The following is a 56070-nucleotide window of genomic DNA, read 5'->3' as shown; positions in this document are numbered from 1 at the left end:
ACCTCGAATCGCAACTTCGAGGGCCGGCAGGGGCACCGCGGCCGCACCCATCTCGTGTCGCCGGCGATGGCGGCCGCCGCCGCGGTGGCGGGCCGCTTCGTCGACATCCGCGCGTGGCCGTGGCCCCAACCGTGAGTTTCGGGACCAGATCGTTTCGCGATCGATAAGGGTTTGGCGAAGGAATCGCGAGCCCTCGAACCTTCTGCGGCAGGGGGTCGGGGTGAGAGACGCGAGAACCGCCGATAAGGTTGCGCTCCTTACCCTGTCATCTCTTACCGGGAACCGAGGACCTACGTGCGATCCGGAGGGCTTGGCGCGTGGGGGCCTGCTAGCGCGCTCTCCGCCGAAGCGGACGCCGGTTCGGCGAAAGAGAGCGCGATAAAACAACGACTGAGAGCCGCGCCCGATTGCAACGCGATCGGGCGCGGCTCTAGAGCTGGCTCAGCGAACACATATCGTCGGCCGAAACAGCAAGCAGGCCCGACCATGGGGTGGGCGGCCCTGCCTTACTCTAGGTTGATCCGACGCGGAACTTCGGGGTCCGTATGCGGATCTTTGAGTCGGCTATCAATCAGGCGTGCGCCAGCACCGCCAACAGCAGCAGGGCGATGATGTTGGTGATCTTGATCGCCGGGTTCACGGCGGGGCCGGCCGTGTCCTTGTAGGGGTCGCCGACGGTGTCGCCGGTGACCGCCGCCTTATGCGCCTCCGAGCCCTTGCCGCCGTGGTGACCGTCCTCGATGTACTTCTTGGCGTTGTCCCAGGCGCCGCCCCCGGAGGTCATCGAGATCGCGACGTAGAGGCCGGTGAGGATCACGCCCAGGAGCGAGGCGCCCACCGTCGCGAAGGCCTGGCTCTTGCCGGCGACGAGCTGGATCGCGAAGAACAGCACGACCGGCATGAGCACCGGCAGCAGCGAGGGCACGATCATCTCCCGGATCGCTGCCCGCGTCAGCATGTCGACGGCCCGGCCGTAATCCGGCCGGTCGGTACCGGCCATGATGCCGGGCTTCTCGCGGAACTGGCGGCGGACCTCCTCCACCACGGCGCCGGCGGCACGACCCACCGCGGTCATCGCCATGCCGGCGAACAGGAACGGAATCAGACCGCCGAGCAGCAGGCCGACGACGACGTAGGGGTTCGAGAGCGAGAAATCGACGACGACGCCCTGGTAGAAGCGGTACTGCGTCGGGCTGGCATTGGCGATGAAGTAGTTCAGGTCCGAGGTATAGGCGGCAAACAGCACCAGGGCGCCGAGGCCGGCCGAGCCGATGGCGTAGCCCTTGGTCACGGCCTTGGTGGTGTTGCCCACGGCATCGAGCGCATCGGTGGACTTGCGGACATCGGAGGGGAGCCCCGCCATCTCGGCGATGCCGCCGGCATTGTCGGTGACGGGCCCGAAGGCGTCGAGCGCGACGATGAAGCCGGCGAGCGCCAGCATGGCGGTGACAGCGATCGCGATGCCGAACAGGCCGGCGAGCGCGTAAGTCGAGATGATGCCGCCGACGATGACGAGGGCCGGCAATGCTGTGGATTCGAGCGAGACGGCGAGCCCCTGGATCACGTTGGTTCCGTGCCCGGTGACCGAGGCGTCGGCGATGGACTTCACCGGCCGGAAGTTCGTGCCGGTGTAGTACTCGGTGATGACGACGATCAGCGCCGTGATCGCGAGGCCGATCACCGCGCAGCCAAGCAGGCCGCCCGACGTGAAGCTGACGCCGGTCGAGGTGGTGAAGCTGGTCGAGAAGCTGCCGAACAGCGCGAAGTTCACCGCCGCGATCGCCGCGACCGAGAGTACGCCCGCGGTGATCAGGCCCTTGTACAGCGCGCCCATGATCGACTGGTTGGCGCCCAGGCGCACGGCGTAGGTGCCGGCGATCGAGGTGAGGATGCAGGACGAGCCGATCGCCAGCGGGTAGATCATCATCGCCTCGAGCACGTTGCGGCCGGCGACGTCGATCTGCCCGCCGAAGAAGATCGCGGCGAGCACCATGGTGGCGACGACGGTCACCGCGTAGGTCTCGAACAGGTCGGCGGCCATGCCGGCGCAGTCGCCGACGTTGTCGCCGACGTTGTCGGCGATGGTGGCGGGGTTCCTCGGGTCGTCCTCCGGGATCCCGGCCTCGACCTTGCCGACGAGGTCGCCGCCGACGTCGGCGCCCTTCGTGAAGATGCCGCCGCCGAGACGGGCGAAGATCGAGATCAGCGAGGCGCCGAAGCCCAGCGCCACCAGAGCGTCGATGACCTCGCGGCTGGCGGGCTCGAGGCCGGCGCCGCGGGTGAGGTAAAGGTAGTAGAGGGCGACGCCGAGCAGCGCCAAGCCGGCGACCAGCATGCCGGTGACGGCGCCCGACTTGAAGGCGACCTCCAGGCCGCCGCCGAGCGAGGTCGAGGCGGCCTGCGCCGTGCGGACGTTGGCGCGCACCGAGACGTTCATGCCGATGAAGCCGGCGGCCCCCGAGAGCACCGCGCCGATGAGGAAGCCGACCGCGACCTTGAGCCCGAGGAAGTAGGCGAGCGCCGCGAACAGGACGAGGCCGACGAGGCCGATGGTGGCGTACTGGCGCCGGAGATAGGCCTTGGCGCCCTCGGCGATCGCGCCGGCGATCTCCTGCATGCGCTGCGTGCCGGCGTCGCGCTTCATCACGTCGTTGATCGTGACGATGCCGTAGGCGACGGCGCAGAGCCCGCCCAGGATGATCAGCAGCAATGGGGTCATGCACCCGTCCCTTTTGTTTGCGCCTGGCGTTGGCTTGTTTGTTGCCGAGCTTGGCTAGGAGACCCTGAACGGAAGGCCTCGGACTTGCGGCCCGGATTCGGCATTCCTTCCCGGAAGTGCCGGCCTTGATTGCCAAACTTCGCCGTCGAGCGCAAACACCACCTCGGCGCGCATGCACGATATCTTGCTGCGCTGCGCAATGAAGCGGACAAACCAGAATTTCCGCCGCCTCGACGCGTCCTTTCGCATCGCGAAACGCTGCATGCGGATGCCGAGCACGAAGGCCGTTTACCGCCGTTGGAACGTGGCCGTGCCGGGCCATCGCCTCCGTTAAGGCATCGTTAACCATGCCGATCCCTACTACTGGTTGTATTCTGATCAAGGGGACGGGAACAATGAACAGCGATGAGGTTGCAAAGCTCGCGGCGACCATCGAGGTACTCTCGGGCGCGGTGCAGTTTCTGCTCGCGGAGCGCGTCAGCCGGCAACCCGGCCCGGTGCAGGGCGATCTGCTGCACGTTCTGCAGCGCTCCCTCTCGATGCCGACGCGGAGGGAGGAGGTGCTGCTCGGCAAGGCCGCGATCGTCCAGGCGGATCTCGCCCTGTGGATGCCGATCGTCGCCACGGATCTCATCGACGACGTGCGGCGCCAGCTCGGACGGCCGCCGGAGGGCGTCACCCACATCGCGCCGACGCCGGCCCGTGCGCTGCCCGCCGCCTCAAAAATGGCTGAACGCGGGCGTGGCGAAGCCCTTGTCGGGGCCGGTATCCGTCCGGAAGACGGGCGGTCCGTCGCCTGAGATCACGGTGCCGATGACCGCGACCGGAACGCCGGCCGCGTCCGCCGCGGCGCGGAAGGCGTCGCGATCGCCGGGCGCGACGGTGCACAGGATCTCGTAGTCGTCGCCGCCGGTGAGCGCGGTGTCGATCAGGTCGGGCTCGGTCCGGACCGCGCGGGCCGCAGCCTCCGACAGGGGCACGGCCGCCACATCGACGACGGCGCTGCGCCCCGTCCCCGGCAGCATCTTGGCGAGGTCTCCGGCGAGCCCGTCCGACACGTCCATCGCCGCGGTTGCGAAGCGCAGGAGCGCCGGGGCGAGGGCGAGGCGTGGTCTCGGATGCAGGTAGCGGTCGGTGATGTGTCCGCGGGACGCGGCATCGAGTTGCCGGACCCAGGCCGCATCGGGCTTGAGCCGCATCCGCAGGCCGAGGGCCGCGTCGCCGATGGTGCCGCTGACGCAGATCCGGTCACCGACCCGCGCGGTCGTTCGGCGCACGATGGCGCCCGCCGGCACCTCGCCGACCGCGGTCACGCCGATCAGGGCCGGGCCGCCCGAGCGGACCGTATCGCCGCCGAGCAACGGGCAGCCGAGGTCCCGGCTCGCCTGCCCGAGCCCTTCGGCGAAGGCGGCGAGCCATGCCTCGGTCCAGGCGTCGGGCAGCGCCAAGGTCAGCAGGAAGCCGCGCGCCGCCGCGCCCTTGGCGGCGATGTCCGAGAGGTTCACGGCGAGCGCCTTGCGGGCGATCGAGGCCGGCGGGTCGTCGGGGAAGTAGTGGATGCCGGCCACGATCGCGTCGGCGGTGAGCACGAGGTCGTGGCCGGGGCTCGGGACGAGGCTGGCGGCATCGTCGCGCAGGCCGTCGGCGCCGGGGCCGGCGAGCGGCGCGAAGAAGCGCGCGATCAGCGCCTCCTCGGAGGGGCGCGGCGCCCCGCTCACCCCGGCTTGGCGCCGGTCAGCTCCGCGGCGCGGCTCTGGCGGGCGACTTTGTCGAGCACGGCATTGACGAGGCCGGGCTCGTCGCCGGTGTAGAAGCTGTGGGCGACGTCGACGTACTCGGAAATCGCGGCGCGGGCCGGCACGTCGCGCCGGAACATCAGCTCGTAGGTGCCCGCGCGCAGGATCGCGCGCAGGACCGCCTCGATGCGCTTGAGCGGCCAGCCTTGGCTCAGCGCCTGATCGATCTGCGGATCGACGGCGCGCTGCTCCGCGACGACGCCGCGCAGCAGCTCACGGAAGAAGGCGGGTTCGGCGGGCGGATGGACGACGCCGTCGATCTCCTGGCCGATCCAGAAGGTCTCGAACTCGGCGAGCGCGTCGAGCACGCCCTTGCCGGAAATCTCCATCTCGTAGAGGGCCTGCACCACCGAGAGGCGGGCGCCGCTGCGGGCGTTGGGTTTGGCCATGTCAGGCGTCCGCCGCCGCGCGCTTCAGGGCGAGGACGGCCAGCGCCGCCTGCGCCGCGCCGCCGCCCTTGTTCATCTCGGCGACGCGGGCCCGCGTGAGCGCCTGCGCCTCCGTCTCCACCGTGAGGATGCCGTTGCCCAGCGGCAGGCGCAGGCGGGTCGAGAGGTCCATCAGCGCGCGCGCGCTCTCGCCCGCGACGATGTCGTAGTGCCCGGTCTCGCCGCGGATGACGCAGCCGAGCGCGACGACGGCGTCGTAGGGCGCGCGCGCCTGCGCGGCGGCATCGACCAGGATCGCGATCGCGGCCGGGATTTCCAGGGCGCCGGGCACCGTGACGACCCGCGCCGCGGCGCCGGCGGCCGCGATCGCGGCGAGCGCGCCGGCGAGCAGCTCGTCGGCGAGCGCATCGTAATAGCGCGCCTCGACCACGAGGATGCGGGCGCCGGGAAGGTTCGCGGACGCGGGCGCGTCCGTGCGGTGGCTGACCATGAGGCTCAAACTGATGACGTCGAAGGATCCCGACGCACCCGCAGCGGGCGCGACGGGAGCGTGCCGACGCGTCGTCGCCGGCCGTCTCGCGACAGGATGTTCGGGGTCGCGAGGGTTAGACCGAAGCGGCCGGCATCACAAGCGGGCGGTTCAGAGCGCCTTGCGACGCACCCGGCGCATCGTCGTCCGACCAGCAGCGGCGGTTGAACGGGCGTTTCTTGAGGACCTCTCAGGTCGGCCGGTCCGGGTAGAAGCGCGCGTGCATCCGGTCGACGTAGGCGACGAGGTTCGCACGCCCCTCGACGGCCGCGCGCAGCGGCGTGTCGAAGACCGGGCAGAGCAGGTGCGCGGAGAAGGCGTAGAGGGTCGCGTCCGAGCCGGAGATCGTCGCCCCGAGGAGGTAGGGCTTGTCGCCGAGAAGGTCTGCCGCCGCCTCGACCGCGCGGATGCCGAGTCGCTCGACCTCGGCCTTCGCGTGCCGGCCGAAGCCCTGCGCCCGCGCGGCCTTCCGCACCGATCGGCGGATCACGGCCTTGGCGAGGGGACGTACGGCTGCCGGCGCCGCATCGAAGAAGCGCGCCGGCCCGCGCGCGAAGTTGGCGTCGTCGAACCAGCGCGCGTCCACGATCGCCCAGTAGGCCTGATCCTCCAGCATCTTCTCGACCGCCCAGCCGAGCGCCCGCTCCGCCGGAGCGTGGCCGGCGTCGAAGTCGATGCCGTGCCGATCCTCGAGGTGCAAGCGGATGAAGGTGGAATCCCCGATGAGCGCGTCGCCGTCGCGCAGGTAGGGCACCTTGCCTTTCGGAGACTTGCGAAGACTGGCGCGCTCCGTACTGTAGGGAAGACCGGACATCCGCAGCAGAACATCGGCCTTCATGGCGAAGGGGCTCGGGTCGGGCAGGCCGAAGGCGGGACCGAAGGTGTAGAGCGTGATCGCCACGGATGTCTCCTCGCGCGGCCGTGAGCCTATCCCATGCTCCGCGACGCGTCTCGCGACGGCCGGCCGCCGCGCATGGCCCGCCCCTTGCTGGCGACCCCGCGAGGGACCCGCATGAACGTCGAGCTGATCGGCCTGACCAAGCGCTACGGAGCGACGCTCGCGGTCGATGCCATCGACCTGAAGATCCCGTCGGGCTCGTATTGCTGCCTGCTCGGGCCTTCCGGCTGCGGGAAGACGACGACCCTGCGGATGATCGGCGGCCACGAGGCCGCGAGCGGCGGCGAGGTCGTCATCGGCCCGCGCGCCGTCGGCGACGCGCCCCCCGCGCTGCGCGGCACCGCGATGATGTTCCAGAGCTACGCCCTGTTCCCCCACCTCACGTGCCGCGACAACGTCGCCTTCTCGCTGCGGATGCGCGGGACGGCCAAGGCGGAGCGCCGCGCGAAGGCGATGCGGATGCTCGATCTCGTGCAGATGAGCCACCTCGCCGACCGGCTGCCGGCGCAGCTCTCCGGCGGCCAGCAGCAGCGGGTGGCGCTCGCCCGCGCACTCGTCACCGGACCGAAGGTGCTGCTGCTGGACGAGCCGCTCTCGGCACTGGACCCGTTCCTGCGGGTGCAGATGCGCGTCGAGCTCAAGCGCATCCGGGCCGAGCTCGGGCTGACCTTCATCCACGTCACCCACAGCCAGGAGGAGGCGATGGCGCTCTCCGACCTCGTGGTGGTGATGAACGGCGGCCGCATCGAGCAGGCCGGCGCCCCGCGCGACGTGTTCGAGCGCCCGGCCAGCGCCTTCGTCGCCCGCTTCATCGGCGGCCACAACGTCATCGGCCTGCCGGAGGGCACGGTCGCCGTGCGCGCCGACCGGATGAGGCTCGGCGACGCGGCCGGCCCGGACGCCGTTCCGGCCCGCGTGGTGGCGGTCGAGTACCGGGGGTCGAGCGTGCAGGTGGTCCTGGAATCCGAGGCGCTGACCGGGGCCGGTTCCCTGAGCGCCGTTCTCGACGACGGCACCTTCGCCAGCCGCCCGCTGGCGCCGGGCGACGTCGTGGCGCTCGGTTGGGACCGGACCGCCGCGCACCGTCTCCGTGCTTGAGGCACGAAAACCTGATCGTTAACGAGGAAAACACGATGAGCCACGAAGTGAAGTTTACGCGGCGCACGCTGCTCCGCGGCGCGGGCCTGGGGGCGGGCGCGGGCTTGGCGCTCGGGCCGATCACCGGGTTCCCCGCGGTCCACGCGGCCGAGCCGGTGACCCTGCGCTACCTCGGCACCGCCGTGAATCAATCCGCCGAGATCGCCCGGAAGGTGAAGGAGGACCTCGGCATCATCATCGAGTACATCCCGGTCGTCACCGACGAGGTGAGCAAGCGGGCGGTGACGCAGCCGAACTCCTTCGACATCCTCGACACCGAGTTCTTCAGCCTGAAGAAGATCCTTCCCTCGGGCAACGTCCTCGGCATGGACGCGAAGCGCATCAAGAACGCCGACAAGATCAGCAGCGTCTTCACCAGGGGCGAGGTCGCCGGCAAGTCGATCGGCGACCAGGGCACCGCCCCGAAGAAGGTGTTCTACCTGGAAGGACAGACGGGCAAGAGCTTCGCCACGGCGCCGACCGAGTGGATCACCCTGATCCCCGTCACCTACAACGCCGACACGCTGGGCATCCGCCCCGACCTGATCAAGCGCCCCGTGACGAGCTGGAAGGATCTGCTCGACCCCGAGTTCAAGGGCAAGGCCTCGATCCTCAACATCCCCTCCATCGGCATCATGGACGCGGCGATGGCGGTGGAGGCGCTGGGCGACTACACCTACCCCGACAAGGGCAACATGACGAAGGCGGAGATCGACCGCACCATCAAGGTGCTGATCGAGGCCAAGCGCGCCGGCCAGTTCCGGGCCTTCTGGCAGGACTTCAACGAATCCGTGAACCTGATGGCGTCGGGCGAGACGGTGATCCAGTCGATGTGGTCGCCCGCCGTCACGAAGGTGCGCACGCAAGGGGTGCCCTGCACCTACCAGCCCTTGAAGGAGGGCTACCGCGCCTGGGCCACCGGCTTCGGCCTGCCCAAAACCCTGTCGGGCCGCAAGCTCGACGCGGCCTACGACTTCGTCAACTGGTTCCTCTCCGGCTGGGCCGGCGCCTACCTCAACCGCCAGGGCTACTATTCCGCCGTGCCCGAGACCGCCAAGACCCAGATGGAGCCCTACGAGTGGGCCTACTGGATGGAGGGCAAGGTGGCCGAGAAGGACATCCACGGGCCGGATGGCGGCCTGCTGGAGAAGGCCGGCGCCACCCGCGACGGCGGGTCGTTCGAGGCGCGCATGGGCGCGGTCGCCTGCTGGAACGCGCTGATGGACGAGAACACCTACATGGTCCGCAAGTGGAACGAGTTCATCGCGGCGTGAGCGCACCCGCCACGCCGATGCCCTCCCCCCTGGGCGGGGGAGGGTGCCCTGCGGATGCAGGGCGGGAGAGGGGTCGGCTCAGGCTCTTCCGGACACGGCACTCCCCTCTCCCGACCTTCGCTGACGCGCGGGCATCGCTCCCCCGTGGAGGGGGGAGCGATGCCCGCGATCATTCCTTCGGAGGCGCATCGTCGTGAGCGACATCGCATTGCCGAATACGGCGAATGCCGCGAAGCCGGCCGTCGATGCGGCTGCGAAAGCAGGTTCACGCCGCCCCCGCCGCCTGACCTATCTCCAGGCGGCACCGCTGGCGCTGGTCTTCCTCGTCTTCTTCGCAGTCCCCCTGCTGTTGACCCTGATGGTCAGCTTCTGGGAGTACAACGAGTACGCGATCATCCCGGCCTTCACCCTGCAGAACTATCGCGACGTGTTCGACGGATGCTGGAACGGTGCCGATCTCTGCACCACGGCGCGGACCTATCTCTCGACGCTGAAGTTCTGCGCCCTGACGCTGGTCTTCACCCTGCTGATCGGCTTCACCGTCGCCTACTTCCTCGCCTTCCACGTCCGCGCGCGCACGGTGCAGATGGGATTGTTCCTGCTGTGCACCATCCCGTTCTGGACCTCGAACGTGATCCGGATGATCTCGTGGATTCCGCTCCTCGGCCGCAACGGCCTCGTCAACGAGGCGCTTCAAGGTGCCGGGCTGACGTCCAAGCCGCTCGAGGGCCTGCTGTACTCCGACTTCGCGGTAACGCTGGCCTTCGTGCATCTCGACACGGTGTTCATGATCGTGCCGATCTTCAACAGCATGGCGCGGATCGACCGGTCGCTGATCGAGGCGGCCTACGATGCCGGCGCCTCGGGCTGGCAGACCCTGTGGAGCGTGGTCGTGCCGCTGTGCAAGCCCGGCATCGCCATCGGCACGATCTTCGTGGCCACCCTGGTGATGGGCGACTTCGTCACGGTCGGCGTGATGGGCGGCCAGCAGATCGCCTCGGTCGGCAAGGTGATCCAGGTGCAGATGTCCTACCTGCAGTTTCCTGCAGCGGCCGCGAACGCCGTGGTGATGCTCGCCGCCGTGATGCTGATGATCCTCGGCCTGACCCGGGTGATCGATCTGCGCAGGGAGCTGTAGCCGTGTCCGACCGGCCGCGCGGCATCGCCTTCTACGCCCTGGCCGCGTTCTTCGCCCTGTTCGTGCTGTTCCTGTACGGACCGACGCTGACGATCCTCGTCCTCAGCTTCCAGGGACCGCAGGGCGGGTTGACCTTCCCGATGAACGGCCTCTCGACGCACTGGTTCGCGCGGCTCTGGGCCGGCGGCGGCATCGTCGACATCTGGGCGGCGTTCGGGCGCTCGCTCAGGCTCGGCCTCGTCGTGATGGCGCTCACCGTCGTGATGGCGTTCTTCGCGGGGCTGGCCTTCCGCAAGGGGTTCTTCGGCTCGGGCGCGCTGTTCGCGATCGCCGTCGCGAGCCTGATCGTTCCCTCGATCGTGGTGTCGCTCGGCATCGGTCTCGAGTTCCGGTTGATCGATGACGCGATCAACAGCTTGGCCGCCGCCACCGGCTGGGACTGGCTCCAGGACCACGGCACCGCGATGGGCCTCTACACCTCGGCGCTCGGCGCGCACCTGACCTGGACGCTGCCCTTCGGCCTGCTCATCATGTTCGCGGTCTTCAACCGGTTCGATCCGGCCTATGAGGAGGCCGCTCGCGACCTCGGCGCCACCGGCGCGCAGGCGCTCGCCCACGTCGTCGTGCCGATCCTCGCGCCGGCCCTCGTCGGGGTGGCCCTGTTCGGCTTCACCCTGTCCTTCGATGAACTCGCCCGCACCAGTCAAGCGATCGGCGGACGCAACACCCTGCCGCTCGAACTCCAGGGCCTGACCACCACGGTCACGACGCCGGAGATCTACGCTCTCGGCAGCCTGACGACGGCCTTGTCGGCCGCAGTGATCGGCACCGCCCTGAGCGCGAGCCTGTGGCTGCAGCGCCGCCGGGCCCGTCGGGGCTCGACCGGGCCCTGAGCGGATCAGTCCTGCACGGTCTCGCCGTCGGCGGGTTCGACCACCGTGAGATGGCGCGCAGGCTTTCGTTCGGCGGATGTGACCAGCCGCAGATCGGTTGCCTGCCGGCCCCTCTTCAGGTCCTCGGCGATCGCCTCGGTGTTGCCGGCGATCCGTTTGGCCCGCTTGCCGTACTCGACCATCGAGACGACCGAGGACTCACCACTCTCGGGGATGCGCGCCATGTCCGCCTCGAAGCCACGACCGGCCGCACGGCGTCGTACGGCTCTCGCCCAAATCATAGCATGCCCGGGAGCGATCTCGACCGGCGATTTATGCCGATACCTGTGCGGCGTCCAAATCGATCCGAGCGACAACGGGCACGGTTACGTGTCCCATGATCGTGGTCATTGCAAAATTTTCGAATCCGTGTCAAAAGTACAGGATCGAACTCTGGCCAGATATCCGGCCGTTCCGCCCTTCGAAGGCGTGCGTTCTGTTTTCTCCCAAATTTCGACGACCAGCGATCGGGCGCGTGATGGACATGCGCTCGACTGATTCGTTCGCCTGATAAGATACGGAATTTTCTATGAGCACCGGCACCGTCAAGTGGTTCAACGATCAGAAGGGCTTCGGCTTCATCCAGCCGGATGATGGCGGCAAGGACGTCTTCGTGCACATCTCCGCCGTCGAGCGCGCCGGCATGCGCGGCCTGACCGAGGGGCAGAAGATCTCCTACGAGATGGAGACCGACCGTCGCAGCGGGAAGCAGTCGGCCGGAAGCCTTCAGGCCGCCTGACATCCGGCCTCGCGCCGGACGACCCTCGAAGCCGTCCCCTTGGGACGGCTTCAATCGTTTTCGCATCCGCAATTGTTTTCGCCTCCGGCATGGGGTCGGTCGCGCGTAAGGATCTTGTGTGAATCAATCCAAGGACAACCGGTTCTCCGACCGCCTCGAGACCGCTGCGAAGGCGCGAGAGGCGATGCTGGCCCGTTACCGGGCGCGTCCCGCTGCGGACGATCCGGCCGTACGAGCTCGCCAAGCCGAGCGGCAGGCCGTGATCCGGGCGCGCGAGGAGCGCAACAAGGAGCGCGATGCCGCCCGTCTCGCCGCCGAGGCGCGGCGCGTCGCCGAGGCGAAGGCACAGCGGGAATTCGAGGCCGCGGAGGCGTTGCGCCTCGCCGCCGAGAAGGCCGAGCGGCAGGCCGCCCTCGTCGCCGAGCAGAAGGAGGCGCGCGACGCACGCTTCGCGGCCCGCAAGGCACGCGCCCGCCGGTAGACCGATCCCCGGCGAGGGGTCCGGCCTGCGCCGCACACGATCCAGAGACCGTCACCCGCGGATGGCCATCGACGCCGTGGGTTCGATGCCGAGCATCATGGCGACCAGGAATGATCCGATGCCCCACAAGTTCAAGATCGGCCAGCGCGTGCGTCAGTCGCGCGGTGGCTTCGGTGCCACCAAGGATGTGTCCGGCCTGCTTTGCGAGATCATCCGCCTGATGCCCGAGGATCGGACCGGCGAACCCTGCTACCGCATCAAGTCCCCGGCCGGGGAACGGGCCGCAAACGAGAGCGAACTCGTTCTGGCGAGCTGACCGTCCCGGCGGGCTGCCTTCCGCGCGGATCAGTTTGGTCCGGTGCGGTTGCACGGGGCGCAGACGAGCCGCGCGTTGCAAAAGACACCCGGTTGCCCCATTCCGTGGCCGCACCGATCTCGGCCATCGCTGGCGGCGAGGCAGGGGCGGGCATGGCAGGCCTGCTTGCCGGGTTCCGCCGTCACACCGGCCATTCGTTTCCCGGGCGCGGCCTTCGACGCTGGCCCCAACCCCCCAGAAGGCGATGAGTAAGCGCACCAGGCAAAGGCCGCAGGAGCGAGGCTCCGTGCTGTTCGATGTGGTCTACGAAGATGGCTCCCAAGCCTCCAACCGGCGGGTTCCCATGGAGGTTCTCGGCGGCCTCGACGGCGACGAACCGGCCCGCGACGTGATCGCCGCGCAGGACGAGGAGATCGCTCAGAAATCCGGACGGCCGCAGAGGTCGATCCTCAGCCTCTCGCGCTCGCCGATCCCCGATCCGAAACCGAAGCCCCTGCGCGGCGCGTAAGGGACTTCGGCAGTGGAGATCGGCGGCATGACCCACAAGTTCCACATCGGACAGCTCGTGCGTCGACGCGACCCGGCGGCCGGTCGTAACGGCAACCGGATCTTCGAGATCGTGGGGCTGCTGCCGACGGGCGCGGGCGAGCGCGGCTACCGAATCCGCAGCAGCGAGGCCGGGACGCACGAGGTCCGCGAGGCGGACCTGACGGCGGCCTCGTGCTGTCCGGCGCCCACGTCCTGAGCGGGGGGACCCGGCAGGGCCGCGGGTGGCGATCGGTCGTTGGATGACGCGCGCGATGATGACATAAGACGGAGATCCCGGAAGCCGGGACACCCGCTCGGAGACGGGCATGCCGCGCCGTTCCCCTCAGGTCTCCGCGCTGCGCCAAGCGGCGCGGCCGGCACCGTTCGCACCGTGAACGCACCGGATTCCGGTCCGTCCCTGGCCATAGCCCAACGCCGCCTGCCCGGACCGCGCATCCTTTGGAAACGCCTCGCGCGTGCCGTCGGCGACCTGCTGCCGAAGGGTCTCTATGCGCGCTCGCTGATCATCATCATCGCGCCCGTCGTGCTGCTGCAATCGGTGATCGCCTACACCTTCATGGAGCGGCACTGGCAGCTCGTGACGAAGCGGCTCTCCTCGGCCGTGACCGCCGACGTCGCCGCGCTCATCGACATCTACGAGGTCTATCCTCAGGACAAGGACGCCGAGACCCTGTCTCGCATCGCCAGCGAGCGGCTGAACCTCGACCTCGACATCCTCAAGGGGGCCAAGATCCCGCCGCGGGGGCCGCGACCGTTCTTCTCCATCCTCGACGAGGCCCTCTCGGACGAATTGAAGCGCCAGATCGGACGACCGTTCTGGATCGACACGGTGGGCCGCTCCAACCTGATCGAGATCCGCGTCGCGATCCCCGACGGCGTGATGCGGATCACCGCCCGCCGCAGCCAAGCCTACGCCTCGAACTCGCACATCTTCCTCGTGTGGATGATCGGCTCGTCGATGGTGCTGCTCGGCGTCGCGATCCTGTTCCTGCGCAACCAGATCAAGCCGATCCTGCGGCTCGCCGCGGTGGCAGAGGGCTTCGGCAAGGGCCGCGAGATCGAGTTCCGGCCGCGCGGCGCCCGCGAGGTGCGCCAAGCCGGCCACGCCTTCATCGAGATGAAGCGGCGCATCGAGCGGGCGATGGAGCAGCGCACGACGATGCTCAACGGCGTCAGCCACGATCTGCGCACCATCATCACCCGGTTCCGCCTGTCGCTGGCGCTGGTCGAGCAGACGGCCGAGATCATGGACCTGTCGCGGGATGTCGACGAGATGAGCCGGATGCTGGAGGGCTACCTCGCCTTCGCCCGGGGTGATTCGGCCGAGACCGCCGCCTCCACCGATATGCGCGCGCTGCTGGAGGACCTGCGCACCGACGTGGAGCGCCTGGGCGCCCAGGTCTCGGGCTTCGAGGTGGCCGGCTCGCCCATCGTCACCGTGCGGCCGGACGCCTTCCGGCGCTGCCTGTTCAACCTCGCGGCCAACGCCGCCCGCTACGGCGAGACGGTCGCGATTTCGGGCCGCGCCGAGGCGCGCTCGTTCCTGGTCTCGATCGACGACGACGGACCCGGCATCCCGGCCGAGAGCCGCGAGGAGGTGTTCAAGCCCTTCGTCCGCCTCGACGACGCGCGCCGGGACGCCGGCGGCTCGGGCCTCGGGCTGTCGATCGCCCGCGACATCGCCCGGGCCCACGGCGGTGACGTCTCGCTTCACGACAGCCCGCTCGGCGGCCTGCGCGCGACGGTGCGCGTGCCGGCTTGATCAAGGGCGGCTGCGTTCCTGGATCATCGCCATCTCGAAGCGGGCGCTGGCGACGAGATGGTCCAGCGTCTTCGCATCGAAGGCGGCCTTGACGAGGCGGGCACGCAGGGCGGTCTCGTCGGACCATGCATACCCGGCATCGATGGGAAGGTGCTTCAGGAGCAGCGCGCTCACGACCTTGTCCCGCGCGAATCCGCGGTGCCGGACAAGCCGCGCGATCTGAGTGACCAAGTCCGCGATGGGGTCACCCTCCGAATCGGTCGAGGCCCGCCTTAGCAACACACGCGTCATGAACGATGCTTTTCCTCTGTCACAGGTGCAACTTCGCGCGCATCCCGAAACGCCCGTCCGATCGATGCCCCCAGTCGATCCGCGACGGCGCGTCGGGCCTCGTGTGAGGAAGTCTTAGGCCGGAAAGGGTTGCGCCTTCGTGAGCGGCGTTCGCCCAGCCAACCCGCGATCAAAGCCCAGCGAGGCCGGCTGCCATCGTCGGCGCATCGCGACAAAAAACGTCTTCGCGAGGTGTCCCCATCGCGGCGGGGCGATGCTATGCACGGATGCGTTCCTTGCAGACGCGTGGGCCGCCGCGGCCTCCGCCCGACCTGAGTGCCGTCATGAACCCGCTCGTTCCGCTCCTCATCGTGATTTCCCTGCCGCTGGCCGCCATCGGCCTCGTGCTCTACACCGACACCGGTATCGAGCCGACGCTGTTCTATGCCTCGGTCAAGACCTTCGTGGTCCTCGGCATCATCGCCGTCGCCCTCTCCTTCGGCGCGAGCCGGCTCGCCGAGCGCAGCAAGCCCTGAACGTGTCCGTTCGCGGCGCGGCTCGTGCACGGGCTTTGACGGCGCTGGGGCGCAACGCCGACGCCTGACGACACCGGGAGGGCGGTCCATGCTGCAGGTCGTTCCGGCCTTCGGGCGCATCGGCGAGGAGAACGCCTTCGCGGTGCTGGCCCGCGCCAACGCGCTCGCCGCGCAGGGCCGGGACGTGATCAACCTCGGCATCGGCCAGCCCGACATGCCGACGCCGGCCCACGTCGTCGAGGCCGGCATCAAGGCCCTTCGCGACGGGCATCACGGCTACACGCCCGCTACCGGCATCCTGCCCTTGCGCGAGGCGGTGGCCCGCGACATCCACAGGCGTCACGGGGTGGAGGTGCACCCTGGGAGTGTGATGATCGTGCCCGGCGGCAAGGTCACCATGTTCATGGCGATCCTGATGTTCGGCGAGCCCGGCGCCGAGATCCTCTACCCCGATCCCGGCTTCCCGATCTACCGCTCGATGATCGAGTTCACCGGCGCGACGCCGGTGGCGGTGCCGATCCGCGAGGAGAACGGCTTCGCCTTCTCGGCCGAGGAGACGCTGGGGCTGATCACGCCGCGCACGCGGCTGCTGATCGTCAACTCGCCCGCCAACCCGACCGGCGGCGTCACGCCGAAGGCCGAGATCGACGCCCTGGTCGCGGGCCTTGCCCGCCATCCGGACGTGGCGATCCTGTCGGACGAGATCTACGGGGCGATGACCTACGACGGGGAAGCGCACACCTCGCTGCTGGCCTACGAAGCGATCCGCGACCGGCTGATCTACCTCGACGGCGCCTCGAAGACCTACGCCATGACCGGATGGCGGCTGGGCTGGTCGGTCTGGCCCGAGCCGCTCTACGAGACGGCGCGCAAGCTCGCCGTCAACGCCCATTCCTGCGTCAACGCCGCGACGCAGTGGGCCGGGATCGCGGCGCTCGACGGGTCGCAGGACTGCGTCGCCGAGATGGTCGCCGAATTCGACCGCCGCCGCGAGATCGTCGTCGCGGGCCTGAACGGCCTGCCGAACGTCTCGTGCATCACGCCGAAGGGCGCCTTCTACGCCTTCCCGAACGTGGCCGGGACCGGCTGGAAGGCGAAGCGCCTCGCATCGACCCTGCTGGAGGAGGCCGGCGTCGCGGTGATCGGCGGCCCGGATTTCGGCATCCACGGCGAGGGCTACATCCGCCTGTCCTACGCCAACTCGGCGGAGAACATCCTGCGGGCACTCGAGCGGATGCGCGCGTTCCTGGCCGAGCGCAAACCCGGCTGAGGGTCACCAGCCCGGGAACGTTTTCGGAGTCATCGGCGGCCCGCATGGCGGAGCGCGGGTCCCCTTCCCGTTCGGGAGAGGGAGCAGGGTGAGGGATGAGAACGCGCCGGAGAGGTCACGCCCCTCACCCCAATCCCCTCCCCCTGGGAAGAGGGGGCCTCGCAGTGACTCTTTGGGCTTTACTGGCCACCGTCGCGACAGCCGGGGGGATGCCGGCCCGCTCAGGCCGCCATCGCCTGCGCGTTCGGCTCGGCCGCGCGCACGTCGGCGTCGACGTGCGCCTCGAAGCGCTTGAAGTTCTCCTTGAACATGGCGACCAGCCGCGTCGCCGTCTCGGTGAACTGCGCCTTGTTCGACCACGTCTTCACCGGCTGGAGGATGTGCGGCTCGACGCCGGGCACCGAGACCGGGACGGCGAAGCCGAAGTACGGGTCGCGGCGGAACTCGGTCCGCGACAGCGAGCCGTCGAGCGCGGCCACGAGCAGCCGGCGGGTGACCCGGATCGGCATGCGCCGGCCGGTGCCGACGCCGCCCCCGGTCCAGCCGGTGTTGACGAGCCAGCAATCGACGCTGTGCCGGGCGATGAGGTCGCGCAGCAGGTTGCCGTAGACGCTCGGATGGCGCGGCATGAACGGCGCGCCGAAGCAGGTCGAGAACGTCGCCTCCGGCCCCGTCAGGCCACGCTCGGTGCCCGCGACCTTGGCGGTGTAGCCGGACAGGAAGTGATACATCGCCTCCGCGCCGGTGAGCTTGGCGATCGGCGGCATCACCCCGAACGCGTCGCAGGTCAGCATGACGATGGTCCTCGGGTGGCCGGCACGCCCCGTCGCGCTCGCATTGGGGATGAAGTCGAGGGGGTAGGCGCAGCGCCCGTTCTCGGTGAGCGAGGCGTCGTCGAAGTCCGGCACGCGGGTCACCGGATCGACGACCACGTTCTCCATCACCGTGCCGAAGCGCTCGGTGGTGGCGTAGATCTCGGGCTCGGCGTTGCGCGAGAGCCGGATGGTCTTGGCGTAGCAGCCGCCCTCGAAGTTGAAGATCCCCTCCGGGCTCCAGCCGTGCTCATCGTCGCCGAGCAGCTTTCGCGATGCGTCGTTCGACAGCGTGGTCTTGCCGGTGCCCGACAGCCCGAAGAAGATCGCCGAGCCGCCCTCGGTGTCGAGCGCGGCGTTGGCCGAGCAGTGCATCGGCATCACGCCCCGCCCCGGCAGGATGTAGTTCAGGTAGGTGAAGACCGACTTCTTCATCTCGCCGGCATAGGCGGAGCCGCCGATCAGCACGATCTTCCGCGAAAAATCGATCGCGATCACGGTCTTGGAGCGGCAGCCGTGGCGGGCGGGGTCGGCTTCAAAGCTCGGCAGGTCGATGATCGTCATGTCGGGGACGTAGGCCGCGATCTCGGCGCGCGCCGGCCGGATCAGCAGGTTGCGGATGAACAGCGCGTGCCACGCGAACTCGGAAAACACCCGCGCCTTGACCCGATGGGCCGGATCGGCACCGCCGTAGAGGTCCTGCGCGAACAGTTCGCGGCCGGCGGCGTGGGCCTGGAAGTCGGCGAGCAGCGCGGCGAACTGCTCGGGCGTGATCGCGCCGTTGTTGGCCCACCAGACCTCGGTCTCGGTCGACGCGTCGCGCACCACGAACTTGTCCTTGGGCGAGCGGCCGGTGTGGCTGCCGGTGGTGGCCACCAGCGCGCCGCCGCGGGCAAGCCGCGCCTCGCCGCGCGTCAGAGATGCCTCGTAAAGGCTCGGCGCCTCGAGATTCCAGTAGACCGCCTTCAGGTCGCGCAGGCCGATCGCCTCCGCTCCGTGGGTTTCGTTGAACGCACCGATGTTGCTCAAGGTCGTCTCTCCCGGGCGCCTGCGCGCGCCGTCCGGCCCGGACCTCCATAAGGCCCGGCGCGCGGGAGCGTCCGCGCGGTCGTGCAGGACCGCCGCGCGCTGGTTCACCGCTCCCGATCCGTTCTGGATAGGCGGCAAGGTTTTGCCGTCAAGCTGGACCGCCCGCCGGGACTGGAACGCGGAGGCGGCTTTGTCAGGCGCCGAGCCCGCGTCCGCCCACCGGATGGGGACCATCGCGCCCGAGCCGAGCCCCACGGGAGCGATGGCCGGTTTCCCGGCGACGCGGCGGCGCAGGCGCGGGACCCTGCGCGGCCGGATGCCTATATGCGATGCATGGGGCCGGCTTCGTCCTTGCGCCGAACAGGGCTATCGCAGGGCCTCCAGACATCCCGAAGGGTAATCGGACAGACCATGCCGCAAGCCGTCGCCGGTCCGGAGATCGAGCGCCTGATCCAGCTGCTCGCCCGGATGCCGGGCCTCGGTCCCCGCTCGGCGCGGCGGGCCGCGCTGCAGCTCATCAAGAAGCGCGACACCCTGCTCGGGCCCCTCGCCGAAGCGATGCGGGTCGCCGTCGAGCGCATCGTCGTGTGCGGCGATTGCGGCAACGTCGATACCTGCGACCCCTGCACGATCTGCCGCGACGCCGCGCGCGATCCGACGACGCTGGTGGTGGTGGAGGACGTGTCCGACCTTTGGGCCCTGGAGCGCTCGGGCGCCGTGCAGGCGCGCTACCACGTGCTCGGCGGCGTGCTCTCGGCGCTGGACGGGGTTCGGCCGGAACACCTCAACATCGCGCGCCTCGTCGAGCGCGCCGCCGACCCGGCGGTGACCGAGGTGATCCTCGCGCTCAACGCCACCGTCGACGGCCAGACCACGGCCCACTACGTCACCGATTCGATCAGGGACCTCGGCCTGAAGGTCACGCGGCTGGCCCACGGCGTGCCCGTCGGGGGCGAACTCGACTACCTCGACGAGGGCACGCTCACCGCCGCGATCCGCAGCCGCACGGCGTTCTGAACGCGCCGTCCGAGCGGGCCGGCGCCGCATTTGACCGTCCATCCGACGCATCTTATGCCGGCCGAAATCCTACCGCGTCTCCCGGTCGAACCATGGCAATCCGCCCTCTCGTGATCCTGCCCGACGTGCGCCTGCGCCAGCGTTCCGAGCCGGTCGGCCCCGTGACGAAGGGCGTCCGCACGCTCGCCGCCGACATGCTGGAGACGATGTACGACGCTCCCGGCGTCGGGCTGGCGGCGATCCAGATCGGCGTGCCGACGCGCATGGTCACCATCGACACCTCGAAGGAGGAGGGCGTGCGCCGGCCCCAGGTCTTCCTCGATCCCGAAATCGTCTGGGCGTCGGAGGAGACGCGGGTCTACGACGAGGGCTGCCTGTCGATCCCCGAGTACTACGGCGAGGTCGAGCGGCCGGACCGGGTGCGGGTGCGGTTCCGCGAGCTCGACGGCGCGGTCCAGGAGATCGAGGCCTCGGGCCTGCTCGCCACCTGCATCCAGCACGAGATCGACCACCTCGACGGCGTGCTGTTCATCGACCACCTGTCGAAGCTGAAGCGCGACCGCATCACCAAGAAGTTCGCCAAGGCGGCCAAGCGCGACGCAGCATAGGCGGGCCGATGCGCGTCGTCTTCATGGGCACCCCGGACTTCGCGGTGCCGACGCTCGCGCGGCTGGCGGCGGACGGCCACGACATCGCGGCCGTCTACACCCGCGCCCCGGCCAGGGCCGGCCGCGGCCTGACGCTCCGGCCCTCCCCCGTCCACGCGCAGGCCGACCGCCTCGGCGCGCCGGTGCTGACGCCGGCCACCTTGCGCGATCCGGAGGCCGCCGAAACCTTCGCCGGGCACGCGGCCGACGTCGCCGTCGTGGTCGCCTACGGGCTTCTCCTCCCGCAAGCGATCCTCGACCTGCCGCGGCACGGCTGCCTCAACCTGCACGGCTCGCTGCTGCCGCGCTGGCGCGGGGCCGCGCCGATCCAGCGGGCGGTGATGGCGGGCGACGCCGAGAGCGGCGTCGGCGTGATGCGCATGGAGGCCGGCCTCGACACCGGCCCGGTGGCGATGGAGGCACGCGTCGCGCTCCGCCCGGGGATGACGGCAGGGGACCTGCACGATGCGCTGATGCCGGTGGGCGCCGACCTGATGGGCAGGGCGCTGAGGGCGCTGGAAGCAGGCACCCTCGCCTTCGTGCCGCAGGCCGAGGTCGGCGTGCTGTATGCGCGGAAGATCACCAACGACGAGGCCCGCATCGACTGGGCGCAGCCGGCGGCCGCGGTCGCGGCCCGGATCAACGGCCTCAGCCCCTTCCCCGGCGCGTTCTTCGAGATCGACCTCGGCAAGGGCCGGGAGCGGGTGAAGGTTTTGCACGCGCGCGGCGCGGACGGTTCGGGCGAGCCTGGAACCCTGATCGACACGGAGGGCTCGGTCGCCTGCGCAGCTGGTGCGGTGCGGCTCCTGGAGATTCGTCGGGCGGGCAAGGCCGGTGCGGCGTCGGGCGGCGAGTTCCTGCGCGGGACGCGGCTCACGCCCGGAGCGCGGTTGGCATGAGGCGCACCGGGCGTGCCCGCTGATGCCGCGCTACAAGCTCGTCATCGAGTACGACGGCGCCCCGTTCCGCGGCTGGCAGCGGCAGACCGACGATCCGAGCGTGCAGGGCGCGATCGAGCGGGCGGTGCTCGGCTTCTCGGGCGAGGTGCGCACGCTCACCTGCGCGGGCCGCACCGATGCGGGCGTGCACGCGACCCATCAGGTCGCCCATCTCGACCTGACGAAGGACTGGCGCACCGACACCGTGCGCGACGCGCTGAACGCGTACCTGCGCCGGGTGCCGGTATCGATCCTGTCGGCGGATCTGGCCGATCCGGCCTTCAACGCCCGGCATTGGGCGATCCGGCGGCACTACCGCTACCGCATCCTCGACCGGCGCAGCCCCGCCGCGCTCACCCGCGCCCAGGTCTGGCACGTGCCCTGGGCGCTGGACGCGGCGGCGATGCACGACGCGGCGCAGGGCCTCGTCGGCCTGCACGACTTCACCGCGTTCCGCGCCGCCGAGTGTCAGGCGAAGAGCCCGGTGCGGACGCTCGACCGGCTCGACGTGGTGCGGAAGGACATGGGCGCGATGGCGGAGATCGTGGTCGAGACCGATGCCCGCTCGTTCCTGCACCATCAGGTCCGCAGCATGGTCGGCACGCTGATGCTCGCCGGAAGCGGGCGCCTCGACGCGGCCGGGGTCGCCGACATCCTGGCCGCGCGCGACCGCAGCCGCTGCGGCCCGATGGCGCCGGCCTGCGGGCTCTGCCTCGTCGGGGTGGATTACCCGGCCGCGGGGCCGCCGGTCTGGCTGGCTTCGGAGAAGTAGGCGTCGAGCATCCGCCGGTAGATCGCGGTCAGCCGATCGAGGTCGGCCACCGAAACGCACTCGTCGGCTTGGTGCATGGTCTCGCCGACGAGGCCGAACTCGATCACCGGGCAGGAATCCTTGATGAACCGCGCGTCGGAGGTGCCGCCCGTGGTCGAGAGCTTCGGCCGCCGGCCGGTCTCGGCCTCGATCGCGTCCGAGACGAGGTCGACGAAGGCGTCGGGACGGGTGAGGAAGGCCGGCGCGTTCGACGGCGCGAGGTCGAGGGTGTAGCGCACCGCGTTGCCGGCGGCCTTTGCCAGCCGGCGGCGGATCTCGGCGCCGAGCGTCTCGGCATTCCAGCCCTCGTTGAAGCGGACGTTGAACACGGCGCGTGCATCCGCCGGGATCACGTTGGTCGCGGCGTTGCCCACGTCGATCGTCGTGAATTCGAGGTTCGAGGCGTCGAAGTGCGCGGTGCCGTCGTCGAGGGGCTCGGCCGCGAGCGCCCCGGCGAGGCGCAGCATCCCCGGGATCGGGTTCTCCGCCCGGTGCGGGTAGGCGACGTGGCCCTGCCGGCCGTGAACCGTCAGCCGGCCCGTGAGCGAGCCGCGCCGCCCGATCTTGATCATCTCGCCCAAGGTGTTCGGGTTCGTCGGCTCGCCGAGCAGGCAGTGGTCGAAGCGCTCGCCCCGCGCCCGCGCCCAGTCGAGGAGCTTCACCGTGCCGTTGACCGCCGGACCCTCCTCGTCGCCGGTGATCAGGAAGGCGATCGAGCCTGAGAAGTCCGGGCCGCTGGCGTCGAGGAAAGCGAGGGCGGCGGCAAGCATGCAGGCGATGCCGCCCTTCATGTCGACCGCGCCGCGCCCGTAGAGCATCCCGTCGGCGACCGCGCCGTCGAACGGCCCGTGCCGCCATGCCGTCTCGCCCGGCGGCACCACATCGGTGTGCCCGGCCAGCAGCAGGCACGGGGGGCGGGTGCCGATCCGGGCGAACAGGTTCTCGACGTCGGGGGTGTCCGCCTCCGCGAAGATCGGGCGCGCGACGGAGAACCCGGCCCGCGTGAGCAGACCGTCGATCAGCGCGAGCGCCCCACCCTCCTCCGGCGTCACGGAGGGGCAGCGGATCAGCGCCCGGGCAATCGCGAGGGGCGTGGTCGCATGCGGATCAGGCGGCGAGGCAGCGGTTTCGGATCGCACGCGCCCGCCCTCCTTATCCAGCCGAGGGCCGACTACTTGAGCACCGACACCTGCCCGTCGCCCGCGCGGCGCAGGACGCTGACGGTGACGTCGTCCGCGTAGCGCTGGAAGCGCAGGTCGACGCAGGTTTCGCCGATCTTCAGGTTGAAGATCGAGATGCCGTCGAGGAAGGCGGGCAGGATCGGCTTGCGGAACCGGATGCGGTTGCGCGCATGGTCGAGTTCCAGCCCGAGGCAGGCCGAGAGCAGGGCGAACGGTGTCGCCGCCGCCCAGGCCTGCGGAGCGCAGGCCACCGGGTAGGAGACCGGGCCGCGCTGGCGGCGGCGCATGAAGCCGCAGAACAGTTCGGGCAGCCGCTTCTGGTCCTGGTAGAGCGCCGTTTCGAACAGGCCCTGGAAGATGCGCGCGGCCTCGGCCTTGAGGTCGTAGCGGGCGAGCCCCATGGCGATCATGGCGTTGTCGTGCGGCCAGATCGAGCCGTTGTGGTACGACATCGGGTTGTAGCGCGCCTCGCCCCGGGCGATCGTCCGCACGCCCCAGCCGTTGAAGCCGTCCTTCGACAGGAGGCCCTGCGCCACCCGCGCCGCCCGCTCCGGCCGGGCGATCCCGGTGAACAGGGCGTGGCCGGCGTTCGACGAGCGCACCGCGCAAGGCCGCTTCTCGCCGTCGAGGGCGAGCGCGTAGGTGCCGATCTCCTCGTTCCAGAACGCCGCGTCGAACTTTTCGCGCAGCGCGTCGGCTTGAGTGGTGAGCGTCTCGGCCATGGCGTCGTAGCCGAGCATCGCCGCGAGCTTGGCCATGCCGGTCTTGGCGGCGTAGACGTAGCCCTGCACCTCGCACAGCGCGATCGGGCCCTTGGCGAGCTGCCCGTCGGCGTGGAAGATCGAATCGTGGCTGTCCTTCCAGCCCTGGTTCTGGAGGCCCGCCTCGGTGTCGCGCTCGTACTCGACGAAGCCGTCCCCGTCCCGGTCGCCGTAGGCGTCCATCCAGGCGAGCGCGCGCTCGAGCGCCGGCCAGATCCGGGTGATCGTCTCGCGGTCGCCGGTGACGGCGTAGTACTCCCAGGCGAGCCACACGAAGAGCGGCGTACCGTCGATGGTGCCGTAATAGTGCCGGAACGGCACCTCGCCGAGCATCGCCATCTCGCCGCGCCGCGTCTCGTGCAGCACCTTGCCGGGCTGCGCGTCGGCCGCCGGATCGACGGCCCGAGCCTGGGTCACGGCGAGGTAGCGCAGCACGCCCTTGGCGAATTTCGGGTCGATCCAGAGCGCCATCATCGCGGTGATGATGCCGTCGCGGCCGAACACCGTGGAGTACCAGGGGATGCCGGCGAAGGGGTAGATGCCCTCGGGCGTGCGGCTCGCCAGCATGTAGAGGTCGGCGGTGGCGCGGCAGGCGGCCTCGTTGAACTGGTCGTTCGAGGAGATGACCGTGGTGATGCCGGCGGTGAGTTCGCGGAGGTCCCGGCGGGCGTCGCGGTAGGCGCGGGCGAACACCATGCCCTCGTAGAGGCCCCTGGGCGGCCGCACCGCCGTGCTGCCCGACGCAAGCGAGAGCGCGGCGGCGGCGTCCTCGCCGACCCGCTCGGCCGAGGGCGCGCTGATGAAGGCCCGGTGCGATTCGCAGACCACGCGGATGAACAGCGAGGCCCGGCCCTCGGGGGCCAGCGACACCTCGAACACGGCCCGGCCCGGCTCGATCAGCGTCGGCTTCGGCCCGAAGTGCAGGGCGGTCGTGCGCACGATCTCGTCGAGCCCGACGTAGCGGAACTGCACCTCCCGGTCGCTCGCCACCTGGACGGCGCGCTTGCCGCGGTGGGTCCGGGCGGTGCCGCGCACCTCGAACAGGTCGCGGTAATCGGCGTCGAACGTCACCTCGACCCGCAGGCTCCGGTGGCGCGAATCGTAGGAGCGCAGGCCGAGCCGGTCGTAGCAGGCACCCCGGAACAGGAACTTGGTGCGCTCGATGGCGATGAGCTCGCGGGGGATCGTCGTCTCGTCCTGGGCATCGAGGCGGATGTCGGGCGTCGTCATGTCGACGGACAGCGCCCCGTTGTCGTCCTGCATCACGGAGGAGAGCATCAGCGGGCGCTGGCCCTCGATGGTGAAGTGCAGGCGCGACAGGAAGCGGGTGTCCTGGAAGTACAGTCCCTCCGGCCCCGGCTGCACGCCGATGTCGCCGAAGGCGTCGAGCACGGCAAACGCCTCGCCGAACTTGAGCGAGCGCAGCGGACGGTCGACCAGCGAGGTCTGCGCCTCGATGTGGTACTGCGGCAGCACCGCGTCGGCATCCCGAAATCCTTGCGGGACTGGCTGTGACGCCTCCATGCCGGGCTCGGCCGTCGCCGTGGTGTTCTCCGCCGCCATGCCTGGGCTTCTCCGGGTTCGGATATGCGAGTTGCGGGAGTGCGAATCGAAAGGGCCGCCGGATCGCTCTCGCGCGATGCGGCGGCCCTCGTGACCGTGGGAGTGCGGCGCTTCTAGGACGCCGAACGGGGCCCGAACATCCCTGCAAGCGGGATGCCGGGCCCCTCCGGCAAGGCCGGCCGCGCCCGCTCAGGCTTGGCCGGCCTCTCGCAAGGTGTCAGGCGGGCATCGCGGCAACCGAGATCGCGGGGCGTGCCGAGCCGTTCATCTCGCCGTAATGCGGCGTGAAGGCCGACGCCTTCGGCAGGGTGATCACCGTGTTGCGGCCCGAGAGCAGTTCCTCGTAGGCGGCGACGTACTTGCGGACCATGCACTCGGCGGTGAACGCGGTCTCGAAGTGGCGGCGCACGCCCGCGCGGCTCATGGTCTTGACCGTATGGACGGCCGCGACCGCGTCGTCCATGCTGTCGCACAGGACGCCGCTGACGCCGTCGGCAATCACCTCGGGCACGGAGCCGTTGCGGAACGCGATCACCGGCGTGCCCGCCGACATCGCCTCAATCATCACGAGGCCGAAGGGCTCCGGCCAGTCGATCGGGAAGGCCAGCGCCAGGGCGTTGCCGAGAAAGTCCTTCTTCTGCTCCTCGTTGATCTCGCCGATGTACTCGATCAGCGGGTGGTGGATCATCGGCTCGATGACCTCGTCCCAGTAATCCTTGTCGGCCTTGTCGACCTTGGCGGCAATCTTGAGCGGGACGCCGGAGCGGATCGCCATCTGGATCGCGCGGTCGGGACGCTTCTCGGGGGAGATGCGGCCGAGGAAGGCGAGGTAGCCGCCCTTGGCCTCCGGGTAGAACGGGCAGTTCTGCGACGGCAGGCCGTGATGGATGGTCGAGAGCCAGTTGACGTTGGGCGGCATCGGCTCGCGCTGGTTGTCGGAGATCGACACGAGCGGCATGCCGGTGAAGGTCCGGTAGACCGGCATGAAGTCCGGCACGTCGAGGCGACCGTGCATCGTCGTGATGCACTTGTGGTTCAGATCCTCGAACATAGGGTATTGCAGCAGATCGATGTGGAAGTGCAGCACGTCGAACTCGTGCGCCCGGCGATGGACCTGATGCAGCATCGCGAGGTGGCTCGCGGTGTGATCGCGATAGCCCAGCAGGCGCAGGCCCTCGGGCGTGCAGGCCGCGAGCTTCGCCGAAGTCTCGGAATCGCCACTGGCGAACAAGGTGACGTCGTGACCCTGGCGGACGAGTTCCTCGGTGATCCAGCTGACGACGCGCTCTGTACCGCCGTAGAACTTCGGCGGCACGGCTTCCGAGAGCGGGGCAATCTGGGCAATGCGCACGAAAGGTCTCCTGTAAAGCCAACGTTTCGGGGATCTAACCCGACCCGGGCTGAGTGGGACATGAACGGAACCCACGGCCAAGGTTATGGTTCCCCGCCGGCGCGATCGTCACGCTCCGTCTCGTCCCGGCGCCGCGCCGTCCCCACGATCCTCGCACGCCCGAGCGAAGCAGCGTTCCACGCGCTCAAGGCGGCCGATGCCGTGGTCGGACCGTGGCGGCAGCACCATGACGCGATCGGCCCACGCGCAGTTCGGGCGACCAGCCGCCGGGCCCCGGAGCCTGTCCTCCTCCTGACGGATCGGAGTCGAGGTGTCCCGTTACGTTCCGGGACGGCACGCCCAGCGACCCGCGACGCTGCTGCCTGAGCGAGCGACCGCATGAGCGGCAGTGTGCCGTGACGCTCGGCTGACGGATCGGAGGCTCGAACTCTGGCCCGTCGGTGTCAGAAGTGGTCGGGCAGGCTTTTGACCGCGTCGCCCAGCGCCTCGACGCTCTCGCGGATCTTGCGACCTGCCGGCGCCAGCGACGGGATCTTCAGGCCGAACACCTCGGCGTCCTCGTCGGCCGTCTCGGCGGGCGCGGCCTTGGTCTCCGCGGCCGCCGTCCGGGCGGCGACGGGCTTCTCGGCCGGACTGCGCTTGGCCTGCGCCTCGGCTCGCGGCTTGACCCTCGCCGGCTCGGCCGGCGGCGCGGCAAAGGTGGGGTCCGTCGTCCGAGCCCGCACCGTCTCCGCCGGAAGCGGTGCGAGCGCCGCCGCGCGGACGGGCGCGACGAGCGTCGCCTGACGCGACGGGCCGATCACGGGGACGTGCACGATGCTCGGCATCGGTCGAGGCGGCCGTTGCGCCGACACCTCCGGTTCGGCGTTCAGATCCGCGTCCTTGCTTCGAACCGCCCCGGGTTTGGCGGCCGCGGCGGTCGTCGGGTGCCCGGCCTCCGCCGGTCCTTCGGCGCGCCGGGTATCGGGATCGATCCACGGGACCGCGTCGGCGCGTGCCGGGATCGCGACGAGGCGTGCCGGCTCAGCCGGTGCCGTCACGATCTCTCGGACGGCCGGAACCGCCGCAGGGACGCTGCCGGTCGCCAGGGCCGGCAGGCCGTCCTTCAGGTCGGGCCAATCCGCCGCCCCCTGCCGGATCGCGGCGGGCGCGCGCTGCGGGCCGGCGAGTCCGGACAGGACCGTGCTCGCCGCCACCGCGAACGCGCCGGTCCCGGCAAGGCCGAGCAGGCCGAGGACCACGATGCGACCGACGCGCCGACGGGGTGCGGCTTCGGCGGGGACGCGGGTCTCGGAAGGGTCGAGGGCGAGGTCGATCATCGGACGGGGGCTCTTCGGGTACGCAGGACGGGTGCGGTCGATCTCCCCATCACGGCCGCTTCGATCCGGTCACGTGTTCGGAAGCGAGGCTTCGATCTCGATTGATGACCGGCAATACGGCGCAACGATGTCACCCGGTATTCGTGAGGGCGGTTCTGTCCTGACGGCCCGTCAGCTTCGTTGGAGAAGTTTTGAGTTAAGCGACCCGCCCTTAACAACACGTAGCATCGGCGCGCCGATGCGTGGATCGTCGATCGAAGGGGAGCAGAGCGGGCGGCCGCGCGGCGTCGAACGATCCCGGCGGTGGAACACGCCCGATGTCGGCGGGGGAAGCACTGCTGCGAGACCGGCATGGACAAGGTAGGCCGCCTTCGCCACGTTGGCGGGCGTGAGTGCCCGATCCATCACCGCTCCGACGAGACCGGACGAGGGCGGAGACCCGCCCGCCGCGTCGCCCGTCGCCCGTCCCGCCCGGTTCTGGAACGACTGGTCGACGCGGGCGCGCCTCATCGCCGTGGTGCTCGCCATCGACGTGCTCGCCGCGGTGATCTCCTGCGGCGTGATCGTGCTCAATGCCCGCAGCGCCGTGAAGGTCGAGACCCGGGCGTCGCTGGCGACCGTCGAGTCGCTCGTGGCCGACACGATCCGCCTGCTGGAGGCGGCCCCGACCGACCGCCTGCTCCAGACCCTCGACCTGCGCTTCCAGGTGCTGCGCCACGTCCGCGTAGCGGTCCGGGACACCGATGGAAGCACCGTCGGCGACGGCCTCGGCCGGCCGCATCAGGAGAAGGCCGCACCGGCGTGGTTCGCCGACCTGATCATGCCGCGGATCGAGCAGCACGTGCTGCCGATCATCGCCGCCGGCCGGACCATCGGCACCGCGCGGATCACCACGCAGCCGATGGACGAGATCGACGAGATCTGGGGCTATGCCCGCGCGCTGTCGCTGACGACGTTCTCCATCAACGCGGCGATGCTGGCCGCCCTCTACCTCGCGCTGGGCCGGGTGCTCGCGCCGCTTGGTCGCCTCGCGGACGGTCTGACCCAGTTCGAGCGGCAGGATTACACGGCGCGGCTCGCACAACCCGCCACGCGGGAATTCACGGTGATCACGGCCCGCTTCAACCAAGTCGCCGAGGCGCTCGGCGCGGTCCGGGCAGCCAACGGCCGTCTCAACCGGCAATTGCTGACCGCGCAGGACGATGAACGCCGCCGCACGGCGCTGGAACTGCACGACGAGTTCGGTCCCTGCCTGTTCGCCCTCGAAGCCAACGCCGCCTCGGTCGGGCGGATCGCGACGGGGGCCGCGGAGCCCGACCGCGAGAAGCTCGCCGCCCGCGCCTCGGAAATCGCCGCGATCATCGGGCAGGTCCAGACCCGCAACCGCGACCTCCTCAACCGTCTGCGCCCCCACGCCCTCGGGCAGGTTCCCCTGGCCGAGTGCCTGGACCTGCTGCTGCGCGACTTCAGCCGCCGCCATCCCGGCACCGTCTTCACCGGACGGTTCGACGGGCTGGCGCGGGGCTACGGCGATCTCGCCGACCTCACGGTCTTCCGCTGCATCCAGGAGAGCATGACCAACGCGGTGCGGCACGGCCGCGCGGCCCACGTCGAGGCGGAGGCGCACGAGGCCGAAGGCGCGCTGCACGTCGCGGTGCGCGACGACGGCGTCGGCTTCGCGCCCGACCACGGCACCGGGCTCGGCCTGTCGGGCATGCGCGAGCGCGTCGGCGCATTGGATGGAACATTCGTGCTTGACAAGCACGGACCCGGAGCCGTTGTCCGCATTATCCTTCCCGTGGATCCCCATCGGGACGACGAGTCAAGTTCGGGTCCGTCCGCATGAATGCCCTCGCCGTGAAGCCCGTCGCCGTGCAGACGCGGATGCCGGTCCTCGTCATCGATGATCACCCGATCGTGCTCCAGGGCTGCCGCCGGGTGCTGGAGGATGCCGGCGTCGAGATGGTCGCCGAGGCGACGACGGTGGTCGGCGGCTACCGCGCCTTCCACCGGTTGCGGCCGCCGATCGTGATCTGCGACCTCACCTTCCAGGGAAGCGGGCTGGCCGGCCTCGGGTTGATCCGCCGCATGCGCGCGGTCGAGCCCAAGACGCGCATCCTCGTCTTCAGCATGCACAACGATCCGGTCATCGTCGCCCGGGCGCTCGAGGCAGGCGCACTCGGCTACGTGCTCAAGGATCACGCCTCGGCGGAGCTGTTCGAGGCGTTCGAGAAGGTCCGGGCCGGCGAGGTCCACCTCGACCGGCGGCTGGCAACCGAGGTCGCGATGCTGCGCACCGACGCGCGGCGCGCCCCCGAGACGCAGCTCACCCCGCGCGAGCAGCAGATCCTCGCGCGCCTCGCCCAGGGCAAGTCCTACGGCGCCATCGCCGCCGACCTCTCGGTGAGCTACAAGACCGTGACCAATGCCTGCTCGCAGATGCGCCAGAAGCTCGGCGTGCGCACGCTAGCCGAGCTGATCCACGTGGCCGTCACCCAGGCGCAGCGCCAGGGCTGATTCCTTGCGGCTTGGCGTTGCGGTTCTTGAGACGCCGGGAGGGTGGGCGATGGCCGATGCCAAGGTTGATGCGTTCTCGCAGGCGGCCTGGGCGGCGAACGCCAGCCTCTACGAGACCATCCGCACGATGCCGTTCAACGCGGACTTGGCCGCTGGCACGCTGCGTCGGTCCCGCTTCAAGCACTACATCGTGCAGGACGCGCACTACCTGATCGGCTTCGGGCGGGCGCTCAGCCTCGCCGCCGCCAAGGCGCCCGAGCCGGAGGGCATCGTGCTGTTCTCCCAGGCCGCGCAGGAGGCCATCGTGGTCGAGCGAGCCCTGCACGGCGGCTTCTTCCGCGATTACGGGATCGCGCCCGAGACCTTCGCGGCGACGCCGCTCTCGCCGGCCTGCGACCATTACGTCTCCTACCTCGTGGCGACGGCCCATGCCGAGCCCTACGAGGTTCTCCTCGGCGCCCTCCTCCCGTGCTTCTGGATCTACGCCGAGATCGGCCGGGACATCCACGCGCGGGCCGCCGGCGACAATCCCTACCGGGCCTGGATCGACACCTACGCGGGCGCCGACTTCGCCGACGCCGTCGCCCGGATGATCGCGGCGACGGACGCCGCGGCACGCGAGGCCTCGCCCACCTTGCGCGCCCGGATGCACCGGACCTTCACCCACGCGACCCGCCTCGAATGGATGTTCTGGGACGGGGCCTACCGCGAGGCCGGCTGGGCGGTGTGAGGACGCGGGATGCGCACGGGTGCCGCGGCGGCCGAAGCCCCGCGATGAACCGCAGGGACTTCGTCGCGTCCGCGATCGCCGCCGCCTCGCTCGGCGCAGCCCCCATCCAAGCCCGCGCCGAACCGGCGATGATCCCCGAAGGCCAGCCGGTTCGCATCGCCATGCTGCTCTACCCGGGGATGACGGCGCTGGACGTCGCCGGCCCGCAGGCGATCCTCGCCGGCCTCGCTCCGGGCAGCCTGCACCTCGTCGCGCGGGAGGCGGGCCCGGTCGCGAGCGATACCGGCCTGAGCCTCGTCGCCACCGCGACCTTCGCGACCTGCCCGGGCGACCTCGACGTGCTGTTCGTGCCCGGCGGGGACGGCACCCCGGAACAGATGCGCGATGCGGCGACGCTCGCGTTCCTGCGCGACCGCGCAGCGCGGGCGGCCTGGGTCACCAGCGCCTGCACCGGCTCGCTGATCCTCGGCGCGGCCGGCCTGCTCGCGGGATACCGCGCCACCTCGCACTGGTGCGTGCGGGAGGCCGTACTGCCGCTGCTCGGCTCCGTGCCGGTGGACGCGCGCGTGGTGTTCGACCGCAACCGGGTTACCGCCGCCGGCATCTCGGCCGGGCTCGACTTCGCCTTGAGCCTGGCCGCGCGCCTGCGCGGCGACGACTACGCCCGCACCGGCCAGCTCGTCGCGGAGTACGCACCGCATCCGCCCTTCGACGCAGGGACGCCCGGGGCCGCGGGGACGGCGGTCACCCATGCCGCCGAGGCGATCCTCGCGCCCCTGGTTGCCGGTGCGATCGGTGCCGCGCGGACGCGGTGAACCCGATCTTGCGATGCGCTGGCACGAAGGGCGCATCCCGTTCAGCCTGTCGATCCGACGGACCAGAAAGGCACGGACACCATGGCGGCCGGCGTAGCCCACGACCTGATCCGGACGAAGTCGCTGGAGCGCCTCAACGCCGACGCGGAGGCCGGCGAGAACACCTTGCAGCGCACCCTCGGCCCGTGGAGCCTCATCGGCCTCGGCATCGGCGCGGTGATCGGCGCGGGCCTGTTCTCGCTCACCGGCATCGCGGCCGCCGAGCACGCGGGTCCCGCCGTGGTGATCTCGTTCGCCATCGCCGCGATCGGCTGCGCGTTCGCGGGCATGTGCTACAGCGAGCTCGCCGGGATGATCCCGGTGGCGGGCTCGGCCTACACCTACGCCTACGCCACCATGGGCGAGTTCGTCGCCTGGATCATCGGCTGGGACCTCGTGCTCGAGTACGCGGTCGGCGCCGCCACGGTCTCGGTGAGCTGGTCGCAGTACGTCGTCCGCTTCCTGCACGAGGTCGGCGTCGACCTGCCCGCTAGGCTCGTCCATTCGCCGTTCGAGACCTACACGCTCGCCGACGGCACGACGGGCCACGGCCTCGTCAACCTGCCGGCGATCCTGATCATCTGCGCCGCCTCGTGGCTCTTGATGGTCGGGATCAGCGAGTCGGCCAAGGTCAACGCGGCGATCGTGATGGTGAAGCTTGCCGTCGTCGCCGTGGTGATCGGACTCGGCGCCTTCTACGTGAAGCGGGAAAACTACGTGCCGTTCATCCCCGAGAACACCGGCACCTTCGGCGAGTACGGCTGGAGCGGGATCATGCGGGCGGCGGGCGTGGTGTTCTTCGCCTACATCGGCTTCGACGCGGTCTCCACCGCGGCGCAGGAATGCGAGAACCCCCAGCGCAACATGCCGATCGGCATCCTCGGGTCGCTGGCGATCTGCACGGTGATCTACATCCTGTTCGCGGGCGTGCTCACCGGCCTCGTCCACTACGACGCGATGAAGGGCGACGGGGCGCCGGTGAACACCGCCATCGGCCAGACGCCGTTCCCCTGGCTCAAGAGCCTCGTGACGCTGGGCGTCATCGCCGGCTTCTCCACCGTGATCCTCGTGCTGCTGCTCGGGCAGAGCCGGGTGTTCTACACCATGTCGAAGGACCGCCTGCTGCCGGGCCTGTTCTCGAAGCTGCACCCGACCTGGAAGACGCCCTACCGCTCGAACCTGTTCTTCATGGCGTTCACCGGCGCGCTCGGCGGCTTCCTGCCGATCACGCAGCTCGGCCACATGACGAGCATCGGGACGCTCTTGGCCTTCATCATCGTCTGCCTCGGGGTCATCATCCTGCGGCGCACCCAGCCCGAGGCCAAGCGCGACTACCGCACGCCGCTGGTGCCGCTCGTGCCGATCCTCGGCATCCTCACCTGCGGCGCGATGATGGTGTCGCTGGACGGCGAGACGTGGCTGCGCCTCGTGGTCTGGCTGGTGATCGGATTGGCGATCTACTTCGGCTGGAGCCGTGCCCACAGCCGCGTCGGCCGGGAGGAGGGAGCGGCCTGAAGCCGACCGTGGTTTCCGGCCGCCGCGCTCAGGCGATCCGCACCAGGGGCGCGGCCCGGCGCGGGGCCGCCACCGCGCCCACCTGAACGCTCTGGCGCTCGCGGGCGATGAAGGCGCTCGGCATGATCGCCTGCATGTCGGCCTCCATGGCGCGCAGGGTGGCGTCGGAATGGCAGGGATGCAGGTGGATGATCGCGAGCCCCTTCACGCCTGCCGCCTGCGCCAGCTCGACGCCCTTCTGCCACGTGGAATGGCCCCAGCCGCGGCAGGTGGGATACTCGCCGTCGGTGAACATGCCGTCGTAGACCATGAGGTCGGCGCCCGCGACGAAGCGCATCAGGGCCGGGTCCGGCCACGGATCGGTGTGCTCGACGTCGCTGACGATGCACAGGCGCTTGCCCGCGTGCGCGAAGCGGTATCCCACCGAGCCCTGCGGATGGTTGAGCAGGATCGTGTCGACGCGCGTCCCGTCTTCCAGGGTCAGGCTCTCGCCGGCCCGGAAGCCGTGATGCTTGAACGTGCAGGGCAGGATGTCGAGGGTGACCGGGAACAGTGGCGGCGCGTAGAGCCGGCCGAGCGCATCCTCGGCCGATTGCCCGTCGAGGTTGCCGCAATAGGTGTTGATCACCCGCTCGGGATCGAACACCGCCGGCTTGAAGAACGGCAGGCCGCCGGTGTGGTCGAGGTGCAGGTGGCTGAAGAGGAGATCGATCGTCTTCGGCAGGTCCGCCCGGTGATGCTGGCCGCAATTGTAGAGGCCGGAGCCCGCATCGACGAGGAACAGGCGCTGTCCGCAGCGCACCTCCAGGCACGGGGTGCTGCCGCCGAACTCGACGTAGTCGGGGCCGCTCACGGGCGTGGAACCGCGCACGCCCCAGAATCGCAGCAGGAGGCTGTCGTCCACGGAAAGAGAGTTGGACATCGTCATCGCGGGTCGTTTTCGTGTCAGATGGTCCGATCCTCTCGGATCTGGAACCGTTCTCCGCTCCGGCGTCAATGCGTCCGCTGCGGCGGGCGGCCAGGGGATCATGACCTGCCGCCCTGTGTCGAAGGTTGAGATGGGTGGGGCTCCAAACCCGTGATGTGCGGGGCCGCACACGGGGTAAGTCCCATCGAAGTCCGGTCTTTCGGGAACGATCAGGGACGATCGGCCAGGGCAAGCGTTCCGGTAGGGATCGGCCTCGGCGGAGAAGTCCCGCCTTCGCTCGACCGGAGGATGCGCGGCAGGCTGTCGGCGTAGCGCGCGGTGAGACCGGCGAACGGATCGCCCGCCCGCTCGTAGGCCGGCACGAACCCGGCCATGCGGGTGAACGAGAACGCCGAGGCCGGCGCGATCCACGATGCCCAGACCGCCTCGGGCACCGGCACCGGGCGGCGGCGCCCCGGGATCACGACCACCTCCTGCCCGGCAAACGCCAAGGCCTCCGGCCGGCTGACCTCGCCGAGCGAGACGCCCTTGGCCGCGAGCGAGGCCCAGAACGCGTGCTGGCCGCCGTCGGAGTACGTGGTGCGCACGGCCGGCGCGCCCTCCTCGACGAGGGCGGCGATCCGCGCCTCCTCCGCGGCGCGGCGGGTCGCCACCGCCGCCTCCTTGGCGGGGTCCCCGGACGGTGCGAAGACGTAGCGGCCGCCCTCCACGCCGACCTGCAAAGCGTCCCCCGTCGCCTCGAAGCGGTCGGCGCCGGCCTTCAACTCGCGCCAGAACGCGATGTTCGGATCGGTGCGATGGCGGGCCATGTTCTCGGCGCTCATCCGGAACGGGTAGGACTGGAACTGGAACGCCGCCTGCCCGCCGTTCAGCGCGTCGCGGGCAATGGCGTAGATCTCGGCCACGGTGCGATCCATCATGGCAAAGCACCCCATCGACGAGCACACGCCGTGCACCATCACCGCGGAGCCGGTGCCGCCGTGGGCCCGGTCGTAGGCGTTGGGATAGCCGACGTCGAAGGAGAGGTAGTAGTGCGAGTTCGGGTTCATCTGGCGCCGCGGCACCGTGTAGAACCCTTCGGGCGTCTGCCGGTCGCCGTTCTTGCGCTTGGGCCCGAGCTGGCCGGACCAGCGGCAGATCGGGAAGGTCTTGATGAGGACGAAGCGGCCGTCGGCCGCCTTCTTCCAGACCTCGATCTCGGATTCCTTCTTGTAGGCCCGGAACAGCACCGGCGCCGCGGCGCTCGTGCCGTTGGCCGCCATCACCGCCAGCGTGGCCGGCGGGATCGGCGCCTCGGCCTTGGCGTTCTGGGCCGCGGCCGCGCCCGCCAGCGCCGGCAGGAGCCAGGCGGCGGTGACCGCTCGCAGGAGGAAGACTGGACGCATCGATGGCCCGCGGCGGTCTACGGTCGCGCATCGACGCGACTTCAGGGCACACCGCGGCGCGGGCGCGAGGTCGCAGCCTGTGCAGCCAATGCGGCGCGGGTGTGGCCTCACGCCGGTGCGAGGGCGCGCGCAGGACGTGCCTCTGCCGGACGGTTCACGGTGCTGTTCTCGACGGCGATCACCGCATCGAAGGCATCGAGCGCGTCGAGTTCGGCGGCAGCGGGCAGGCAGACGATCAGGCCGCGCCCGCGGCGCGCGGCGCGCAGGCGCGTGAGGCGATCGGCAATCTGCGCGGGCTTGCGCTCGTCCAGCAGAATCGCGACGACCGCGATGTCGGGTTGCCGGATCAGGCACCGGGCGAGGTCGATCGCGACCCGCGTCGCCGCGGGAATCGCGCCCTCGCCGAGTCCGGTGCCGGTTCCCGCGATGCCCGGCTCGACCCGGCTGTCGAGACCGAGGCGGTAGACCGACTTCTCGAGGCCCTCCTCCGTCAGCACCCGGCGCACGATCGCGCGCACCCGCGCCTCCGCTCCGGCCTCGCCGTGGCTGACGCGCCCGAACAGCAGGTTCTCCTCAAGGCTGGCCGCCGGGTTGATCCGGGCGGGATCGTGGAACTCCACCGCGCCGGAGAGGTGCGGCGGCAGCATCCGCGCGAAGGAGCGGCGGGCGGCCACGAGGCGTTCCTCGAACGGGCCGTCGATCAGGCCGAAGCGGTGGCGGGTCTCGCTGTAGCGCAGGGCCAGACCGATCAGCCGCTCCCGGTCGCGCTGCCCGGCCGGACCCCGCCGGAGGGACGCGGCGCCGGGCTGGCGCACGACGAGATCCTCGAAGTAGCCGCGCTCGTCGGCCGGGAAGAGCGAGAACGCGTCGAACAGGGGATGGTCGTTCGGCAGTTCCGCGAAGATCTCGACGGTGCTGCGGGCGACCGACAGGCCGATCTCGGTCAGAGGCCTGACGAGGTCTTCCGCCTCCAGCACCGCCCGCAGGTAAGGGTGCCGCGCGAGGCGCTTCAGGGTGAAGGTGGCGCCCACTGCCTCGCCGAACAGGATGTTCTCGCCGACCGTGGCTTGGTGGCCGTAGAGGTCCGGATCGAACGCTTCGACGAGGCGCTCGGCGCCCTCCGCACGGAGCAAGGCGCGCACGGTGGCACGCGCCGCAACGAGGGACCGGGCAAGCGCGGGCTCGGCGGCCGGATCGACCTGCCCGATCAGGCCGCGGGCGTAGACGAACGCGTCGAGGCCGGTGATCCGCAGGATCTCGACGAAGGCGGCCTCGTCCGGCGCGGTGGTGCCGGCGCCGTAGAGGATGTTCGCGCGCAGGGTTCCCTCGACCAGGATCGCCTCGCCCGACGCGAAGGCGATCCGACGGGCGCGCTCGGACGGATCGAACCCGCGCAGATCCTGGCCGGCATAGGTGACGGTGCCCGCCGTCGGCGCGACCTGCCCGGCGAGGATCGCGGCAAGCACCCGGCTGCCGCTGCCGCGACCGCCCGTGATCGCGACGTGCGCGGGCATCGCCAGGGCCACGTCGACGCCGGAGAGCCGCTCGCCGGTCGCCGCGTCGTAGGCGCCGACGCCGCGCACCGCGAGTTCGCCGGAACGCGGGAACGCGGCTCCGGTCCCGCTGCTGCGCGGGCGGCGGCTCTCCAGGCCCGCGATCGTGCGCGCGATCTCGGCGAAGACCGGCGCCACGGCGTCGCGCACGATCCACAGGTGGAGCGTCAGCGCGATCAGGATGGCCGCGATGGCGAAGGCGCCCGCGGCCGCCAGGAGCGCGGCGGGGTCGACGGCGCGGGCGGGAAGTCCGCCCTCCCCGCCGCCGTGCCACAGGGCCGTGCCGGCGGCGATGGCGGGCAGGATCACGGCGAGCGCGAGCGACGGGGCGCGGGCGTAGGCGAGTTGCGCCTCGGCTCGTGCCAGGGCGGAGCGGGTCGCCGCCGCCTTCTCCGCGATGCGGACGCGTTCCAGGGCGCCGGAGCCGTGGATGCGCACGGCCGGCATTCGCCGAACGAGGTCCCCGAGGGTGCGCTCGGCGAGGCCGCCGGTGCGAAGCCGCAAGGTGCTTCGCGCGGCCGACCGACGCAGGACCAGGAACCGGGCAAGGCCTGCGGCGAGCAGACCGACCGCCGCCGTCGGAACGAGACGGGGCGCTGCCAATCCTGCGCCGGCCAGCGCCAGCAGGATCGCACCGGACGCCATCACCGGAACCAGGATGCCGATCGCGAGCAGCCCGTCGACCCGCACCAGCGCCTGCCCGACGAGGCCGGCGAGGCTCTTGGCCTCGTCGCGGGCGCCGGGAGGGGCTTCAAGGATCGCCGCGGTCGCCGCCTCGCGCAGGACGCTCACGGCTCGCCCCTGCGCCGAGACGCACAGGCCCGCGACGAACCAGCCGAGCGCGGCCAGGGCGAGCGCGGCGACGGCGAGGCCGAGGAAGGCGACGAGTTCGAGATCGACGGGGCGAAGGTTCCAGCCGGGCGCCAAGACGAGATCGCCCGAGGCGGCGGGAAGCGCGAGGCGCAGGAACGGCAGCGCGGCGACCTCGTCGCGCCCCAGGGCGTGAACGAGGTCGCGCAGGCAGAGGAGCGCCAGGATACAGAGCGGGCCGCCGCCGCCGAGGGCGAGCGCGACGGCGGCGGCGTGGCGGCCGCGTCCCGCGCGCCACGCGAGGACGATCGGATCAGACTCCATGACCCCTCATGCCGTCGACGAAACCCCGCACCGCGCCCGGCCGCGCGGCGTCCCAAGCCCGGATCGTTCCTCGCTTAGGCGTTCGGCAAGCCCGCGCAAAGCGTGGCGGCGCACCGGCCGGTAACGCCTGCCCGGCGCGCCGCCGCGGCAGGCCGTCGCATACTTTGGAACGGCTCCATGGAGGCGCGTGCATCGCCCGCGAGGGCGAAGCTCGGTCGCATTGCTTTCGCATCGCAAACAGCCTCACTCTCCACCCGGTCCCGACACAGCCTCCCACGAGCAGCGAGTCCACCGGCTTGGCGAAGCTTCCCCCAGAACGCGCCGCGCGGGCCTCGCCGGCGACGGGCAGGGCCTGATGGCGCAGCTCTTCTCGCCGGGGGCGGACGCCCTCTATCGTCTCGCCCTCTTCACCGGCGTCGCCTGCCTCGCCGGCATCCCATTGGTCGCGGCCGGCATCGTGCGCTCGGACTACGTCACCGGCGTCGGGATCGCGCCGCCCCAGCCCCTGCCGTTCAGCCACAAGCACCATTCGGGCGAGCTCGGCGTCGATTGCCGCTACTGCCACACCACGGTGGAGACGCAGGCGAGCGCCGGCATCCCGCCGACCTACACCTGCATGACCTGCCACTCGCAGATCTGGACCGGGTCGGACATGCTGAAGCCCGTGCGCGACAGCCTTGCCCGGAACGAGCCGCTGCAGTGGGTGCGGCTGAACAAGCTGCCGCAGTACGTCTACTACAACCACTCCGTGCACGTGACGAAGGGCATCGGTTGCTCGACCTGCCACGGCGACGTGACGACGATGCAGATGACCTATCGCGCCAACGCCTTCGAGATGGGCTTCTGCCTGGACTGCCACCGCAATCCCGAGAAGTACGTCCGCACCCAGGATCAGGTCTGGAACATGAACTGGAAGCCGCCCGCGGATCAGGCAACGCTGGGGCCGCAGCTCGTGGCGCACAACCACATCCAGGGCGGTGAGCGCCTCACCGAGTGCGCGATCTGTCACCGCTGATGGCAAGCGCGCACGACCTCGGAGCGATCCGTGCCCGCCTCGCCTCCGGCGACGGGCCGGCGTTCTGGCGCAGCCTCGATGCGGTGGCCGACACGCTGGAGTTCCGCAGCTACCTCGAAGCCGAATTTCCCGCCGCCGCGCGGCTCGCCGCGGCCCCGGAGCGGCGCGGCTTCCTCAAGCTGATGGCGGCCTCCTTCGCGCTGGCCGGCCTCTCGGCCTGCGGATCGAGCGACGGGCGCCGCTACGAGCTGCCCTACGTCAGCGCGCCCGAGCGGATCGTGGCGGGAGCCCCGCTCAGCTACGCGTCCTCGGCGCTGTTCGACGGCTTCGCCAACGGCATCCTCGTCACCACGCGCAACGGTCGTCCGCTGAAGATCGAGGGCAATCCCGACCATCCCTGGAGCCGCGGCGGCACGGACGTGATGGCGCAGGCCTCGGTGCTGGGCCTGTATGATCCGTTCCGCAGCCAGGCGGTGCAGCACCTCGGCCGGCCGAGCTCGTGGGCGGCGTTCCGCGGCGCGATGCTGGCGCAGCGATCGCTCTGGCAGGCGACGGGCGGCGGCGACCTCGCGCTGCTGACCGGTCCGATCACCTCGCCCTCGCTCGCCGCCGAGATCGGGCGGATGCGCAGGACCTATCCGGGTCTGCGCTGGTACGTCAGCGCCGGCGTCGGGCGGGACGGAACCTACGAGGGCGCCAAGTCGGCCTACGGCCGGCCGGTCGAGACCCTGCCGGATTTCGCGCGGGCGAAGACGATCGTCTCCCTCGACGGCGACTTCCTCGACATGGGACCCGGGCAGGCCGGCCTGTCGCGCCGCTGGATCGACGCGCGCCGCGCGTCGCACGCGGCGGGCAGCCTCCTCACCCTGCACGCGGCGGCGCCGACGCCGACGCTGACCAGCGCCAAGGCCGACTTCCCGCTGGCCGTCGAGGCCGCGGGCCTGGAGGCGCTTGCCCGCGACCTCCTCGCCATGGCCGAGGGCGGCGCGGCTCCCTCCGGAGACGATGCGCGGGTGCGATGGATGAAGCGGGCCTCGTCCGCGCTGAACGCGGCGCGCGGGACCGGCATCGTCAGCGCCGGCCTGACCGGATCGCCGGGGCTGCACGCGCTCGTCCACCGGCTCAACGGCGCGCTCGGCAACACCGGTCGGACGGTGCGCCACACCGAGCCGGCCCAGATGAGCGGTGCCGGCACGCCGGCCGAGCTCGGCGACGCGATGGCGGCGGGTTCGGTCAAGGTGTTGATCGTGCTCGGCGTCAACCCGGTCTACGAGGCGCCCGGCGCCCTCGACTTCGCGCAGCACATGGAGCGGGTGCCGCTCAAGATCCATTCCGGGCCGTACTACGACGAGACCGCAGCGTACGCCGACTGGCACCTGCCGCTCGCCCACCCGCTGGAATCCTGGGGCGACGCCCGCTCGCTCGACGGCACGGTCGGCCTGATCCAGCCGACCGTCGCGCCGCTCTACAACGGCCAGTCCGCCCACGAACTGCTGGCCTTCCTCGACCGCGGGGAGACCGGCGACGGCCTGAGCCTCCTCAAGGCGCAAGTGCGCGGCGACGGTGAGGACGATGCGGCCTTCCAGGCCCGCTTCGACGAGGCGCTCCGCCTCGGATTCCTCCCCGACAGCGCGTCGAAGACCGAGAACGTAACCCTGACCCGGGCGGTGCCGATGCTGCCGGCCGCCGCGGGGCCGGCCGCGATCGAGGTGGTGTTCCGCCCCGATCCGACCCTGTGGGACGGCACGCTGGCCGATCTCGGCTGGCTTCAGGAACTGCCCAAGCCGCTCACGAAGATCGTCTGGGAGAACGTGATCGGCGTCAGCCCCAGGCTCGCCGAGGGCGAGGGGCTCGCCAACGGCGACATCGTGCGGATCGAGGCGGAGGGGCGCGGGGTCGAGGGGCCGGCCTGGATCATGCCGGGACAGGCGGAGAACACGATCACCCTCGGCCTCGGCTACGGCCGCAACGTTCCGGACCACCTCTCGAAGGGCCTGGGCTACGCCGCCAACGTCCTGAGGCCGAGAGCCGACCCGTGGACGCTGATGGGGGCTCGCCTGGCGAGGACGGGCAGGCGCCGCATGCCGGCCACCACCCAGGATCTCGGCACCATGGAGGGGCAGGACCTCGTGCGGGTGCAGCGCGAGGGCGCCGATCCGGCGGGCGACACCAAGGCCTACGAACTGGCCTCGTTCTACCCGAAGCCGGCCGCGGCCGAGCGCGGCCCGCAACCCGCCTGGGGCATGGTGATCGATCTCGACGCCTGCACCGGCTGCAACGCCTGCGTCACCGCCTGCCAGTCGGAGAACAACATCCCCGTGGTCGGCCGCGAGGAGGTGGAGCGCGGCCGCTGGATGGGCTGGCTCCGGGTCGACCGCTACTTCTCGGGCGGACTCGACGCGCCCGGCACGCACTTCCAGCCCGTGCCCTGCATGCACTGCGAGAACGCGCCGTGCGAGGTCGGCTGCCCGGTCGAGGCGACGATCCACGACGGCGAGGGCCTGAACCTCCAGGTCTACAACCGCTGCGTCGGCACCCGCACCTGCCAGAGCTACTGCCCCTACAAGGTCCGCCGCTTCAACTACCTCGACTACACCGGCGGCATGCCGGCGGTGCAGCAGCAGCAGCGCAACCCCGAGGTATCGGTGCGGGCCCGCGGCATCATGGAGAAGTGCACCTACTGCGTGCAGCGGATCGCGGCGGCGCGGATCGACTCCGCCAAGGACGCGCACGCGCCGATCCCCGACGGCAGGGTCGAGACCGCGTGCCAGGGCGCCTGTCCCACCCGGGCGATCACCTTCGGCAACCTGTCCGACCCGGACAGCCGCGTCGCGAAGGCGCGGAGCGACGGACGCAACTACGCGCTGCTCGGCGACTTGAACACCCGCCCGCGGACCACTTATCTCGCGAGCCTCGCGCCCGCGCAGGAAGGCTGAGCCGGTGTCCGGAGCCTTGCTTCAGCCCACGCCGGGCAGCGGTCTGATCAGCCCCGGGGAGACCGTGCGCGGCATCGGCCGCGCGGTGACCGCCATTCCCCTGCGCCACCCGATGAACGGGCGCTGGTGGATCGCCTTTGCCGGGTCGCTGATGCTTCTCGGCGTCTTCCTCGGCGTGCTTACCTACCTGCTGTTCACCGGCGTCGGCGTCTGGGGCAACAACAACGCCGTCGTCTGGGCGCTCGACATCGCGAGCTACGACTGGTGGATCGGGGTCGCCAGCGGCAGCCTGCTGGTCTCGGCCCTGCTGCTTCTCCTCGGTGCCGAGTGGCGCAGCGCCGTCAACCGGGTCGCCGAGACCGCGGCCCTCGTCTGCACCATGGCCGCCGGCCTCTACCCGATCATCCACCTCGGCCGGCCGTGGTTCTTCTTCTGGAACCTGCCCTATCCGAACACCTACGACCTCTGGCCGCAGTTCCGCTCGCCGCTGCTCTGGGACGCGATCGACATCATCTCCTACCTCGTGGTCTGCGTCAGCATCTGGTACATCGGCCTGCTGCCGGACCTCGCGGCGTTGCGCGACCGCGCCGTCGAGGATGCCCTCGCCCAGGAGTCGGCGCACGGGGTGACGCGCAAGCGCGCCCGGCTCAAGGCGCAGGTCTACGGCATCGTCGCCTCCGGCTGGCGCGGATCGGCCGCCCACTGGCAGCTCTGGGCCCAGGCCTACCGCACCATCGCGCTCCTCGGCGTGCTGCTGGTGGTCTCCCTCCAGACCGGCGCGTCGGTGATGCTGGCCGGCTCGGTGATGCCGGGCTGGCACGACACCATCGTCCCGGTCACGTTCCTCGTGAACGCGGTCTTCTCCGGGGTCGGCGTCACGGCGGCGATCGTCGTGCTGATCCGCGTGGTCTACCGCCTGGATGCGCTCATCACGCCCCGGCACCTCGACATCCTCGCCCGGCTGATGCTCTGCCTCGGCTGCGCCAGCCTGTACTGCTACGCGACCGAGTTCTTCTCGACGTTCCTGCACGGCGACAGGCTCGCCCGCGGCGTGCTGGTGCGGCGGATGACCGGCGATCACGCCTGGGCGTTCTGGACGGTGGTGACCTGCCTGCTGCTGCCGGCCCAGGCGTTCTGGTTGCCCCGCGCCCGGCGCTCGATGGCCGCCATCGCGGCGATCGGCGTGCTGATCGCCGTCGGCGCCTACGCCGACCACGTCTCGGTCCTGGTCGTCACGCTGACGCAGGACTTCCTCCCCTCCTCGCGGCTGAACTACGCGGAGACGATCTGGGGCATCGCGACGTTCGCCGGCTCCATCGGCTTGTTCCTGACGCTGCTGCTGCTGTTCCTGCGCTACCTGCCGGTGGTCTCGATCACCGAGTCGCGCCGCCTCGCGCTCGCCTCGGCCCCGGCCGCACGCGCCACCGAGGAGCAGTCGGTTGCCGATGCCCGCGGCCATCCGGACGAGGTCCAGCAGGACGTCCCGGAGGACGCTCCGCTCTGGGGCGTCAGCGCCGCCTTCGCCTCGGAGATCGACTTGGTGGCCGCGACGCAGGCGGTGGCCGCGGCCAGCGGCGAAGCCGCCCGTCTCGATGCGCACGGGCCGGTGCCGATGCCGCGGGTCCTGCGCACGCTCGGGCTCGAAGGCCGCTCGATCCGCCCCTACGCGATCCTCGGAGCGCTGCTCGGCGGGGCCGGCTTCTTCGGCATGTGCATCTACGCCACGGCCTACGACTACGTCTTCCTGATCGGCGGCCGTCCGCGCCTGTCGTGGCCCTCCTTCGTCGTGCCGAGCCTGTCCTTCGCGATGATGAGCGGCACGATCGCGATCCACCTCGCCCTGCTCGTCCTGAACCGGCTCCCGCGCCTGAACCATCCCGCCTTCAACATCCCCGGCTTCCTGCGCACCACCGACGATCGGTTCTTCCTGTCGGCCGAGGCCCGGGGCGAGGGCTTCAACGCCGACCGCATCGTCCGCAAGCTCGCCAACCTCCCGGCGGAGGCCGGGCGTCCCCTCGACGTCCGGCGGATCCCGCGATGATCCGTGCGCTGGCCATCCTCGTCCTGCTGCCGCTCGCGGCCTGCGGCGAGGCCAACATGACCGACCAGCCCCGCGCCAAGAACTGGGACAAGAACAGCTTCTTCCCGCAGGCCCTGACCATGCGCCAGCCGGTCGCCGGCAGCGTGCCGCGGGACGACCCGGCCCGGGCAGCACCTCAGCCGGCGACGATCACCGAGAGCCTGCTGGCGCGGGGGCATGAGCGCTACGGCATCTTCTGCACGCCCTGTCACGGCGACAGCGGCAACGGCGGCGGCATGATCGTCGCGCGCGGCTTCCCGCCCGCCGGATCGCTGGCCTCCGACCGCCTGCGGGCGGCCACGGGCTTCGAACTCTACCAAGCCGTCTCGCAGGGGCATCGGGCGATGTACGGGATGGCCCAGATGATCCCGTCTGCCGATCGATGGGCGATCGTGGCCTACGTGCGTGCCCTGCAACTGAGCCAGAACGCCGAGGTCGCGAGCCTGCCGCCCGAGGATCGCACCAAGCTGGAGGCGTCGCAGTGACCGCCGCCGACACCATCGCCGCCGGCCGCCGCCCCGCGGGGGCCATCGTCGTCGGGGTCGGGGCCCTCGCGCTCGCGGTCCTTCTCGACGGCTGGCGCAGCACGGTCGGCTCCTACCTCGCCGCTTGGCTGATCCTGCTCGCGCTGCCGACGGGCGGACTGCCGATCGCGATGGTGATGGAGCGCTTCGGTCTGCGGCAGCACGACCGCGGCGAGGGCGAACTGTCGACGGCGCTGCGCCGTCTCGTCGCGCTGATGCCGGTCGCCGCGATCCTCGGCCTGCCCGTCCTCGTCGGCATCGGCCTGATCTATCCGTGGAGCCATCGCGCGCCGGAGACCCCGCTCGGTGCGGTCTGGTTCACCGTGCCGTTCTTCACCCTCCGCGTGGTCGCCTACATGGCGGCCTGGGTCTGGCTCGCGATGCGCTTTGCCGCTCCCGCCGACGGGACCGGCGATGGGCGCACGGTGTCCGGCGTCGGTCTGCACGCGGTGATCGGCACGCTGGCGGTGACCGACCTCGTCGCGTCCCTGGACCATCGCCTCGGCTCCAGCCTGGAAGGTCTGCTGGTGATGACCGCCTGGAGCGGCTTGGCGCTCGCCGCCGCGATCCTGCTCGCGCCGGAGGAGCCGACGCCGACCGGGCGCGGCCGTGCCGTCGCCGGCCGCGATCGGCTGGTGCCGCTGGTCGTGCTGCTCAGCCTCTGGGCCTTCCTGCACTTCGTCCAGTTTCTCATCGTCTGGTCGGCGAACCTGCCGGAGGAGGTGCTGTGGTACTTCGCCCGCGGCGGTCCGGTCGGCCGGTCGTTCGCGATCGCGGGCGGCGCCCTCGTGCTGCTCGGAGCGCTCGCGACGCTGCGCCCCGGGCGCGCGACGACGCGGGTGCTGGCCGCGGCCGTGCTGGCGGTGCATGCCGTCGAGATGTTCTGGTTCGTCTCGCCGGCGTTGCGCGATCGCTTCACCATTGCCTGGAGCGATGCCCTCGCCGGCCTCGGCGTCGCGTGCCTCGCGCTGGCCTTGCTGCCGATGATCGGGCGCTGGGCGCCGGCTCACGCCGGTCGACGGAGCGCTGCCGCATGAGCGTGAACGAGCGCACCCAAGGTCTCGTCCCGGCCATCCTGGCCGGTCTCACCCTGCGGCGGAGCCACGCCCGGCCCGCGCACGCGCAGCATCCTGCGCAGGACCGCGACCCGTCCGACGGTCCCGGCTACGAGACCTCAGACGTTCATGTCGGCAACACGGCCCTGGTGATGGCCGGCCTGATGCTGTCGGCGCTCGCAGCCATCGGCCTCATGATCTGGATCATGAGTACGTTCGCCGCGAGCCAGCGACGGGCGCTTCCGAGCCTGACGCCGCAGCAGACGACGCAGCTCGCCCCGCCGGCGCCGAACCTCCAGGCCAAGCCCTACGCTGACATCGACCGCGAGCAGGCGGAGCAGGCAGCGAAGCTGGACCGCTACGGCTTCACCGACGCCGCGCGCCGGCGCGCGCGCATCCCGATCGACCGGGCCATGGGGCTGACGGTCGGCCGGACGCTGGACCCGTGATCCCATGAAGCCAACGGCACCGATCCTGGATGCGTCCCGTTGCGCGCCCCTGGCAGGGGCGGCGGCCCATCACCGCTCACGCGGCGGACCGCCCCTGAGGCGTCGGCATCAAGGGCCGGTCAGATGACCCCGCAGCACTCCGCGCTCGAACTCTGGCCGCCGTCCGCCTCGGCGGTCGCCGTCGAGACCGATTACCTGATCCTCGCCTTCACCGTGCTCACGCTGGTGCTCACGGTGCCGGTGTTCCTGGCCATCAGCTACTTCGCGATCCGTTACCGCGACGGGAAGGAGGCGGATCGCGACACCAGCGGCATCCGCTCGAACCTCATCGAGATCAGTTGGATGCTGATCCCGTTCCTGCTGACGCTGATCTTCTTCGTGTGGGGCGCGCGGCTGTACGTGGAGTCGAGGAACCCGCCGCCCGACGCGATGGTGGTCGAGGCGATCGGCCGGCAATGGATGTGGAAGTTCCAGCACCCCACCGGCCAGTCCGAGATCAACGACCTGCACGTGCCGATGGGCCAGCCGATCCGGATGCGGATCATCAGCCAGGACGTGATCCACGCCCTCTACCTTCCGACGCTCCGGATGCAGGTCGCAGCCCTCCCGGACCGCTACACCGAGCTGTGGTTCAAGGCCGACAAGCCCGGCACCTTCCACCTCTTCTGCTCGGAATATTGCGGCACCGACCACTCGGTGATGGGCGGCGAGATCACCATCATGAGCCAGGGCGACTACCAGGAGTGGCTCACGCACTCGGGCGCGCAGCAGTCGAAGGTCGCGGCGGGCGAGGCGATCTACAACGCCTACGGCTGCGGCACCTGCCACGCCCCCGGCTCGCAGGTGAAGGCGCCCAAGCTCGCAGGCCTCTACGGCAGCGAGGTGCACCTCGCAGGCGGCCGCACGATCGCGGCCGACGACGGCTACCTGCGCGAGAAGATCCGGAACCCGAACGGCAACCGGCTCGCCGACGGCTACAAGCAGATCATGCCGAGCTTCGCGGGCGTGATCCCGGAAGACGACCTCGGCCGCCTGATCGACTACCTGAAATCCTACCGCACCGCCGGCGGGATCGAGCCGGAGAGGGCGACGCCATGAGCGCATCGGGCACCGTCGACGCCGGCATCGCCAACCGCGAGCCGCACGCGCCGGAGGCGACGCTCAATCGCCCCGCCGATTACCTGCACGCGGAGTCGACCCTGCGCTCGTGGTTCCTCACCACCGACCACAAGCGCATCGCGATCCTGTATCTCGCGTCGATCACCGCCTTCTTCATCGTCGGCGCGGTGGCGGCCGGGGTGGTGCGGCTCGCCCTCATCGTGCCGAACGGCGCGGTGATGACCAACGACACCTACAACAAGGCCTTCACGATCCACGGCGTGGTGATGGTGTGGTTCTTCCTCATCCCCTCGATTCCGGCGACCTTCGGCAACTTCCTGATCCCGCTGATGATCGGGGCCAAGGACCTCGCCTTCCCCAAGCTCAACCTGACGAGCTGGTACATCTTCATGACCGGCGCGCTGTTCACCATGGTCTCCGTGGTGCTCGGCGGGATCGACACCGGCTGGACCTTCTACGCGCCGCTCTCGACCGCGTTCTCGAACGGCTGGGTGCTGCCGGCGCTGATCGGCGTCACCATCACCGGCTTCTCCTCGATCCTGACGGGGCTGAACTTCGTCGTGACGATCCACACCATGCGCGCGCCCGGCATGACGTGGTTCAAGCTGCCGATCTTTGTCTGGACGCACTACGCCACCAGCCTGATCTTCCTGCTCGCGACCCCGGTCATCACGACGGCGCTGATCCTGCTGATCATGGAGCGCGGCTTCCACATCGGGGTGTTCGACCCGGCCTACGGCGGCGACCCGGTGCTGTTCCAGCACCTGTTCTGGTTCTACTCGCACCCGGCCGTCTACATCATGGTGCTGCCGGGCATGGGGGTGATCTCGGAGATCGTGCCGGCGTTCGCCCAGAAGAAGCTCTTCGGCTACCGCTTCGTGGCCTACGCCGCGATCGGTCTCGCCTCGGTGACGTTCTTCGTCTGGGGCCACCACATGTTCGTCAACGGGCAGAGCGACCTCGCCTCGCTCGCCTTCTCGGGCCTGTCCTTCGCGGTGGCCGTGCCCTCGGCGGTGAAGGTCTACAACTGGACCGCGACGATCCATAAGGGGAAACTCCGCCTCGACACGCCGATGCTCTACGCGATGGGCTATATCGGCCTGTTCGTGCTCGGCGGCCTCACCGGGCTGTACCTCGCAACCCTGGCCATCAACCAGCACATCCACGCGACCTACTTCGTGGTGGCGCATTTCCATTACATCATGGTCGGAGGCACCGTGCTCGCCTTCCTCGGCGGCCTGCACTTCTGGTGGCCGAAGTTCACCGGCCGGATGTACATCGAGGCCTGGGGACGGATCTCGGCGGTGCTGATCTTCGTCGGCTTCAACTTCACCTTCTTCCCGCAGTTCATCCTCGGCTACCTCGGCATGCCGCGGCGCTACGCGACCTATCCGCCCGAGTTCCAGTTGCTGAACGTGCTCTCGTCGGCCGGCGCGACGATCCTGGCCGCGGGCTACATCTTCCCGATGCTCTACCTCGTCTATTCCCTGTGGTTCGGGAAGAAGGCGCAGGCCAACCCCTGGGACGCTAAGGGGTTGGAATGGGAGACCGCCTCGCCGCCGCCGACGCTCAACTTCGTGTCCCCGCCGGAGGTGCCGCGGGTGCCCTACGATTACCCGATCCAGGAACAGGAAACGAAGAGCCAGCACCGGTGAGCACGGGGCTCGCCGAGGGCGTCGGGGTCGAGCGCGCCCACCATTTCGAGACCGTAGCCCAGCAGCGCTACGCCGCCACCCTCGGGATCTGGGCGTGGCTCATCACCGAACTGCTGCTGTTTGCCGCCCTGTTCCTCGTGGCGCTGATCGTGCGCATCCAGCATCCGGAGGCGACGGTCGCGGCGGCCCGTCATCTCAAGTTCTGGATCGGCGCCGTCAACACCGTCGTGCTGATCGTCTCGAGCCTCACCATGTCGATGGCCATCGCATTCTCACGCCTGGGCTGGCAGCGGGCGATGGTCCGCGCGATGCTCGCGACGGCGGCGCTGGGCAGCCTCTTCCTCCTCCTCAAGGGCTACGAGTACTACGCCGATTACGAGGAGCACATGATGCCGTTCCTCAGCCATCGGCCTTATGAGCTGGCCGAGAGCCCGGCCTCGCGCCTGTTCGTGAACCTCTACTACGTGGCGACCCTGCTGCACGGCTTCCACCTGCTGACGGGCATCTCGCTCCTGCTCGGTATGACGTGGATGGCAGCCAAGGCGGGCTTCCTGTCGCGCCACCAGAACTGGATCGAGGTCTACGGCCTGTACTGGCACTTCATCGACCTGATCTGGATCATGGCGTTCCCGATCCTCTACGTGGTCAATCGGTGAGGCGACCATGCGAAATCTCCTCACCTCCCTGACCGCCGAGGACCGCGCGGCGCTGAGGCAGCACCTGCGCACGCCGGTGCTCACCTGCCTCGCGCTGATGGGTCTGCTCGCCGTCAACGTCACGCTCGGTGCGACGCTGCCGTTCGCGCACGTCTGGGCGCTGGAACTCGCCGTCGTCGCGGTAATGGCGCTGATCATCCTGCTCGTCTCGATGGAGGTGCATCACGAGCCGCCCCTGGTGAAGCTCTTCGCCGGGCTCGGGTTCTTCTGGGTCGCGATCATGATCGGCATGACGCTGACGGATTACCTGGCGCGGTGAATGTGGCTGAGGCGGCGGTTGTTCGGGCTCAAAAACGCCTCTACACCCGACCCGACCGCCGGGCCGCGATCGCTTCGCACCGGGGGTGACGGGCCCGACGCGTAAAGCCTCCGAGACCATGTGCGAACTGCTCGGCATGAGCGCGAACGTGCCCACCGACATCCGCTTCTCGTTCGCGGCACTCGCCCGCCGCGGCGGCGAGACCGGGCCGCACGCGGATGGATGGGGCATCAGTTTCTACGCAGGCCGCGGCTGCCGCAGCTTCCACGAGCCGGAACCCTCCGCGCGGTCCGAACTCGCCAAGCTGCTCCGCAATTACAAGATCAAGAGCCGCATCGTGATCGGGCACGTGCGCAAGGCCAATCGGGGCCGCGTCAGCCTGGAGAACACCCATCCGTTCTCACGCGAACTCTGGGGCCGGCGCTGGACTTTCGCCCACAACGGCCAGCTCAAGGGCATCAAGAAGCTGCCGCTGTCGGGCTTTCAGCCGATCGGCTCCACCGACAGCGAGCACGCCTTCTGCTGGATGATGGGCGGGTTGCAGACGCGCTTTCGAACCCTGCCGAGGCCGTCTCTCCTCGACCGCGCGGTCGCGGACCTCTCCGCCGAACTGCACAAGCTCGGCGTGTTCAACATGCTGCTGTCGGACAGCCGAACCCTCTACGCCCATTGCGGCAAGCGGCTCTGCTACCTCACGCGCCGTGCGCCGTTCGGCACCGCGACGCTGATCGACGAGGATTGGCAGGTCGATTTCTCACAGGAGACGACCGAGCGGGATGTCGTGACCGTCATCGCCACGCAGGCGTTGACCCGCGACGAGCGCTGGACTGACCTCGACCGCGGCGATGTCCTCACCCTGCGCGACGGCGCGATCCGCCTGCTCAAGCCGGGCTCCGCCTCGGCGGCAATCCTCGTCTCGCCGCACGCCTGTTGAGGCAGGCATCCGAGCGGCACCGTGCGGTGCCCCCCCGAGGGTGCATGGGCTCGCGCGATACGCTACAGACACTCCCAAACAGGAACGGTGCGGACGTGAGGTCCGCTCGCATTCCGCTTCGTGGGCCTGGACCTCCCGCGAGCCCTGAGAGCCGTAGAGTGCGACGAGCCATGAATCCCGACGAGACCGAGATCGTTCCGAGCCATCCCAAGGACGGCATGGCGGACGTGCGCCCGAACCTGCCGCACACCATCCGCTCGCATCTCGGCGACCACCTGCGCAGCGCCTACGACACCCTCGGACAGGCCGAGTTGCCGACTCGCTTCGCCGAACTCATCGAGAAGCTCGAAGCGGTCCTGCGCGCCCGCGGCGAGGCGATCGAGCCCGAGTTCCGCAACGGCCTGCTCGCGGCGGTGCCCTCGCTCCGTGCGTTCGCCCTGTCGCTCACCTCGAACCCGGCCCGTTCGGACGACCTCGTTCAGGATACCCTGTTGAAGGGCTGGCAGCACCGTGCCCGCTTCCAGCCGGGCACGAACCTCAATGCGTGGCTGTTCACGATCCTGCGCAACATCTTCTACTCGGATCATCGCAAGCGGGTGCGCGAGGTCGAGGACCAGGACGGCTCCTACGCCGCGAGGCTTGCGACCGCCCCGCACCAGGGCGACCGTCTCGACGTTGAAGACTTGCAAGCCGCACTCGCCAAGCTGCCGCCGGACCAGCGCGAGGCGCTGGTGCTCGTCGGTGCCGAGGGCGTCTCCTACGAGGAGGCGGCCACGATCATGGGCTGCAAGGTCGGCACGGTGAAGAGCCGCGTCAGCCGCGCCCGTGGACGCCTCGCCGAGCTCCTGGGCTACGACGAGGAGGATCTCGGCTCGGACCGCTTCATCCAGTCGGCGATGCCGAAGGACGCCTGAGGCGGAGGGTTCCCCGAACGCCCTGCGCCGACGGTCCGCGGGCACGATCAAGGGATTTCTCCACGCATCCGTTTCCGGGGATCGTGCGTCATCGGCTCAAACTCCGCTGCGTCGCACAGACCATCGTGCTGACGGCGGACGGACGAGACCGTCGTCAACGACCACCCGGTCCTCGTGGATCGCGGCGACCGCATCGTCGGAATCCTCGACGGATCGCATCGAGGGCCGTGCCGAGGTGTGGCATCTCCAGAGACCCCGGAGCGCGCAGCTCCGGGGGTTTCCTATGGTTAGCCCGGATGATGTCGCTTCTGCCGGGACGAGCCGTGGTTTGACCATGCAACACTTGGCCCGATCATCCGTTGTCGTCTCTCATGCGAGGGGGATTCGATGATGGACGACGCGATCGACACGAGGGCCGTCCTGCCGGAGCCGGTCCGCGACCACCTCGGGCAGCAATTGCGGTCGGTCCTGTCGGTCGGCGCAGAGAAGCCCCGCTTTCTCGGCGACGATCCCGTCCTCGACGCCTTCGCGCCGCAGATCGAGCGCCTCGAAACGCGGATGAAGACCCACGAAGAGGGCACCGGCGCCGTCGGGCAGGCGCTCGACCGCATCCTCGACGCCCTGGGCGTGAACCCGGACGAGACGCCCGCCGCCTGACAGGTCAGGCGGTCGGGCGCGTCGCGAGGATGTCGCGGATCTCGCCGAGGATCTTCACCTCCGCCGGCACCTCGGCCACGGCTTCCGGCTTGGCGTCCTCCTTCGTCTGGAGCTTGTTCATGGCGCGGATGACCATGAACAGCACGAAGGCGACGATCATGAAGTTGATCGCCACCGTGATGAACTGCCCGTAGCCGACCACCGCGCCCTGCTTCTTCGCCTCGGCGTAGGCGGCACCCGCCTGCACCTTGGACGAGAGGGCGATGTAGTAGTTCGAGAAGTCGAGGCCGCCGGTGACCGCGCCGATGATCGGCATGAACACGTCCTGCACCGCCGAGGTGACGATGGCGCCGAAGGCGGCACCGATGATGACGCCGACCGCGAGGTCGACCACGTTGCCGCGCAGGGCAAACGTCTTGAACTCTTCGAACAAGCCAGCCTCCCAACGTTTCCGAACGCTCTCGAACCCTGAAGATTGCACGACTCTGTGCCCCCAAGCGAACCGAGAGGGAAAATTATCCACCGCCGCGTCGCGTCAGATCGCGGCGGCCGGGTCCTCCGCGGGTTCGCTGCGGGCCGGCGCCTCGATCCGCGCGCGGCGGCGGTACTGCGCCGCGCCGACGGGGATCGCGGCGATGTAGGCGACGCTGATCGCAACCAGCGACTCGAACGGGAAGCTGATCAGCATCCCGAAGGCGGCGACGCCCACGAGGAAGATCGGCAGCACCCAGGCGCGGGGCACGCGCTTGCCCATGGTCTTGCCGGAGAAGGTCGGCACCGTGGAGACGACCATTAGCGCGATGCACAGCACGTAGACGAGGATCGCCGGCGCCGCCCACGGCTCGAAGGTCAGCCCGAGGAAGTGCAGGTAGAGCGGCAGCAGGCCGGTGAGCGCACCGGCCGGCGCCGGCATGCCGACGAAGAAGTCCTTCTTCCACTCGGGGCGGTTGGGATCGTCGAGCATCGCGTTGAAGCGGGCGAGCCGCAGCGCCATGGCGATGGCGAAGATCAGCGCCACGATCCAGCCGACCGAGCGCAGGTTGAACAGCGCGAAGCCGTAGAGGATCAGCGCGGGCGCGCAGCCGAAGTTGACGAAGTCGGCCAGGGAATCGAGCTCCGCCCCGAAGCGCGAGGTGCCCTTCAGCAGGCGGGCCACCCGCCCGTCGATCCCGTCGAGGACGGCGGCCACGATGATCGCCATCACCGCCGGCTCGAACTTGCCCTCGAACGCCAGCCGGATCGCGGTGAGCCCGAGGCAGAGCGCCATCAGGGTGATCATGTTGGGCGCGATCATCCGGAACGGCACCGGCTTGAACCGCCGGGGTTTCGGTTCGTTCGCGTCCGGCTCGAAGGGCGGGAAGAGGTCGTCCATGTCAGATCCGCCGGAACGCCCGCTCCGGGCCGCCGCCGAGGTCGGCGAGCACGGTCTCGCCGGCCACCGCCTTCTGGCCGAGGCCCACGAGCACGCGGGTTCCCACGGGCAGGTACACGTCGACCCGCGAGCCGAAGCGGATCAGCCCGAAGCGCTCGCCGACGCTCAAGCGGTCGCCGGCCGCCACGAACCCGACGATGCGCCGCGCCACGAGTCCGGCGATCTGCACCACGCCGATGCGCAAGGGGGCGCCCTTGTGGGTCGTCTCGATGACGAGGCCGTTGCGCTCGTTGTCCTCGCTCGCCTTGTCGAGCTCGGCGTTGAGGAACAGCCCCGGCGTGTAGTGGATCTGGCCGATCATGCCGGTCACCGGCACCCGGTTCACGTGGCAGTCGAACACGTTCATGAACACCGAGACGCGGGTCATCGGCACCGGCTCAAGGTCGAGCTCGGGCGGCGGCAGCACGGTGGCGATCAGGTTCACCCGCCCGTCGGCGGGCGAGACCACGAGCCCGTCGGCCACGGGGGTGATGCGCTCGGGGTCGCGGAAGAAGTAGCACACCCACAGGGTCAGGATCAGGAACACCCAGCCGAAGAACCCCGAGAAGTACCCGGCGAGCACGGTGAGCACGATGCCGATCAGGATGAAGGGGTAGCCCTCCTTGTGGATCGGCACGAGCGTCCGGCGGATCGTGTCGAGAAGGTCGGTCATGCGGTCTTTCGCGCGAGGGGGCGGGCGGCGCCGTCTGGCCCGCGCGGATGGCAGTCCGGCGTGCGAAGGTCAACCACACGCACCGTCGCGCGCCCTTCCCTCCCCCCTCCGCAGGGGAGGGTGGCCCGGGATCTAAGTCGGGAGAGGGGAGCGCCAGTTCCGGATGCGGCGCTCCCCTCTCCCGACCCTCACTCACGCGAGGCCCACCCTCCCCCGCAGCGGGGGAGGGAAGAGGCGTCCCGACACGCCAAAACCACCCCGCGCGAATCGAGTTCGCCGGCGGCATGGCCAAAAACATCGAAACAGGAGGCGCGGGACGCCGCGGAACCCTGTGATGATGCGCGTTTGAGCCGGTTCCCCGGCGTCCCGCAGTGCAGGGGACCCCGGAACGCGGGCACCCGGCGCCGATTTGTCGTCGCGGCCTGTTCGATCGCGTAGCCACGAGTCGCGGAGCAGGAGGCCGAAGCCCCGGACACCTGTCACGTACCTATCCGCAGCGCGGAGGGTTACGCCTCGGGTCTTTCCGCGAACGCACGAGCCCGGCCCCGCTCGCGCGGGGTCGGGCTCCGGGACACGGCTCGCGGGTGAACCCGCCGCTCGGTGCCCCTGCCCCAGGCGATGCCCGCGACGCCGGCTGACCGACCGACGCCCCGGGGGCCGCCGCACTGCCGACCGCACCCGGCGGTCACCGGGACGGCTCCTGACGGCGGCACCGGGACGAAACGCAGCCCCGACGCCGTGCAGCGCGTGATGGGGTTATAGACACGAGATAGGATTTCTGTCAAGGATCGCCGCTTATGCCCATGACCCAGATCTCGCAAGCTTTGGATGAAGCCTAAGAGCCTGTTTGAGTCCCTCAGTTGGCCGTCCCCATCTGTGTCGTGTGCAAACAC

General features: G+C 70.1%; 54 protein-coding genes (1 of these 54 only partly in view). 36 read left to right on the top strand and 18 right to left on the bottom strand.

From position 1 onward, the window contains the following. Window positions 1-135, top strand: partial view of a 3-isopropylmalate dehydratase large subunit gene (gene leuC / locus ACFE8Y_RS00270; protein WP_375462371.1) — the final stretch only. It extends 1284 nt beyond the left edge of the window; only the last 135 of its 1419 coding nucleotides appear in the window; its start codon lies off the left edge, out of view; it ends in the stop codon at window positions 133-135. A gap of 436 nt (window positions 136-571) precedes the next feature. Here the strand turns inward: leuC and ACFE8Y_RS00265 are convergent, their stop codons facing one another. Next, window positions 572-2719, bottom strand: coding sequence for a sodium-translocating pyrophosphatase (locus tag ACFE8Y_RS00265; protein WP_375462370.1), 2148 nt, complete (start codon window positions 2717-2719; stop codon window positions 572-574). A gap of 395 nt (window positions 2720-3114) precedes the next feature. On the opposite strand from ACFE8Y_RS00265, the gene ACFE8Y_RS00260 reads away from it, so the two are divergent. Next, complete coding sequence (locus ACFE8Y_RS00260; protein ID WP_375462369.1) at window positions 3115-3519, top strand: hypothetical protein; 405 nt, start codon at window positions 3115-3117, stop codon at window positions 3517-3519. On the opposite strand, the gene thiL is transcribed toward ACFE8Y_RS00260, so the two are convergent. From thiL to ACFE8Y_RS00240, 4 genes are all read right to left on the bottom strand, one after another. Continuing rightward, a complete protein-coding gene (thiL, locus tag ACFE8Y_RS00255) occupies window positions 3439-4437 on the bottom strand; it encodes a thiamine-phosphate kinase (protein WP_375462368.1) in 999 nt (332 codons plus the stop codon). The genes ACFE8Y_RS00260 and thiL overlap by 81 nt on opposite strands. Beyond that, window positions 4434-4904 (bottom strand): transcription antitermination factor NusB, encoded by a 471-nt coding sequence (gene nusB / locus ACFE8Y_RS00250; protein WP_375462367.1) that lies wholly within the window; start codon window positions 4902-4904, stop codon window positions 4434-4436. Before nusB ends, thiL begins: the two co-directional genes overlap by 4 nt. A gap of 1 nt (window position 4905) precedes the next feature. Then, window positions 4906-5394, bottom strand: a complete 489-nt coding sequence (gene ribH / locus ACFE8Y_RS00245) for a 6,7-dimethyl-8-ribityllumazine synthase (protein WP_375462438.1) — start codon at window positions 5392-5394, stop codon at window positions 4906-4908. A gap of 229 nt (window positions 5395-5623) precedes the next feature. After that, window positions 5624-6334, bottom strand: a complete 711-nt coding sequence (locus tag ACFE8Y_RS00240) for a glutathione S-transferase family protein (RefSeq protein ID WP_375462366.1) — start codon at window positions 6332-6334, stop codon at window positions 5624-5626. Between the two features lie 111 nt (window positions 6335-6445). On the opposite strand from ACFE8Y_RS00240, the gene ACFE8Y_RS00235 reads away from it, so the two are divergent. From ACFE8Y_RS00235 to ACFE8Y_RS00220, 4 genes are all read left to right on the top strand, one after another. Beyond that, window positions 6446-7429 carry an ABC transporter ATP-binding protein gene (locus tag ACFE8Y_RS00235; RefSeq protein WP_375462365.1) on the top strand — a complete coding sequence of 328 codons (984 nt, stop codon included), beginning with the start codon at window positions 6446-6448 and terminating at the stop codon, window positions 7427-7429. Between the two features lie 35 nt (window positions 7430-7464). Continuing rightward, window positions 7465-8742 carry a PotD/PotF family extracellular solute-binding protein gene (locus tag ACFE8Y_RS00230; RefSeq protein WP_375462364.1) on the top strand — a complete coding sequence of 426 codons (1278 nt, stop codon included), beginning with the start codon at window positions 7465-7467 and terminating at the stop codon, window positions 8740-8742. Window positions 8743-8935: 193 nt separating this feature from the next. Then, entirely contained in the window at window positions 8936-9880 is a 945-nt protein-coding gene (locus ACFE8Y_RS00225; protein WP_375462363.1) for an ABC transporter permease, read from the top strand. 2 nt (window positions 9881-9882) lie between these two features. Beyond that, entirely contained in the window at window positions 9883-10773 is an 891-nt protein-coding gene (locus tag ACFE8Y_RS00220; protein WP_375462362.1) for an ABC transporter permease, read from the top strand. Window positions 10774-10778: 5 nt separating this feature from the next. Here ACFE8Y_RS00220 and ACFE8Y_RS00215 read toward each other — a convergent pair whose 3' ends face one another. Next, a complete protein-coding gene (locus ACFE8Y_RS00215; RefSeq protein ID WP_375462361.1) occupies window positions 10779-10997 on the bottom strand; it encodes a hypothetical protein in 219 nt (72 codons plus the stop codon). A gap of 344 nt (window positions 10998-11341) precedes the next feature. On the opposite strand from ACFE8Y_RS00215, the gene ACFE8Y_RS00210 reads away from it, so the two are divergent. The 6 genes from ACFE8Y_RS00210 to ACFE8Y_RS00185 all read left to right on the top strand — a co-directional run bounded on the left by ACFE8Y_RS00210 (window position 11342) and on the right by ACFE8Y_RS00185 (window position 14659). Next, entirely contained in the window at window positions 11342-11551 is a 210-nt protein-coding gene (locus ACFE8Y_RS00210; protein WP_147726903.1) for a cold-shock protein, read from the top strand. A gap of 118 nt (window positions 11552-11669) precedes the next feature. Continuing rightward, entirely contained in the window at window positions 11670-12032 is a 363-nt protein-coding gene (locus tag ACFE8Y_RS00205; protein ID WP_375462360.1) for a DUF6481 family protein, read from the top strand. Window positions 12033-12093: 61 nt separating this feature from the next. Beyond that, window positions 12094-12348, top strand: a complete 255-nt coding sequence (locus ACFE8Y_RS00200; RefSeq protein WP_375462359.1) for a hypothetical protein — start codon at window positions 12094-12096, stop codon at window positions 12346-12348. A gap of 244 nt (window positions 12349-12592) precedes the next feature. Beyond that, a complete protein-coding gene (locus tag ACFE8Y_RS00195) occupies window positions 12593-12856 on the top strand; it encodes a hypothetical protein (RefSeq protein ID WP_375462358.1) in 264 nt (87 codons plus the stop codon). A 27-nt stretch (window positions 12857-12883) separates the two neighbouring features. Then, window positions 12884-13093 (top strand): hypothetical protein, encoded by a 210-nt coding sequence (locus ACFE8Y_RS00190; RefSeq protein ID WP_375462357.1) that lies wholly within the window; start codon window positions 12884-12886, stop codon window positions 13091-13093. A gap of 174 nt (window positions 13094-13267) precedes the next feature. Next, a complete protein-coding gene (locus ACFE8Y_RS00185; RefSeq protein ID WP_375462356.1) occupies window positions 13268-14659 on the top strand; it encodes an ATP-binding protein in 1392 nt (463 codons plus the stop codon). On the opposite strand, the gene ACFE8Y_RS00180 is transcribed toward ACFE8Y_RS00185, so the two are convergent. Beyond that, window positions 14660-14833: a hypothetical protein gene (locus ACFE8Y_RS00180; protein ID WP_375462355.1), complete on the bottom strand. Its 174-nt coding sequence runs from the start codon at window positions 14831-14833 to the stop codon at window positions 14660-14662. Window positions 14834-15273: 440 nt separating this feature from the next. Between ACFE8Y_RS00180 and ACFE8Y_RS00175 the strand changes: the two genes are divergently transcribed. Both ACFE8Y_RS00175 and ACFE8Y_RS00170 read left to right on the top strand, forming a co-directional pair. Then, entirely contained in the window at window positions 15274-15465 is a 192-nt protein-coding gene (locus ACFE8Y_RS00175; RefSeq protein WP_375462354.1) for a hypothetical protein, read from the top strand. A gap of 88 nt (window positions 15466-15553) precedes the next feature. Further along, the gene (locus ACFE8Y_RS00170) at window positions 15554-16735 is read left to right on the top strand and encodes a pyridoxal phosphate-dependent aminotransferase (RefSeq protein ID WP_375462353.1); all 1182 of its coding nucleotides are present in this window, start codon (window positions 15554-15556) and stop codon (window positions 16733-16735) included. A 221-nt stretch (window positions 16736-16956) separates the two neighbouring features. On the opposite strand, the gene ACFE8Y_RS00165 is transcribed toward ACFE8Y_RS00170, so the two are convergent. Continuing rightward, window positions 16957-18576 carry a phosphoenolpyruvate carboxykinase gene (locus ACFE8Y_RS00165; RefSeq protein ID WP_375462352.1) on the bottom strand — a complete coding sequence of 540 codons (1620 nt, stop codon included), beginning with the start codon at window positions 18574-18576 and terminating at the stop codon, window positions 16957-16959. Between the two features lie 411 nt (window positions 18577-18987). Here ACFE8Y_RS00165 and recR point away from each other — a divergent pair, with 411 nt between their 5' ends. The 4 genes from recR (at window position 18988) to truA (ending at window position 21950) form a co-directional block, all read left to right on the top strand. Further along, window positions 18988-19593 (top strand): recombination mediator RecR, encoded by a 606-nt coding sequence (gene recR / locus ACFE8Y_RS00160; RefSeq protein ID WP_375462351.1) that lies wholly within the window; start codon window positions 18988-18990, stop codon window positions 19591-19593. Between the two features lie 92 nt (window positions 19594-19685). Then, window positions 19686-20201 (top strand): peptide deformylase, encoded by a 516-nt coding sequence (def, locus tag ACFE8Y_RS00155; protein ID WP_375462350.1) that lies wholly within the window; start codon window positions 19686-19688, stop codon window positions 20199-20201. An 8-nt stretch (window positions 20202-20209) separates the two neighbouring features. After that, on the top strand, window positions 20210-21139 hold the full coding sequence (gene fmt, locus ACFE8Y_RS00150) for a methionyl-tRNA formyltransferase (RefSeq protein WP_375462349.1): 930 nt from the start codon (window positions 20210-20212) through the stop codon (window positions 21137-21139). Window positions 21140-21161: 22 nt separating this feature from the next. Continuing rightward, window positions 21162-21950 carry a tRNA pseudouridine(38-40) synthase TruA gene (gene truA, locus ACFE8Y_RS00145; RefSeq protein WP_375462348.1) on the top strand — a complete coding sequence of 263 codons (789 nt, stop codon included), beginning with the start codon at window positions 21162-21164 and terminating at the stop codon, window positions 21948-21950. On the opposite strand, the gene dapE is transcribed toward truA, so the two are convergent. The 4 genes from dapE to ACFE8Y_RS00125 all read right to left on the bottom strand — a co-directional run bounded on the left by dapE (window position 21905) and on the right by ACFE8Y_RS00125 (window position 28164). After that, window positions 21905-23128 (bottom strand): succinyl-diaminopimelate desuccinylase, encoded by a 1224-nt coding sequence (gene dapE / locus ACFE8Y_RS00140; RefSeq protein ID WP_375462347.1) that lies wholly within the window; start codon window positions 23126-23128, stop codon window positions 21905-21907. The genes truA and dapE overlap by 46 nt on opposite strands. Before the next feature lie 32 nt (window positions 23129-23160). Beyond that, window positions 23161-25455 (bottom strand): glycogen debranching N-terminal domain-containing protein, encoded by a 2295-nt coding sequence (locus ACFE8Y_RS00135; RefSeq protein WP_375462437.1) that lies wholly within the window; start codon window positions 25453-25455, stop codon window positions 23161-23163. Window positions 25456-25711: 256 nt separating this feature from the next. Continuing rightward, a complete protein-coding gene (locus tag ACFE8Y_RS00130) occupies window positions 25712-26845 on the bottom strand; it encodes a glycosyltransferase family 4 protein (protein WP_375462346.1) in 1134 nt (377 codons plus the stop codon). Between the two features lie 443 nt (window positions 26846-27288). Next, window positions 27289-28164, bottom strand: coding sequence for a hypothetical protein (locus tag ACFE8Y_RS00125; RefSeq protein WP_375462345.1), 876 nt, complete (start codon window positions 28162-28164; stop codon window positions 27289-27291). Window positions 28165-28552: 388 nt separating this feature from the next. Here ACFE8Y_RS00125 and ACFE8Y_RS00120 point away from each other — a divergent pair, with 388 nt between their 5' ends. The 5 genes from ACFE8Y_RS00120 to ACFE8Y_RS00100 all read left to right on the top strand — a co-directional run bounded on the left by ACFE8Y_RS00120 (window position 28553) and on the right by ACFE8Y_RS00100 (window position 33780). Continuing rightward, entirely contained in the window at window positions 28553-30010 is a 1458-nt protein-coding gene (locus tag ACFE8Y_RS00120) for an ATP-binding protein (protein ID WP_375462344.1), read from the top strand. Beyond that, window positions 30007-30681 (top strand): response regulator, encoded by a 675-nt coding sequence (locus tag ACFE8Y_RS00115; protein WP_375462343.1) that lies wholly within the window; start codon window positions 30007-30009, stop codon window positions 30679-30681. The genes ACFE8Y_RS00120 and ACFE8Y_RS00115 overlap by 4 nt, the downstream gene beginning before the upstream one ends. A 49-nt stretch (window positions 30682-30730) precedes the next feature. Further along, window positions 30731-31411 carry a TenA family protein gene (locus ACFE8Y_RS00110; protein ID WP_375462342.1) on the top strand — a complete coding sequence of 227 codons (681 nt, stop codon included), beginning with the start codon at window positions 30731-30733 and terminating at the stop codon, window positions 31409-31411. Between the two features lie 44 nt (window positions 31412-31455). Then, window positions 31456-32226 (top strand): DJ-1/PfpI family protein, encoded by a 771-nt coding sequence (locus ACFE8Y_RS00105; protein WP_375462341.1) that lies wholly within the window; start codon window positions 31456-31458, stop codon window positions 32224-32226. An 81-nt stretch (window positions 32227-32307) separates the two neighbouring features. After that, entirely contained in the window at window positions 32308-33780 is a 1473-nt protein-coding gene (locus ACFE8Y_RS00100) for an amino acid permease (protein ID WP_375462340.1), read from the top strand. A gap of 28 nt (window positions 33781-33808) precedes the next feature. Here the strand turns inward: ACFE8Y_RS00100 and ACFE8Y_RS00095 are convergent, their stop codons facing one another. The 3 genes from ACFE8Y_RS00095 to ACFE8Y_RS00085 form a co-directional block, all read right to left on the bottom strand. Next, window positions 33809-34702, bottom strand: a complete 894-nt coding sequence (locus ACFE8Y_RS00095) for an MBL fold metallo-hydrolase (RefSeq protein WP_375462436.1) — start codon at window positions 34700-34702, stop codon at window positions 33809-33811. A 215-nt stretch (window positions 34703-34917) separates the two neighbouring features. Continuing rightward, window positions 34918-36093: a L,D-transpeptidase family protein gene (locus ACFE8Y_RS00090; protein ID WP_375462339.1), complete on the bottom strand. Its 1176-nt coding sequence runs from the start codon at window positions 36091-36093 to the stop codon at window positions 34918-34920. Window positions 36094-36200: 107 nt separating this feature from the next. Further along, window positions 36201-38780, bottom strand: coding sequence for an ABC transporter ATP-binding protein (locus ACFE8Y_RS00085; RefSeq protein ID WP_375462338.1), 2580 nt, complete (start codon window positions 38778-38780; stop codon window positions 36201-36203). Window positions 38781-39135: 355 nt separating this feature from the next. Between ACFE8Y_RS00085 and ACFE8Y_RS00080 the strand changes: the two genes are divergently transcribed. The 13 genes from ACFE8Y_RS00080 to ACFE8Y_RS00020 all read left to right on the top strand — a co-directional run bounded on the left by ACFE8Y_RS00080 (window position 39136) and on the right by ACFE8Y_RS00020 (window position 53093). Beyond that, window positions 39136-39795, top strand: coding sequence for a cytochrome c3 family protein (locus tag ACFE8Y_RS00080; protein ID WP_375462337.1), 660 nt, complete (start codon window positions 39136-39138; stop codon window positions 39793-39795). Further along, complete coding sequence (locus ACFE8Y_RS00075) at window positions 39795-42731, top strand: TAT-variant-translocated molybdopterin oxidoreductase (RefSeq protein ID WP_375462336.1); 2937 nt, start codon at window positions 39795-39797, stop codon at window positions 42729-42731. Before ACFE8Y_RS00080 ends, ACFE8Y_RS00075 begins: the two co-directional genes overlap by 1 nt. A gap of 4 nt (window positions 42732-42735) precedes the next feature. Then, on the top strand, window positions 42736-44772 hold the full coding sequence (locus tag ACFE8Y_RS00070; RefSeq protein WP_375462335.1) for a quinol:electron acceptor oxidoreductase subunit ActD: 2037 nt from the start codon (window positions 42736-42738) through the stop codon (window positions 44770-44772). Then, window positions 44769-45296, top strand: a complete 528-nt coding sequence (locus ACFE8Y_RS00065) for a c-type cytochrome (protein WP_375462334.1) — start codon at window positions 44769-44771, stop codon at window positions 45294-45296. Before ACFE8Y_RS00070 ends, ACFE8Y_RS00065 begins: the two co-directional genes overlap by 4 nt. After that, window positions 45293-46372 carry a hypothetical protein gene (locus ACFE8Y_RS00060; protein ID WP_375462333.1) on the top strand — a complete coding sequence of 360 codons (1080 nt, stop codon included), beginning with the start codon at window positions 45293-45295 and terminating at the stop codon, window positions 46370-46372. Before ACFE8Y_RS00065 ends, ACFE8Y_RS00060 begins: the two co-directional genes overlap by 4 nt. Beyond that, entirely contained in the window at window positions 46369-46839 is a 471-nt protein-coding gene (locus ACFE8Y_RS00055) for a hypothetical protein (RefSeq protein WP_375462332.1), read from the top strand. The genes ACFE8Y_RS00060 and ACFE8Y_RS00055 overlap by 4 nt, the downstream gene beginning before the upstream one ends. 123 nt (window positions 46840-46962) lie before the next feature. Continuing rightward, a complete protein-coding gene (coxB, locus tag ACFE8Y_RS00050) occupies window positions 46963-47937 on the top strand; it encodes a cytochrome c oxidase subunit II (protein ID WP_375462331.1) in 975 nt (324 codons plus the stop codon). Continuing rightward, window positions 47934-49613: a cbb3-type cytochrome c oxidase subunit I gene (locus ACFE8Y_RS00045; protein WP_375462330.1), complete on the top strand. Its 1680-nt coding sequence runs from the start codon at window positions 47934-47936 to the stop codon at window positions 49611-49613. Before coxB ends, ACFE8Y_RS00045 begins: the two co-directional genes overlap by 4 nt. Next, on the top strand, window positions 49610-50269 hold the full coding sequence (locus ACFE8Y_RS00040) for a cytochrome c oxidase subunit 3 (RefSeq protein ID WP_375462329.1): 660 nt from the start codon (window positions 49610-49612) through the stop codon (window positions 50267-50269). Before ACFE8Y_RS00045 ends, ACFE8Y_RS00040 begins: the two co-directional genes overlap by 4 nt. A gap of 7 nt (window positions 50270-50276) precedes the next feature. Then, a complete protein-coding gene (locus tag ACFE8Y_RS00035) occupies window positions 50277-50588 on the top strand; it encodes an oxidase (RefSeq protein ID WP_375462328.1) in 312 nt (103 codons plus the stop codon). Between the two features lie 118 nt (window positions 50589-50706). Next, a complete protein-coding gene (locus ACFE8Y_RS00030; RefSeq protein ID WP_375462327.1) occupies window positions 50707-51522 on the top strand; it encodes a class II glutamine amidotransferase in 816 nt (271 codons plus the stop codon). A 170-nt stretch (window positions 51523-51692) separates the two neighbouring features. After that, a complete protein-coding gene (locus ACFE8Y_RS00025) occupies window positions 51693-52436 on the top strand; it encodes a NepR family anti-sigma factor (RefSeq protein ID WP_375462326.1) in 744 nt (247 codons plus the stop codon). A gap of 387 nt (window positions 52437-52823) precedes the next feature. Beyond that, complete coding sequence (locus tag ACFE8Y_RS00020; RefSeq protein WP_375462325.1) at window positions 52824-53093, top strand: hypothetical protein; 270 nt, start codon at window positions 52824-52826, stop codon at window positions 53091-53093. A 4-nt stretch (window positions 53094-53097) separates the two neighbouring features. Here the strand turns inward: ACFE8Y_RS00020 and mscL are convergent, their stop codons facing one another. From mscL to ACFE8Y_RS00005, 3 genes are all read right to left on the bottom strand, one after another. Continuing rightward, window positions 53098-53526: a large conductance mechanosensitive channel protein MscL gene (mscL, locus tag ACFE8Y_RS00015; protein ID WP_375462324.1), complete on the bottom strand. Its 429-nt coding sequence runs from the start codon at window positions 53524-53526 to the stop codon at window positions 53098-53100. 102 nt (window positions 53527-53628) lie between these two features. Next, entirely contained in the window at window positions 53629-54465 is an 837-nt protein-coding gene (locus ACFE8Y_RS00010; protein ID WP_375462323.1) for a CDP-alcohol phosphatidyltransferase family protein, read from the bottom strand. 1 nt (window position 54466) lies between these two features. Beyond that, a complete protein-coding gene (locus ACFE8Y_RS00005; protein WP_375462435.1) occupies window positions 54467-55231 on the bottom strand; it encodes a phosphatidylserine decarboxylase in 765 nt (254 codons plus the stop codon). Between the last annotated feature and the right edge of the window lie 839 nt (window positions 55232-56070).

Origin of the sequence: uncultured Methylobacterium sp. (assembly GCF_964242245.1) — a bacterium.
Classification (GTDB): Bacteria; Pseudomonadota; Alphaproteobacteria; order Rhizobiales; family Beijerinckiaceae; genus Methylobacterium.
The sequence above is the reverse complement of the archived record's forward strand: the minus strand, read 5'-3'. Positions and strand labels throughout refer to the sequence as shown.

Bases quoted from the DNA above. Each gene is read 5' to 3' on its own strand.
- ACFE8Y_RS00260 (WP_375462369.1), top strand. From the start codon at position 3,115: ATGAACAGCGATGAGGTTGCAAAGCTCGCGGCGACCATCGAGGTACTC.
- ACFE8Y_RS00010 (WP_375462323.1), bottom strand. From the start codon at position 54,465: ATGGACGACCTCTTCCCGCCCTTCGAGCCGGACGCGAACGAACCGAAA.
- ACFE8Y_RS00195 (WP_375462358.1), top strand. From the start codon at position 12,593: ATGAGTAAGCGCACCAGGCAAAGGCCGCAGGAGCGAGGCTCCGTGCTG.
- ACFE8Y_RS00190 (WP_375462357.1), top strand. From the start codon at position 12,884: ATGACCCACAAGTTCCACATCGGACAGCTCGTGCGTCGACGCGACCCG.
- nusB (WP_375462367.1), bottom strand. From the start codon at position 4,904: ATGGCCAAACCCAACGCCCGCAGCGGCGCCCGCCTCTCGGTGGTGCAG.
- ACFE8Y_RS00100 (WP_375462340.1), top strand. From the start codon at position 32,308: ATGGCGGCCGGCGTAGCCCACGACCTGATCCGGACGAAGTCGCTGGAG.
- ACFE8Y_RS00030 (WP_375462327.1), top strand. From the start codon at position 50,707: ATGTGCGAACTGCTCGGCATGAGCGCGAACGTGCCCACCGACATCCGC.
- ACFE8Y_RS00170 (WP_375462353.1), top strand. From the start codon at position 15,554: ATGCTGCAGGTCGTTCCGGCCTTCGGGCGCATCGGCGAGGAGAACGCC.
- ACFE8Y_RS00125 (WP_375462345.1), bottom strand. From the start codon at position 28,164: ATGATCGACCTCGCCCTCGACCCTTCCGAGACCCGCGTCCCCGCCGAA.
- ACFE8Y_RS00035 (WP_375462328.1), top strand. From the start codon at position 50,277: ATGCGAAATCTCCTCACCTCCCTGACCGCCGAGGACCGCGCGGCGCTG.
- ACFE8Y_RS00230 (WP_375462364.1), top strand. From the start codon at position 7,465: ATGAGCCACGAAGTGAAGTTTACGCGGCGCACGCTGCTCCGCGGCGCG.
- ACFE8Y_RS00175 (WP_375462354.1), top strand. From the start codon at position 15,274: ATGAACCCGCTCGTTCCGCTCCTCATCGTGATTTCCCTGCCGCTGGCC.
- ACFE8Y_RS00090 (WP_375462339.1), bottom strand. From the start codon at position 36,093: ATGCGTCCAGTCTTCCTCCTGCGAGCGGTCACCGCCGCCTGGCTCCTG.
- ACFE8Y_RS00045 (WP_375462330.1), top strand. From the start codon at position 47,934: ATGAGCGCATCGGGCACCGTCGACGCCGGCATCGCCAACCGCGAGCCG.
- ACFE8Y_RS00235 (WP_375462365.1), top strand. From the start codon at position 6,446: ATGAACGTCGAGCTGATCGGCCTGACCAAGCGCTACGGAGCGACGCTC.
- ACFE8Y_RS00020 (WP_375462325.1), top strand. From the start codon at position 52,824: ATGATGGACGACGCGATCGACACGAGGGCCGTCCTGCCGGAGCCGGTC.
- ACFE8Y_RS00210 (WP_147726903.1), top strand. From the start codon at position 11,342: ATGAGCACCGGCACCGTCAAGTGGTTCAACGATCAGAAGGGCTTCGGC.
- ACFE8Y_RS00215 (WP_375462361.1), bottom strand. From the start codon at position 10,997: ATGGCGCGCATCCCCGAGAGTGGTGAGTCCTCGGTCGTCTCGATGGTC.
- ACFE8Y_RS00110 (WP_375462342.1), top strand. From the start codon at position 30,731: ATGGCCGATGCCAAGGTTGATGCGTTCTCGCAGGCGGCCTGGGCGGCG.
- ACFE8Y_RS00075 (WP_375462336.1), top strand. From the start codon at position 39,795: ATGGCAAGCGCGCACGACCTCGGAGCGATCCGTGCCCGCCTCGCCTCC.
- ACFE8Y_RS00135 (WP_375462437.1), bottom strand. From the start codon at position 25,455: ATGGAGGCGTCACAGCCAGTCCCGCAAGGATTTCGGGATGCCGACGCG.
- ACFE8Y_RS00065 (WP_375462334.1), top strand. From the start codon at position 44,769: ATGATCCGTGCGCTGGCCATCCTCGTCCTGCTGCCGCTCGCGGCCTGC.
- ACFE8Y_RS00265 (WP_375462370.1), bottom strand. From the start codon at position 2,719: ATGACCCCATTGCTGCTGATCATCCTGGGCGGGCTCTGCGCCGTCGCC.
- ACFE8Y_RS00080 (WP_375462337.1), top strand. From the start codon at position 39,136: ATGGCGCAGCTCTTCTCGCCGGGGGCGGACGCCCTCTATCGTCTCGCC.
- ACFE8Y_RS00025 (WP_375462326.1), top strand. From the start codon at position 51,693: ATGAATCCCGACGAGACCGAGATCGTTCCGAGCCATCCCAAGGACGGC.
- ACFE8Y_RS00085 (WP_375462338.1), bottom strand. From the start codon at position 38,780: ATGGAGTCTGATCCGATCGTCCTCGCGTGGCGCGCGGGACGCGGCCGC.
- truA (WP_375462348.1), top strand. From the start codon at position 21,162: ATGCCGCGCTACAAGCTCGTCATCGAGTACGACGGCGCCCCGTTCCGC.
- def (WP_375462350.1), top strand. From the start codon at position 19,686: ATGGCAATCCGCCCTCTCGTGATCCTGCCCGACGTGCGCCTGCGCCAG.
- ACFE8Y_RS00095 (WP_375462436.1), bottom strand. From the start codon at position 34,702: ATGTCCAACTCTCTTTCCGTGGACGACAGCCTCCTGCTGCGATTCTGG.
- ACFE8Y_RS00200 (WP_375462359.1), top strand. From the start codon at position 12,094: ATGGCCATCGACGCCGTGGGTTCGATGCCGAGCATCATGGCGACCAGG.
- ACFE8Y_RS00055 (WP_375462332.1), top strand. From the start codon at position 46,369: ATGAGCGTGAACGAGCGCACCCAAGGTCTCGTCCCGGCCATCCTGGCC.
- ribH (WP_375462438.1), bottom strand. From the start codon at position 5,394: ATGGTCAGCCACCGCACGGACGCGCCCGCGTCCGCGAACCTTCCCGGC.
- fmt (WP_375462349.1), top strand. From the start codon at position 20,210: ATGCGCGTCGTCTTCATGGGCACCCCGGACTTCGCGGTGCCGACGCTC.
- ACFE8Y_RS00115 (WP_375462343.1), top strand. From the start codon at position 30,007: ATGAATGCCCTCGCCGTGAAGCCCGTCGCCGTGCAGACGCGGATGCCG.
- ACFE8Y_RS00105 (WP_375462341.1), top strand. From the start codon at position 31,456: ATGAACCGCAGGGACTTCGTCGCGTCCGCGATCGCCGCCGCCTCGCTC.
- recR (WP_375462351.1), top strand. From the start codon at position 18,988: ATGCCGCAAGCCGTCGCCGGTCCGGAGATCGAGCGCCTGATCCAGCTG.
- coxB (WP_375462331.1), top strand. From the start codon at position 46,963: ATGACCCCGCAGCACTCCGCGCTCGAACTCTGGCCGCCGTCCGCCTCG.